This is a genomic window from Bacteroides sp. HMSC067B03 (assembly GCF_001811315.1).
Taxonomy (GTDB): Bacteria; Bacteroidota; Bacteroidia; order Bacteroidales; family Bacteroidaceae; genus Bacteroides; species Bacteroides faecis.
Genome location: NZ_KV804319.1, coordinates 1 through 57,671, shown reverse-complemented (window position 1 = coordinate 57,671; position 57,671 = coordinate 1). Strand labels below are relative to the sequence as shown.

The 57,671-nt window shown below is 45.0% G+C and carries 46 protein-coding genes and 1 tRNA gene (1 of these 47 running past the window's edge); 13 read left to right on the top strand and 34 right to left on the bottom strand.

What is annotated here, in order from left to right:
* A protein-coding gene (locus HMPREF2794_RS07595; RefSeq protein WP_055269447.1) for a sensor histidine kinase crosses the window boundary here: on the bottom strand, nucleotides 1-853 show its 5' portion. Its footprint begins 662 nt before the window's first position; the window shows 853 of its 1,515 coding nt (coding positions 1-853); its start codon is at nucleotides 851-853; the stop codon falls past the left edge of the window.
* Between the two features lie 133 nt (nucleotides 854-986).
* Between HMPREF2794_RS07595 and HMPREF2794_RS07590 the strand changes: the two genes are divergently transcribed.
* On the top strand, nucleotides 987-3,095 hold the full coding sequence (locus HMPREF2794_RS07590; protein ID WP_055269448.1) for an outer membrane beta-barrel protein: 2,109 nt from the start codon (nucleotides 987-989) through the stop codon (nucleotides 3,093-3,095).
* Between the two features lie 118 nt (nucleotides 3,096-3,213).
* Here HMPREF2794_RS07590 and aspD read toward each other — a convergent pair whose 3' ends face one another.
* Entirely contained in the window at nucleotides 3,214-4,857 is a 1,644-nt protein-coding gene (gene aspD, locus HMPREF2794_RS07585) for an aspartate 4-decarboxylase (protein ID WP_029425569.1), read from the bottom strand.
* Nucleotides 4,858-4,919: 62 nt separating this feature from the next.
* Nucleotides 4,920-6,572: an aspartate-alanine antiporter gene (gene aspT, locus HMPREF2794_RS07580; RefSeq protein WP_070751283.1), complete on the bottom strand. Its 1,653-nt coding sequence runs from the start codon at nucleotides 6,570-6,572 to the stop codon at nucleotides 4,920-4,922.
* 250 nt (nucleotides 6,573-6,822) lie between these two features.
* On the opposite strand from aspT, the gene HMPREF2794_RS07575 reads away from it, so the two are divergent.
* Nucleotides 6,823-8,490, top strand: coding sequence for a formate--tetrahydrofolate ligase (locus HMPREF2794_RS07575; RefSeq protein WP_010538167.1), 1,668 nt, complete (start codon nucleotides 6,823-6,825; stop codon nucleotides 8,488-8,490).
* Here the strand turns inward: HMPREF2794_RS07575 and HMPREF2794_RS28875 are convergent.
* From HMPREF2794_RS28875 to pyrB, 6 genes are all read right to left on the bottom strand, one after another.
* Nucleotides 8,487-8,660, bottom strand: a complete 174-nt coding sequence (locus HMPREF2794_RS28875; protein WP_153880824.1) for a hypothetical protein — start codon at nucleotides 8,658-8,660, stop codon at nucleotides 8,487-8,489. The two genes, HMPREF2794_RS07575 and HMPREF2794_RS28875, sit on opposite strands and share 4 nt — an antisense overlap.
* Nucleotides 8,661-8,838: 178 nt before the next feature.
* The gene (glyA, locus tag HMPREF2794_RS07565; protein ID WP_055269449.1) at nucleotides 8,839-10,119 is read right to left on the bottom strand and encodes a serine hydroxymethyltransferase; all 1,281 of its coding nucleotides are present in this window, start codon (nucleotides 10,117-10,119) and stop codon (nucleotides 8,839-8,841) included.
* 224 nt (nucleotides 10,120-10,343) lie between these two features.
* Nucleotides 10,344-11,081 (bottom strand): porin family protein, encoded by a 738-nt coding sequence (locus HMPREF2794_RS07560; RefSeq protein ID WP_010538164.1) that lies wholly within the window; start codon nucleotides 11,079-11,081, stop codon nucleotides 10,344-10,346.
* Nucleotides 11,082-11,085: 4 nt separating this feature from the next.
* On the bottom strand, nucleotides 11,086-11,655 hold the full coding sequence (locus HMPREF2794_RS07555; protein WP_070751281.1) for a flavin reductase family protein: 570 nt from the start codon (nucleotides 11,653-11,655) through the stop codon (nucleotides 11,086-11,088).
* Nucleotides 11,656-11,699: 44 nt separating this feature from the next.
* Nucleotides 11,700-12,173 (bottom strand): aspartate carbamoyltransferase regulatory subunit, encoded by a 474-nt coding sequence (gene pyrI, locus HMPREF2794_RS07550; RefSeq protein WP_010538162.1) that lies wholly within the window; start codon nucleotides 12,171-12,173, stop codon nucleotides 11,700-11,702.
* Nucleotides 12,170-13,111 (bottom strand): aspartate carbamoyltransferase, encoded by a 942-nt coding sequence (pyrB, locus tag HMPREF2794_RS07545; protein WP_008761416.1) that lies wholly within the window; start codon nucleotides 13,109-13,111, stop codon nucleotides 12,170-12,172. The genes pyrI and pyrB overlap by 4 nt, the downstream gene beginning before the upstream one ends.
* Nucleotides 13,112-13,883: 772 nt before the next feature.
* On the opposite strand from pyrB, the gene HMPREF2794_RS07540 reads away from it, so the two are divergent.
* The 5 genes from HMPREF2794_RS07540 to HMPREF2794_RS07520 all read left to right on the top strand — a co-directional run bounded on the left by HMPREF2794_RS07540 (nucleotide 13,884) and on the right by HMPREF2794_RS07520 (nucleotide 19,903).
* The gene (locus HMPREF2794_RS07540; RefSeq protein WP_010538161.1) at nucleotides 13,884-16,223 is read left to right on the top strand and encodes a transglycosylase domain-containing protein; all 2,340 of its coding nucleotides are present in this window, start codon (nucleotides 13,884-13,886) and stop codon (nucleotides 16,221-16,223) included.
* A 10-nt stretch (nucleotides 16,224-16,233) separates the two neighbouring features.
* Nucleotides 16,234-16,614 (top strand): 2-amino-4-hydroxy-6-hydroxymethyldihydropteridine diphosphokinase, encoded by a 381-nt coding sequence (locus HMPREF2794_RS07535; protein WP_022301509.1) that lies wholly within the window; start codon nucleotides 16,234-16,236, stop codon nucleotides 16,612-16,614.
* Nucleotides 16,611-17,363: a 3-deoxy-manno-octulosonate cytidylyltransferase gene (gene kdsB, locus HMPREF2794_RS07530; protein ID WP_010538159.1), complete on the top strand. Its 753-nt coding sequence runs from the start codon at nucleotides 16,611-16,613 to the stop codon at nucleotides 17,361-17,363. The genes HMPREF2794_RS07535 and kdsB overlap by 4 nt, the downstream gene beginning before the upstream one ends.
* Before the next feature lie 3 nt (nucleotides 17,364-17,366).
* The gene (locus HMPREF2794_RS07525) at nucleotides 17,367-18,650 is read left to right on the top strand and encodes a M16 family metallopeptidase (protein ID WP_010538158.1); all 1,284 of its coding nucleotides are present in this window, start codon (nucleotides 17,367-17,369) and stop codon (nucleotides 18,648-18,650) included.
* Between the two features lie 83 nt (nucleotides 18,651-18,733).
* Complete coding sequence (locus tag HMPREF2794_RS07520) at nucleotides 18,734-19,903, top strand: MORN repeat-containing protein (RefSeq protein WP_010538157.1); 1,170 nt, start codon at nucleotides 18,734-18,736, stop codon at nucleotides 19,901-19,903.
* Nucleotides 19,904-20,052: 149 nt separating this feature from the next.
* Here HMPREF2794_RS07520 and HMPREF2794_RS07515 read toward each other — a convergent pair whose 3' ends face one another.
* Nucleotides 20,053-20,991 (bottom strand): ribose-phosphate pyrophosphokinase, encoded by a 939-nt coding sequence (locus tag HMPREF2794_RS07515; RefSeq protein WP_008761422.1) that lies wholly within the window; start codon nucleotides 20,989-20,991, stop codon nucleotides 20,053-20,055.
* Nucleotides 20,992-21,297: 306 nt separating this feature from the next.
* On the opposite strand from HMPREF2794_RS07515, the gene HMPREF2794_RS07510 reads away from it, so the two are divergent.
* The 6 genes from HMPREF2794_RS07510 to HMPREF2794_RS07485 all read left to right on the top strand — a co-directional run bounded on the left by HMPREF2794_RS07510 (nucleotide 21,298) and on the right by HMPREF2794_RS07485 (nucleotide 31,783).
* Nucleotides 21,298-25,545, top strand: coding sequence for a DUF5113 domain-containing protein (locus HMPREF2794_RS07510; RefSeq protein ID WP_055269461.1), 4,248 nt, complete (start codon nucleotides 21,298-21,300; stop codon nucleotides 25,543-25,545).
* Nucleotides 25,546-25,579: 34 nt separating this feature from the next.
* Nucleotides 25,580-26,308: a DUF5932 domain-containing protein gene (locus HMPREF2794_RS07505; protein ID WP_010538154.1), complete on the top strand. Its 729-nt coding sequence runs from the start codon at nucleotides 25,580-25,582 to the stop codon at nucleotides 26,306-26,308.
* Entirely contained in the window at nucleotides 26,298-27,752 is a 1,455-nt protein-coding gene (locus tag HMPREF2794_RS07500) for an AbgT family transporter (RefSeq protein WP_022301506.1), read from the top strand. Before HMPREF2794_RS07505 ends, HMPREF2794_RS07500 begins: the two co-directional genes overlap by 11 nt.
* A 219-nt stretch (nucleotides 27,753-27,971) precedes the next feature.
* Nucleotides 27,972-30,020 (top strand): toxin-antitoxin system YwqK family antitoxin, encoded by a 2,049-nt coding sequence (locus tag HMPREF2794_RS07495; protein ID WP_070751280.1) that lies wholly within the window; start codon nucleotides 27,972-27,974, stop codon nucleotides 30,018-30,020.
* A 385-nt stretch (nucleotides 30,021-30,405) separates the two neighbouring features.
* A tRNA-Arg gene (locus HMPREF2794_RS07490) sits at nucleotides 30,406-30,479 on the top strand.
* A gap of 158 nt (nucleotides 30,480-30,637) precedes the next feature.
* Nucleotides 30,638-31,783, top strand: coding sequence for a site-specific integrase (locus HMPREF2794_RS07485; RefSeq protein ID WP_070751279.1), 1,146 nt, complete (start codon nucleotides 30,638-30,640; stop codon nucleotides 31,781-31,783).
* Between the two features lie 48 nt (nucleotides 31,784-31,831).
* Here HMPREF2794_RS07485 and HMPREF2794_RS07480 read toward each other — a convergent pair whose 3' ends face one another.
* From HMPREF2794_RS07480 to HMPREF2794_RS07350, 24 genes are all read right to left on the bottom strand, one after another.
* On the bottom strand, nucleotides 31,832-32,326 hold the full coding sequence (locus tag HMPREF2794_RS07480; RefSeq protein WP_070751278.1) for a DUF4376 domain-containing protein: 495 nt from the start codon (nucleotides 32,324-32,326) through the stop codon (nucleotides 31,832-31,834).
* A 1-nt stretch (nucleotide 32,327) separates the two neighbouring features.
* Nucleotides 32,328-33,623 carry a reverse transcriptase domain-containing protein gene (locus tag HMPREF2794_RS07475; RefSeq protein WP_070751286.1) on the bottom strand — a complete coding sequence of 432 codons (1,296 nt, stop codon included), beginning with the start codon at nucleotides 33,621-33,623 and terminating at the stop codon, nucleotides 32,328-32,330.
* A 433-nt stretch (nucleotides 33,624-34,056) separates the two neighbouring features.
* Nucleotides 34,057-40,845, bottom strand: coding sequence for a leucine-rich repeat domain-containing protein (locus tag HMPREF2794_RS07465; protein WP_070751276.1), 6,789 nt, complete (start codon nucleotides 40,843-40,845; stop codon nucleotides 34,057-34,059).
* Between the two features lie 9 nt (nucleotides 40,846-40,854).
* A complete protein-coding gene (locus tag HMPREF2794_RS07460) occupies nucleotides 40,855-42,012 on the bottom strand; it encodes a hypothetical protein (RefSeq protein WP_070751275.1) in 1,158 nt (385 codons plus the stop codon).
* Between the two features lie 252 nt (nucleotides 42,013-42,264).
* Nucleotides 42,265-44,394, bottom strand: coding sequence for a hypothetical protein (locus HMPREF2794_RS07450; RefSeq protein WP_070751273.1), 2,130 nt, complete (start codon nucleotides 44,392-44,394; stop codon nucleotides 42,265-42,267).
* 9 nt (nucleotides 44,395-44,403) lie between these two features.
* Nucleotides 44,404-48,705, bottom strand: a complete 4,302-nt coding sequence (locus HMPREF2794_RS07445) for a phage tail tape measure protein (RefSeq protein ID WP_070751272.1) — start codon at nucleotides 48,703-48,705, stop codon at nucleotides 44,404-44,406.
* 343 nt (nucleotides 48,706-49,048) lie between these two features.
* A complete protein-coding gene (locus HMPREF2794_RS07435; RefSeq protein WP_070751285.1) occupies nucleotides 49,049-49,276 on the bottom strand; it encodes a helix-turn-helix domain-containing protein in 228 nt (75 codons plus the stop codon).
* Nucleotides 49,277-49,287: 11 nt separating this feature from the next.
* Nucleotides 49,288-49,521 carry a DUF2442 domain-containing protein gene (locus HMPREF2794_RS07430; protein ID WP_004303370.1) on the bottom strand — a complete coding sequence of 78 codons (234 nt, stop codon included), beginning with the start codon at nucleotides 49,519-49,521 and terminating at the stop codon, nucleotides 49,288-49,290.
* Between the two features lie 7 nt (nucleotides 49,522-49,528).
* On the bottom strand, nucleotides 49,529-49,834 hold the full coding sequence (locus tag HMPREF2794_RS07425) for a DUF4160 domain-containing protein (RefSeq protein ID WP_070751270.1): 306 nt from the start codon (nucleotides 49,832-49,834) through the stop codon (nucleotides 49,529-49,531).
* A 33-nt stretch (nucleotides 49,835-49,867) separates the two neighbouring features.
* Nucleotides 49,868-50,278 (bottom strand): hypothetical protein, encoded by a 411-nt coding sequence (locus HMPREF2794_RS07420; RefSeq protein ID WP_070751269.1) that lies wholly within the window; start codon nucleotides 50,276-50,278, stop codon nucleotides 49,868-49,870.
* 4 nt (nucleotides 50,279-50,282) lie between these two features.
* On the bottom strand, nucleotides 50,283-50,465 hold the full coding sequence (locus HMPREF2794_RS28870; RefSeq protein WP_070751268.1) for a hypothetical protein: 183 nt from the start codon (nucleotides 50,463-50,465) through the stop codon (nucleotides 50,283-50,285).
* Nucleotides 50,462-50,905 carry a hypothetical protein gene (locus tag HMPREF2794_RS07410; protein ID WP_070751267.1) on the bottom strand — a complete coding sequence of 148 codons (444 nt, stop codon included), beginning with the start codon at nucleotides 50,903-50,905 and terminating at the stop codon, nucleotides 50,462-50,464. The genes HMPREF2794_RS28870 and HMPREF2794_RS07410 overlap by 4 nt, the downstream gene beginning before the upstream one ends.
* Nucleotides 50,902-51,336 carry a lysozyme gene (locus HMPREF2794_RS07405; protein ID WP_070751266.1) on the bottom strand — a complete coding sequence of 145 codons (435 nt, stop codon included), beginning with the start codon at nucleotides 51,334-51,336 and terminating at the stop codon, nucleotides 50,902-50,904. The genes HMPREF2794_RS07410 and HMPREF2794_RS07405 overlap by 4 nt, the downstream gene beginning before the upstream one ends.
* Nucleotides 51,333-52,145 carry a hypothetical protein gene (locus tag HMPREF2794_RS07400; RefSeq protein ID WP_070751265.1) on the bottom strand — a complete coding sequence of 271 codons (813 nt, stop codon included), beginning with the start codon at nucleotides 52,143-52,145 and terminating at the stop codon, nucleotides 51,333-51,335. Before HMPREF2794_RS07400 ends, HMPREF2794_RS07405 begins: the two co-directional genes overlap by 4 nt.
* Nucleotides 52,146-52,154: 9 nt before the next feature.
* Nucleotides 52,155-53,105, bottom strand: a complete 951-nt coding sequence (locus tag HMPREF2794_RS07395) for a DUF6712 family protein (RefSeq protein ID WP_070751264.1) — start codon at nucleotides 53,103-53,105, stop codon at nucleotides 52,155-52,157.
* Entirely contained in the window at nucleotides 53,089-53,790 is a 702-nt protein-coding gene (locus HMPREF2794_RS07390; protein ID WP_070751263.1) for a hypothetical protein, read from the bottom strand. Before HMPREF2794_RS07390 ends, HMPREF2794_RS07395 begins: the two co-directional genes overlap by 17 nt.
* Nucleotides 53,783-55,147, bottom strand: coding sequence for a hypothetical protein (locus HMPREF2794_RS07385; RefSeq protein WP_070751262.1), 1,365 nt, complete (start codon nucleotides 55,145-55,147; stop codon nucleotides 53,783-53,785). The genes HMPREF2794_RS07390 and HMPREF2794_RS07385 overlap by 8 nt, the downstream gene beginning before the upstream one ends.
* Before the next feature lie 4 nt (nucleotides 55,148-55,151).
* Complete coding sequence (locus HMPREF2794_RS07380) at nucleotides 55,152-55,430, bottom strand: hypothetical protein (RefSeq protein WP_004318191.1); 279 nt, start codon at nucleotides 55,428-55,430, stop codon at nucleotides 55,152-55,154.
* Complete coding sequence (locus HMPREF2794_RS07375) at nucleotides 55,418-55,939, bottom strand: hypothetical protein (RefSeq protein WP_210403597.1); 522 nt, start codon at nucleotides 55,937-55,939, stop codon at nucleotides 55,418-55,420. Before HMPREF2794_RS07375 ends, HMPREF2794_RS07380 begins: the two co-directional genes overlap by 13 nt.
* 13 nt (nucleotides 55,940-55,952) lie before the next feature.
* Nucleotides 55,953-56,300, bottom strand: a complete 348-nt coding sequence (locus HMPREF2794_RS07370; protein WP_055218043.1) for a hypothetical protein — start codon at nucleotides 56,298-56,300, stop codon at nucleotides 55,953-55,955.
* A 19-nt stretch (nucleotides 56,301-56,319) separates the two neighbouring features.
* Nucleotides 56,320-56,547, bottom strand: coding sequence for a YfiM family lipoprotein (locus HMPREF2794_RS07365; RefSeq protein WP_070751260.1), 228 nt, complete (start codon nucleotides 56,545-56,547; stop codon nucleotides 56,320-56,322).
* 154 nt (nucleotides 56,548-56,701) lie between these two features.
* Nucleotides 56,702-56,935: a hypothetical protein gene (locus HMPREF2794_RS07360; protein WP_055218039.1), complete on the bottom strand. Its 234-nt coding sequence runs from the start codon at nucleotides 56,933-56,935 to the stop codon at nucleotides 56,702-56,704.
* A gap of 13 nt (nucleotides 56,936-56,948) precedes the next feature.
* The gene (locus tag HMPREF2794_RS07355; RefSeq protein ID WP_070751259.1) at nucleotides 56,949-57,323 is read right to left on the bottom strand and encodes a hypothetical protein; all 375 of its coding nucleotides are present in this window, start codon (nucleotides 57,321-57,323) and stop codon (nucleotides 56,949-56,951) included.
* Entirely contained in the window at nucleotides 57,320-57,664 is a 345-nt protein-coding gene (locus HMPREF2794_RS07350; RefSeq protein WP_070751284.1) for a hypothetical protein, read from the bottom strand. The genes HMPREF2794_RS07355 and HMPREF2794_RS07350 overlap by 4 nt, the downstream gene beginning before the upstream one ends.
* Nucleotides 57,665-57,671 lie beyond the last annotated feature (7 nt).

Below are 57,671 nucleotides of genomic sequence, written 5' to 3'. Positions count from 1 at the left end.
TCTTCATCTCCTCCAGTGTCTTTTGTCTCAGCAGTGTCCGGATGAGAAACCAAAAGGAGAATCCCAGGATGAGGAAGATAACAAATGAAGTGACCAGAATTCCGGTCATTTGCTTCCATACCAGAGAAGTGATCGGTTCCATTATCAGTTGATAGCGTTGGCTGTGATGTCTGTTGAATTCGTAGTCGTAGCGGATAGCTTTCGGGCTGGGGATATAACTGCTGTCTCCTGCGATACCCAGCGTATCTATATATATTTTTGATGAATCCATTGCGGTTCCGGTGTATATATATAAGATGTGATGAGGAACATCTATGTTGTGTGCTTTCAATACATCGGTAAGGAGGCTGTCATATTTTTGCAGGTTGATGTCGATATAGGTATCCACACCCGAATGCATACCCTGTTGGACGCTGAGTAAAAGTTCTTTCATCGAGTCTTCTTTCTTTAATAATACATCGAGTCCGCTTTCGCTGGAGGCGATGGCTCTGGCTTCGGGGTCAGTATTGTTAACCGCCAATGTATCTACTGCCGTTTCCGTTCGCGTGTGCAGGGTGTCTTTGTAGGTACTGTCCGTATAAGAGATGGTCTGGCTTGTTACCAGCGCTTTTCCGTCGTCACTGTATCCGGCGGAAACGGTGACCGATCCGTGTTCTACATTGTCTTTTTGCAATTCGTTGACACGAAGCACGATTTCATTGAAGTCGCTCGTACGCATTGCATCCTTGATATGATTGTTCATTTCCTGTTTCATTGTACGGTAAAGTCCCGTCAACCAATAGGTTTGGTAAACAAAGATGCCTGTCAGCGAGCAGATGACAAGGATAATGATATGTTTCAACGGTAGTTTCATACGGACAAAGATAGTATGAAACTGTTATTTTTCTTCTCTTTGATAAGACTAAATAACACTAGATAAGCCGGTGATAACGTAAAGTTTCACTTTTTCTCCCGTATTTTGCAGCATACTCAAAAATAAATGCGATATGAAACGAACTTACTTACTGCTTTTGTTACTTTTCCTATATTGGATGTATGCTTCTGCGCAGCAGGTACAGCCGGTACGAGAACCTGCCGACAGCGTAAAAAACGTAGCATATATAGACAGTCTGTTCAGGGAACTTCCCGAAGTGATGATTACCGGAGAGCGTCCGGTAGTGAAAGCGGAACAGGGGAAACTGGTGTACGATGTTCCGCGACTGGTGAGCAACCTCCCGGTGGACAATGCTTACGATGCGGTAAAGAACCTTCCGGGCGTTGTCGCTATGAACGATGGAATGACATTGGGAGGACAACCGGTAACAGTGGTCATCAACGGAAAGGTAAGTACCCTGTCTGTGGAACAATTGAATGACCTGCTGAAATCAATGCCGGTCAGCCGGATTGAAAAGGCGGAAGTGATGTACTCGGCTCCGGCCCGCTATCAGGTACGCGGACCGATGATTAACCTGGTACTGACTTCGGGCACAGGAAAGGAACCTTCCCTTCAAGGTGAACTATATACCTCTTATAGCCAGTTGCATTACGAATCTTTGGCAGAGCGTGGAAGCCTCCTGTACTCCGGACGCAAATTCTCTGCTGATCTTCTCTACTCTTACTCTTACAGCCGCGAACGGCGGGAGACGGATAAAGAAGCGCTTCACACGCTCGCCGACGGTTCGGTACACCAGATGGATATGTATGACATCACAACTTCCCGTCACAACAATCATCAGGTGCGTCTCGGCATGGACTATGCATTTGCCGACAAGCATTTGCTGAGTTTGGTTTATACAACAGCTTTCACAGATGTCAAGCCTTATGCCACCGTTACCGGTGCACAAAATTCTGTGACCGATTCACGTTCGGAAGGACAGCTTCATAATGCAAAGCTCGACTATCAGACTCCTTTCGGACTGAAAGCCGGTGCGGAATTTACCTATTATCATTCTCCCGGAAGTCAGTTGCTCCACAGTACACTGGGAGAGGAAACGCTGAACTTTCTGAGCAGAGATAACCAACGGATCAACCAATGGCGATTTTATGCCGGGCAGGAACATACATTGGGCAAAGACTGGGGACTGAACTACGGCGTCGCCTATACGACGGCATTGGATAACAGTTATCAGATGTATTACGACCCCGAAACGGAAGCACCGTTACCGGACAATAATATGAAATCCCGACGCCGCGAACAGACGGTGAACTTCTATGCCGGACTCAGCAAGAGCTTCGGAGAAAAACTTTCGGCAGATGTTTCGTTGGCAGCAGAGCAGTATCACACGGATATGTGGAATGAATGGAGCCTTTACCCGGTTGCCAACCTGACGTATCTGCCTGCTCCGGGACATATCCTGCAATTCTCATTGAGCAGTGACAAAGAATACCCGGAATACTGGAGTATGCAGAACTCCACTTCCTATATGGGTGCCTACTCCGAAATTCAGGGAAATCCCTTCCTCAAACCTGCAACGAATTATGAGACGACCCTCAGCTATATCCTAAAGGGCAAATATGTATTATCCGCTTATTACAGCCGCACGAAAAACAAGGAGATGCAAACTCTTTACCAATCTCCGGAACGTCTGGTCGAGATTTATAAATGCTTCAATTTCGATTTCTCGGAGCAGGCAGGACTGGTGATGGTAGTCCCCTTTAAAGTGAAGAAATGGCTGGATTCACGTGTGACGGCGATCGGTTTCCGCTATCGTCAGAAAGACAGTGATTTTTGGGATATCCCGTTTGACCGCAAATTATATACATTTGTGCTGACAATGAACAACACCTTCACTCTCTCCACCAAACCGGATTTAAAGTTAACCCTCAGCGGATTTTATCAGAACAGGGCTATACAAGGCATTTTCGACCTTCCCCGTTCCGGAAATCTGGATGTAGCCCTCCGCTATACTTTTGCAAAAGGAAAGGCACAGCTGACTGTGAAGTGCGACGACATATTCAATACTTCTACTATTTCGACAAATGTCCGCTACGGATTACAGAATGTGAAGAACCACTATATGAAAACGACCCGTGCATTCGGTATCTCCTTCAACTATAAATTCGGAGGATATAAGGAGAAGAAGAGGGAAGAGGTGGATACTTCCCGGTTCAAATGATGCCTTGTCTTGTGGCAGTACTTGATTATTTGATCAGAAGGGATACCCGATTGTCGGCGGTCATTCAATGGGTTGCAACCACCTTTCGGATATCCCTGTAATCAATGTTCGGGCCGTTTTATCCTATGGACGCTTTCCACACTTTGGCATACTCTTCCAGTACCCGTTTGATGCTTTTTCCTATCTTCACATAATCAGCCTCATTCAGATTGGCAAGTGATACACGGACACTCCATTTCGGTCCGGCAAAACCGCCTCCGTTCAGCAATACCAATGAAGTTTCGTTGGCGAGCCGGAAAACGACATCCAGCGGATTGTATGTCTTTTGCAGGTAAGCAACGAAGTCATCACCATAAAATTTCTTCGCCCATACCAGCATATCGATCTCCGAATAATATCCGGCACGTAGCGGGTCCTCTACCAGTGTGAAACCGGTATTGTCCCAAAGCGCATGCAGGCGGCGGTGAATGATTTCCTGCATTTTAGCCTTATAGCGGTCTTCTTTGTCAAGAAGGGCGAAGGCAGAAAACAAGCTCATCTGCATTTGTTGGGGCAGGGAAAGTCCTGCGGTATGGTTTAATGCAATCTGGCGGCTGTCGGCCACCATGCGGTCGATAAACTTCATCTTCTCCGGGTGCAAATCGAGGCTTGAGTAGCGTTTGTTCAAGATTGCTTTTTGCTCCTCCGACAGGCGGGCAATCATTTTGTCGTAGATGTTGTCTTCGTGTAAAGCAATGACTGCATTTCTCCATCCTGTAGCTCCGAAATATTTGGAGAAGGAATAGACGCAAAGTGTATTGTGTGGCAATTCTGCCATCAACGAACGGAAATGGGGAATAAACGTTCCGTACACATCATCTGTGATAATCATCAGATTCGGATTATCATTCTTTACAATATGGATGATGCGTGCCACTGTTTCCGGATTGAGCGCGTAACTGGGCGGATTGCTCGGATTGGTGATAAACAACGCTTTTATCTGCGGATTCTTCAGCTTGTCAATGTCTTCATCTTTATATTGCCAGGTATGCAGTCCGTCCGGTGTCATTTGGTCAGCGGATATTTCGGTAACGTCAAACTGATAACGGCGTAGTTCGGGAATTTCGATGTAAGGCGTGAAGACCGGAATCATCAGAGCGATGGAATCTCCCTGATTCAGCAGGAAGTTTTCTTGCAATGAATCGAATACGTAGCACATGGCAGCCGTTCCCCCTTCGGTAGCGAAGAGGTCGAATGTACCTTTGGGCGGACGACGGTCGCACATTTCCTGCGCCAGATAGTCCTGTACGATTAGCTCGGTGAAGTGCAGGATACGGTCGGGGACGGGATACTGGTCGCCGATGACCGATTCAGCCCATTCATGAACCAGTGTATCCGGGTCGGCGGCATGTTCCATCAACATATAATTATAGGTCCCTTTCAGCAGCTTGGCTCCGGGTTCCTTCTCGTTTTCTTTGAGAAAGGCTTCGAAGCGGGCAGCTATTCCATCTTTCTGCGGGATGCCTGCTATTCCTTCTTCCAGCGACAGGACACGGCGACATTCGCAAAGTCCGAATTTTCCCAGCAGGAAGAAGGCTTCACGCGGTTCGGTGGCAATCCAGTTCGGGTTGCCCCGCCCTGCATTCAGCATGGTATGGGCTATTTTCTTAATACTTTCGTCGGCCATTTCGATGAGCTTGTTTTTAAGTTCGAAAGGGCTGATCGTTTCCATCTTTTTGGCAAAGTTCTTGGTGATAGCTGTGCCAGTTGTTTTCTTTTCCATCATGGTTTTTATTGTTTTCTGATACTTAATTTTGATTTACGATACATTCATTATACTAATATCTACATGAGTAATACGATAGCTACTCCCCAGATGATCAGCAGGGTATTTCCGACGGCATACGTCACGGTGTATCCCAGGGCGGCAGTAGTCGTACGTGCTCCAGCTGTACATCCCAGTGTGAGGGCAGGGTGGAACTTAAACAGATATCTTCCCATCAGCAAACCGCTGAGAAGAGGAATGGCAGTTGCGAGTGCACCGACGATAAACAGGCTGAATCCTACTTCCTTGAAACCCGTCACAAAACTAGGTCCTGCGGCGATGCCGACAACGGCGATGAACATGTTTAATCCTACATTATTCAATACCCACAACGAAGGTTCGGGAATACCGCCAAAGGTGGGACGTTTGCTGCGCAGCCAACCAAAAACGAGTCCTGCGATCAAGGCACCTCCACTGGTGGAAAGGCTGATCGGGATACCTCCCAAATGTATGGCCAGTGCACCGACCAGACCACCGATAAGGATACCCAGGCCGACAAAGATCATATCTGTCTGGTTGGTAGGGCGGTCAATGTAACCCATTTGCTTGGCAGCCGTTTCCACTTCGAACTTTGTTCCGGTCAGTTCAAGGATATCACCGGAGTCGATCACTGTCTGCGCAAGTACCGGAATGTTGATTCCTGCCCGCTTGATGCTGCGGATACTGACTCCATGCATGAATTTCTGTGCGCGGACGGTAGAGACTTTTTCTCCGGCGAACGTACGGTGAGTAACCATGACGGGAAGCGTCTCTGCCGGAAAGTCGAGCAGTTGGGCATCGATCACTTCCGGACCGATCCAGTCTTCTTCGCCGATGGCGTATTCACGGCGACCGCTCAGTACCACTTCATCGCCCGGCTGTAGAAGCATCTCCGGAGTAACCTCTTCTATGACGCCTTTTTGCCGCACCCGTTCTACAAACAGTCGCTTATCGTTTTCTATCAGATACTTTTCCAGTTCGCTGACAGTCTTTCCTTTGCCAAACCATTTGTTCTCAATTTTATAAGCACGGAATACGACGGGGCGGAGAGCAGTATAAAATCCCGGTTCATCAGCTTCCGAAGTACCCATTTTGGCTTCCAGCTCTTTGCAGTCAGCTTTCACTTTGTCCAGTCCGCCCAGCATTTTAGGACCGAGTGAAGCGAGAATCCATGCGGAGCCTGCCGTGCCGAAAATATAAGTCACAGCGTATGCTACAGGAATGGCATTGATAAATGTCGCTTTCTGTGCATCGCTGATACTTAACTGATTGATCGTGTCACTTGCTACACCGATAACTGCGGAGATGGTCTGTGAGCCTGCCAGCAATCCGGCAGCTTCGCCTACGTGGTAGCCCATGATTTTGGCAAGTATCCACGGGGCGATGAGGCTGACTATACACATCAGGACGGCAAATCCTACTTGTGGCAATCCGTCTTTCTTCAATCCGCGAAAGAATTGCGGACCTACTTTGTAGCCCACAGCGAATAAAAACAGTAGAAAAAAGACAGCTTTCATCGGGCCGTCTACACTAATGTTCAACTGTCCCACCAGCACTCCGACCAGAAGGACGCTCGTCACTGTACCTAATGAAAATTTTCCTATTTTGAATCTGCCCAACCAAAAGCCGGCGAATAAGGTAAGAAAAATGGCGAGTTCAGGGTGATCCCTTAATTGGTTAATAATCCATTCCATATATGTTGTTCTTGTTTAGGTTATGTCAATAACAACAGTTCTTGTACGGAAAGAGTTTAGAAGAGTATGTTCGTTATCGTCATAGTTTATAAATATTTTAGGTAGGATTATGCGGATTACACGGTTTTAGGAATTGAGTAATTGAAAACCGTGCAGAAATAATGAGAGAAATCAGAGAAAGCTTTAAATTTCTCAGTTTCGCTTTTTTGTTATACTTTTGTCACTTCAAATAAAACTAATCATATTCTGTATGAAATCAGACATAGAAATAGCTCGCAGTGTCGAGTTGAAGAAGATTAAGCAGGTTGCCGAAGGTATCGGAATTCCCCGTGAAGAAGTCGAAAATTACGGTCGTTATATCGCGAAGATTCCCGAACAACTGATCGATGAGGAGAAAGTGAAGAAAAGTAACCTCGTTCTGGTAACTGCCATCACAGCGACAAAGGCGGGTATCGGCAAAACTACCGTATCTATCGGTCTCGCTCTGGGACTGAATAAAATCGGAAAGAAGGCGATTGTCGCTTTGCGCGAACCGTCTCTCGGTCCTTGCTTCGGTATGAAGGGAGGAGCAGCGGGCGGAGGATATGCACAGGTGCTCCCGATGGAGAAGATCAACCTCCACTTTACGGGAGACTTCCATGCGATTACTTCCGCGCATAACATGATTTCCGCTTTGCTTGATAATTATCTTTATCAGAATCAGGCGAAAGGTTTCGGACTGAAAGAAATCCTCTGGCGTCGGGTGCTCGACGTGAACGACCGTTCATTGCGCAGCATCGTAGTCGGACTCGGACCGAAGTCGAACGGTATCACACAGGAGTCAGGTTTCGATATTACTCCGGCTTCGGAGATTATGGCGATTCTCTGTCTTTCCAGGGATGTGGAAGATTTACGCCGCCGCATAGAGAATATTCTTCTGGGCTTTACATACGATGACCAGCCGTTTACAGTGAAAGACCTCGGAGTAGCGGGAGCCATCACGGTATTGCTGAAAGACGCCATCCACCCGAATCTGGTGCAGACTACCGAAGGTACTGCCGCTTTCGTACACGGCGGACCGTTTGCCAATATCGCTCATGGCTGTAACTCCATTCTTGCCACCAAACTGGCAATGTCATTCGGTGACTATGTGATTACAGAAGCCGGATTCGGTGCAGACCTTGGCGCTGAAAAGTTCTATAATATCAAATGCCGCAAGAGCGGACTCCAGCCCAAACTGACAGTGATTGTTGCTACGGCACAAGGTTTGAAGATGCACGGCGGTGTCAGCCTCGACCGTATCAAAGAACCGAATATGGAAGGATTGAAAGAGGGTTTGCGCAATCTGGATAAACACATTCGCAATCTTCGTTCCTTCGGTCAGACGGTGGTGGTAGCTTTCAATAAGTTTGCTACCGACACGGACGAGGAAATGGAAATGCTGCGCGAACACTGCGAACAGCTGGGAGTAGGCTACGCCATCAATAATGCGTTCAGCGAAGGTGGTGAAGGAGCAGTAGATATGGCACGCCTCGTAGTCGATACGATAGAGAACAACCCGTCCGAACCTTTGCGCTATACGTATAAAGAGGAAGACACCGTCCAACAGAAGATTGAGAAAGTGGCTACCAATCTTTACGGGGCAAGCGTCATTACGTACAGTAGCATTGCCCGTAACCGTATCAAGTTGATTGAGAAGATGGGCATCACTCATTATCCGGTTTGTATCGCCAAGACTCAGTATTCCTTCTCAGCCGATCCGAAGATTTATGGTGCCGTAAATAATTTCGAGTTCCATATTAAAGATATAGTGATCAATAACGGTGCTGAAATGATTGTGGCGATTGCAGGAGAAATTCTCCGTATGCCGGGACTGCCAAAAGAACCACAGGCGTTGCATATCGACATTGTAGATGGAGAAATTGAAGGTCTGAGCTAAGCTGCTGCCTGCATAGGGTTATCGAAAATAAATCCCCGTCTTTCCACTTCTGATGTTTTGGGAAGACGGGGATGATTGTATATAGAGTCCAGTGTACCGGTATATTGACCTTGTCTGATACACTGTACGATTGAAGTCGTCGCTGTCTGAAGGTATAGTGCGTATTTCAATTTCTCTTTTTGTAGTAAGAAAACGTATTTTCGGGCAGATAGTTTGCCCGGCACTGTTAATAAATAAAAAACAAAACCTGCTTTTCTTTTCGAAAAGCAGGTTTTAATTCTCAATTATTATTTATCAATTAAAGATGTTACTGATTCACATCACCGACACCCTTCAACAAAAAAAATCTTAATCAGCAAAAAGAGGATATTTCTTCATTGTCTCGTTGACACGTGCACGTACTTGTGCGATAACCTCTTCGTTTTCCACGTTAGACAGAACTGTTTCTATCATTTCGGCAATTTCGATCATCAGGTCCTCTTTTGCACCACGAGTAGTGATAGCAGGAGTACCCAGACGGATACCGGAAGTCTGGAAAGCAGAACGGCTATCAAACGGAACCATGTTCTTATTAACGGTAATATCAGCAGAAACTAATGCTTTTTCTGCCACTTTACCTGTCAGGTCAGGGTATTTGCTGCGCAGGTCAACCAACATGGAGTGATTGTCCGTACCACCGGAAACGATTGTAAAACCACGGTCTATCAAAGCCTGTGCCAGTACGGCAGCATTCTTTTGTACCTGTTTTGCATATTCTTTGTATTCCGGTTGCAGGATTTCGCCGAAAGCTACAGCTTTGGCAGCGATTACGTGTTCCAATGGTCCGCCCTGTACGCCGGGGAATACAGCTGAATCCAGTAACTGAGACATCATTTTGATCTCACCCTTCGGAGTTTTCTTTCCCCATGGATTAGGGAAGTCTTTGCCCATCAGGATAACACCGCCACGAGGTCCGCGAAGTGTTTTATGTGTAGTAGAAGTGACGATATGTGCATATTTAACCGGGTTTTCCAACAGTCCGGCAGCGATCAGACCCGCAGGGTGAGCCATGTCGATCATCAGGATAGCGCCTACTTTGTCTGCGATTTCACGCATACGTTTGTAGTCCCATTCGCGGGAATAAGCAGAACCGCCGCCGATAATCATTTTTGGTTTTTCGCGTAAAGCAACTTCTTCCATTTGGTCGTAGTCTACGCGGCCGGTTTCCTGATTCAGATTGTATTCGCAAGGAGTGTAGATGATACCGGAAGTGTTTACTAATGAACCGTGAGAAAGGTGTCCGCCGTGTGCGAGGTTTAATCCCATGAATTTGTCGCCCGGATTCAATACAGCCAGAAATACTGCTGCATTGGCTTGTGCTCCTGAATGCGGTTGTACGTTTGCCCATTCGGCGCCGAAGATCTCTTTCAGACGGTCGATAGCGATTTGTTCGCTCTGGTCAACTACTTCGCAACCTCCGTAGTAACGTTTGCCCGGATAACCTTCTGCGTACTTGTTAGTCAGGCAAGAACCCATTGCCTGCATTACCTGGTCACTTACAAAGTTTTCAGATGCAATCAGCTCGATACCTTTCAGCTGACGTTGGTGCTCTTTTTCGATGATATCGAAAATTAAGTCGTCTCTTTTCATTCTTTTTATAAGTAAGATTAAATTTCTAATTCGAGATACCTATTTTAAGCGCACAAAGTTAGTGAAAATAAATAAAGAACGAAGGAACTATAAGAAAAATGTTAGTAAATGGAGGAAATTAATAGATAATGGATAATTTATCGTACAGAATGAATAGGGGATGCCTGTTTTTGCCGGTTGCCGGCTATCAAAAGTTTATTGGCCGCTCCGGTAGTGTCCGCCCGTTAAAGGATAAATCCGAACGAGAAGCTTAATGCACTGTCGCGACGGCGGAAGATGATATGGCTGACTCCTGTGCTGCCGTCGGAGTTGATGTTATCATAAACAATCGACTTGGAGATGTTTCTTATCCCTTGCTCGTAGCGGAAGTCAAAAAAGATACGGGAAATATTGACACCGACACCGATCACGGCGCTCACATTGAGCGGATACAACTTCTCATGAATCCCTTTCTGGTCGAAGTTTGTGAAAGTGATTTCATTCCGTTTTCCCCATAGATACCGGAGCTTGGGACCGGCAAAGATTGACATCCCGTAAGGACCTTTCTTCACTACATTATATCCGTAGAGAACTGGGAAATCAATGCTGTGAAGAACGGATTGTACGGAGGCATAGTCGGGCTCGACGGCAGGATGTTGCGAGCCGAGCTTATCGAATACAATCTCACCTTTGCTGACGTTATAGGATACTTCCGGCTGAATGAAATGCTTCTTCATATTGATGCGCATGAAGAGTGCGCCGAAGTAGCCGATCTTATAATTGTTTTGTACTTCGTCGATGGTTACGTCTTTGATTTTCAGCTCGGACACCATGAACATGGAAGAATTAAATCCGGCTTTGATGCCGAAGTTTACTTTCTTGGTGTTTGGTCGTTCCACTTTATCTGCGTTACGATCCTTGCCGAAAGCTGTGCATGCTATCGCCATCCAACCGAAAAGAATGAGTTTACGCAGTATATTCATGGTTCTATTTATTCTTCTTTTCTACACTCCAGCCGAATTTCCCTATTTTTTCTCCCAGGTCATAATATCCTCCGTGCACATACACTAACGGGTTTGCTTCTGCCAGCTCGAACTTTCCGGTTTCGGGATTCAGGTTCCGGTCGTCTGCGCGGACATTTACCACATCGGCAATGAACATATCATGTGAACCGAGCGAAACTATTTCCTTGACACGACATTCGATGCAGAGGGGAGACTCTTCGATCAGTGGTGCACTGACTACGGTACAGCGTCCCGGAGTGAGTTTCATCTCTTCAAATTTACGGTAATTCCGTCCCGAACGTACTCCGCACCAGTCGGTGGGGAATGCCATATCTTTAGTTGTCAGATTGATAACGAACTCCATATTCTTCTTGATGATGTCATAGGAATATCGTTCCGGTCGTACGGATATATAGCACATGGGCGGGTTAGTGCAAATCGTACCCGTCCATGCTACTGTGATAATGTTGTATTCACTTTCTTCTTTTCCGCAACTCACCAATACGGCAGGCAGCGGATAGATCATTGTTCCCGGTTTCCAGTCTTGTTTCACTTCTTGGCTTCTTTTAGTGCTACATTTCCTTCATTATCCATTTTTCATTTTCCATTATCCATTAAAGAAATTTCCTCACGTTTCTGTTCTTTTTCGCAATAATGGCACTTCACGATGCAGTTATCCTTGTCTATCACATGGAATAACGTAGGCATAGGCTCGTTGTTCGTGATACATTTCGGATTGGCGCATTTTACGATGCCGTACAGTTCGTCCGGCATTCTGACTTCTTTCTTCTCGACAACCTCGTAGTCGCGGATGATGTTCAGCTTGACGTAAGGTGCTACTACCGATATACGGTTGATTTCTTCGTCGCAGAAGAATTTGTCGGCAATTTTGATGATGCCTTTTTTTCCTAGCTTTTTGCTGTCGAGGTTGAAGCCGATGGTGATGTTGCACTTCATTTGCTCCACACCCAGGAGTTGTACGACAGTAAAGAGTTTTTCTGATGGGATATGGTCAATCACTGTCCCGTTTTTCAAGGCAGCTACTTGCAATGCTTGTTTATTTTCGTTCATAATAAAATATCGTTTTTAACGTCTTCTAATGTGATACCTAACACGTCGCAAAGGATGGCTTCACGGGCATACAGTCCGTTTTGTGCCTGTTGGAAATAGTATGCTTTCGGATTGTTGTCCACATCGTAAGCAATCTCGTTGACACGGGGCAGCGGGTGCAGGATGCGGAGGTTCGGACGGGTGTTTTCCAGCATCTTGTTGCGTAGGATATATACATTTTTCACTCGTTCGTATTCCATCAGGTCGGTGAAGCGCTCACGTTGTACACGGGTCATGTACAGAATGTCGGCATCGGCGATGATTTCTTCGGTAAATTCCGTGTGCTCGATGTATTTAATCTGATGTTCTTTGCAGTAAAGTTTATACTCTTCCGGCATTTTCAGTTCATCGGGAGCGATGAAATGGAAAGTAGGGTTGAAGTGGCGCATCGCCATGAGCAGCGAGTGGACAGTACGACCGTATTTCAGGTCTCCCACCAGAAAGATATTCAGGTTTTCCAGTGTTCCCTGCGTTTTGTAGATGGAGTAGAGGTCGAGCATCGTTTGTGACGGGTGCTGATTGGCTCCGTCTCCCGCATTGACGATGGGTACCGGTGCTACTTCGCTGGCATAACGGGCAGCTCCTTCGAGATAGTGTCGCATAACGATGATATCTGCATAGCTGCTTACCATCATGATCGTGTCTTTGAGTGTTTCTCCTTTGGAGGAGCTGGTTGCTTTCGGATCAGTAAATCCGATAACGCGTGCGCCGAGGCGATTGGCTGCTGTTTCGAAACTCAAACGGGTGCGGGTGGAAGGTTCAAAGAACAGGGTTGCTACTACCTTACCTTGCAATAACCGGCGGTTGGGGTTCATTTCAAACTGCTTCGCCATTTCGAGCATGTAGAGGATTTTTTCTTTAGAATGTTCGGCAATGGTTACTAAACTTCTGTTTTCCATTTTGTTATCTTTTATGTGGATAGAACTTGTTTTACCGGAGTGTAAAGGTACGAAGAAAATGTAGAATACAAACTATTTGGACGACAATATTTCTAGTAAATTAAGGGGAATTGCCGGGAATTTATAGTCTGCGTTTTTCAGCTTGGGGATAAATGGACCGGAGCCCCGAGGCGAATCAAGTTAAGCACCGAGACGAATCAAGTTAAGCACCGAGGCGAATCAAGTTAAGCACCGGGATAAATTAAACTAAGCCCCGAGCTGAGTGAAGCTAAGCTCCGAGCTAAACTCAGTTATATTTATCCGGGGTACTTTTTTGTGCATTTTTTCATTCGTCATTCTTCATTTCTCCCGCCTTCCAGCTGACGAAAATCCGGTGAAAAAAATGGCTTAATAAAAAAAACTAAGCTCTGAAACGCCCATGGATAGGGCGCAAAAAACCAATCAAAACCAGTAGAGAAGAGAAGAGTATATAATTCTATTCTAAAGAAATAGAATTATTTAGAAAGAAGAGAAAAAAATGCCGCCGCTTTGCTTTCTGAATAGTTTAGTTTTAAGGGAAGTCAAGTCATAAAAATCCGTGGCTGATCTTTTCGTCTTTTTCTTTTATGCAGGATTTCTTTTTCTCCTTTTCTCGTTTTTCTTTTTTTCTCTTTTGCTTAGTTTTTCGATTGGTTTTAAAATATCAAATAAATCAAAAACTCGTTTGCTGTATGCTATATTTTATCTACCTTTGCAACTTAATTATAAGCATCTTTTTTTAAGCTGAAAAAACATGGTTCGAAAAATAATAAAAGCTCTTTGGATATTATTGGCAGTTGTTTTGGTAGCTATTGTGGTTATCTTTGTTTCTATTTCTAAGGGCTGGATAGGCTATATGCCTCCTGTGGAAGAGCTGGAAAATCCCAACTATAAATTTGCAACGGAAGTCTTCTCGGAAGACGGGAAAGTGCTGGGCACATTCTCGATGGAAAAAAACAATCGTGTGTACAGCAGCTATGCCGATCTTTCTCCGAATATTATCCATGCGCTGATTGCAACGGAAGATGTTCGCTTTGCCGAGCATTCCGGTATTGATGCGAAGGCACTTTTCCGTGCTATCGTCAAGCGTGGTTTGTTGTTGCAGAAAAGCGCGGGTGGGGGTAGTACGATCTCACAGCAGCTGGCAAAACAGTTGTTTACGGAAAAAGTGGCAAGCAATACCATCCAGCGTTTGCTGCAAAAGCCTATCGAATGGGTGATTGCCGTGAAACTGGAACGTTACTATACGAAAGAAGAAATTCTGACGATGTATCTCAATAAGTTCGACTTCCTGAATAATGCTGTCGGTATAAAAACGGCTGCATCTACTTATTTCGGATGCGAGCCCAAAGATTTGAAGATAGAACAGGCGGCGATGCTTGTGGGAATGTGCCAGAATCCGTCCCGTTATAATCCTGTATCCCGAAACCCGAAAATCCGTGAAAATGCGTTGGGACGTCGTAATGTCGTACTCCGTCAAATGGAAAAAGCCGGTTACATTTCGGATGCGGAGTGTGATTCTCTGCAGGCACTTCCGCTTAAACTGGCATATACCCGTGTCGACCACAAAGAGGGGCTGGCAACTTATTTCCGCGAATATCTCCGTGGTGTGATGATTGCCAAGAAACCGGTTAAGAGCGATTATCGCGGCTGGCAGATGCAGAAGTATTATGAAGACTCCCTCTCATGGGAAACAAATCCTCTGTACGGCTGGTGTGCCAAAAATAAAAAGAAAGACGGTTCGAATTATAATATCTACACGGATGGTCTGAAAATCTATACAACCATCAATTCGCACATGCAGCAATATGCTGAAGAAGCGATAAAAGAGCATCTGGGTGATTTCCTGCAACCTCTGTTTTTTAAGGAGAAACAAGGAAGCAAGAATGCACCGTATGCAAGATCTTTGCCGCAGGCACGGGTGGAAGAACTGCTGACCAGAGCGATGAAACAGACTGAACGGTATAACGTTATGAAGTCGGGAGGAGCTTCTGAACAGGAGATTCGCAAAGCATTTGATACTCCTCAGGAAATGTCTGTGTTCACTTGGGCGGGCGAAAAGGATACGATTATGACTCCGATGGACTCTATTCGCTATTACAAACACTTCTTGCGTACAGGATTCATGTCGATGGACCCGATGAACGGATATGTGAAGGCGTATGTAGGCGGACCGAATTATACGTATTTCCAGTATGATATGGCAATGGTGGGACGCCGCCAGGTAGGTTCTACTATCAAACCATATCTGTATACGCTGGCAATGGAGAACGGATTCTCACCTTGTGATCAGGTACGCCATGTGGAACAAACACTGATTACCGAAACAGGAGAGGCATGGACTCCCCGTAATGCCAACAATAAACGCTATGGTGAAATGGTAACCCTGAAATGGGGATTGGCTAATTCGGACAACTGGATTTCGGCTTATCTGATGGGCAAACTGAATCCTTATAACCTGGCGAGACTGATTCATAGTTTTGGTGTACGTAACAAAGCGATCGACCCCGTTGTTTCACTTTGTCTGGGACCTTGCGAAATCTCTGTCGGAGAAATGGTCAGTGCTTATACAGCCTTTGCCAACAAAGGTATTCGTGTAGCTCCGCTGTTCGTTACCCGCATCGAAGACAGTGACGGTAATGTGCTCTCTACATTTGCACCGCAGATGGAAGAAGTGATCAGTGTTTCGAGTGCATATAAGATGTTGGTAATGCTTCGTGCCGTTATCAACGAAGGTACCGGCGGACGTGTACGTCGCTATGGAATTACGGCTGATATGGGTGGTAAGACCGGTACAACCAATGACAACTCAGATAGCTGGTTCATGGGCTTTACTCCTTCATTGGTGTCCGGCTGCTGGGTAGGAGGTGACGAACGTGATATTCACTTCGGCACAATGACCTATGGACAGGGAGCTGCCGCTGCGCTGCCTATCTGGGCAACTTATATGAAGAAAGTCTATGGCGATCCGTCTTTAGGATACAGCCAGACGGAAACGTTCAAACTTCCCGAAGGATTTGATCCTTGTGCCGGTTCGGAAACACCGGACGGAGAGGTCTTTGAAGAAACAGGACTGGACGATTTGTTTAATTAAATTTTCCGTTGTGCATAAGTGTGTCATTTGTATCGGAAGTAACTATAACCGGAAAGAGAATCTTCTTCTGGCTCGCAGGAGACTGGTGGATTTGTTTCCAACCATCCGCTTTACCTCCGAACAGGAAACACGTCCTTTATTCTTCAGAAGTCCGGCATTATTCTCCAATCAGGTGGCGATGTTCTTTTCGGATGCAGAGGAAGAAAGGGTGCGCAAAGAACTGAAAGCTATTGAGCAGTCCGCAGGTCGCCGTCCCGAAGATAAAAAGGAAGAAAAGGTCAGCTTGGATATTGATTTGCTTTCTTACGATGACCGGATTTTAAGACCGGAAGATTTGAAAAGAGAGTATATCGTGAAAGGATTAGAAGAATTAAAATACAATCAGATATGAAATTTCTGGGAATTATACCTGCCCGTTATGCATCTACCCGTTTCCCTGCGAAACCGTTGGCTATGCTGGGAGGAAAGACGGTGATACAACGTGTGTACGAACAAGTGACCGGTGTATTGGATGATGCCTATGTAGCTACCGACGACGAACGCATTGAAGCTGCCGTGAAAGCATTCGGAGGAAAAGTGGTGATGACTTCCGTCGATCATAAAAGCGGGACAGACCGTTGTTATGAAGCATGTACTAAGATTGGTGGCGATTTTGATGTGATAGTCAACATACAGGGAGACGAACCTTTTATCCAGCCTTCCCAGCTGAATGCTGTAAAGGCTTGTTTTGAAGACTCTACTACACAGATTGCTACGTTAGTAAAACCTTTTACAGCCGACGAACCGTTTGCTGTACTGGAGAATGTAAATTCGCCGAAAGTGGTGGTCAACAAGAACTGGAATGCACTTTATTTCAGCCGTTCCATTATTCCGTATCAGCGTAATGCCGACCGGGAAGACTGGCTGAAAGGACATACCTACTACAAACATATCGGTCTGTATGCCTATCGCACCGAAGTATTGAGGGAAATCACCGCTCTCCCTCAATCCTCACTGGAGCTGGCCGAATCATTGGAACAGTTGCGCTGGCTGGAGAATGGATATAAAATAAAGGTAGGTATCAGTGAAGTGGAAACGATAGGAATCGACACACCGCAAGATCTGAAACATGCGGAAGAATTTTTGAAGAACAGAAGCTGATTTATGGATCGTACAATACAACCTGAAATACAAGCCCTGAAAAAATTCCATATACTTCCTCCCGTCCGGACCACTTTGCCGAATGGTATCCCATTGGCTATAGTCAATGCCGGTGAACAGGAGGTAGTCCGTATTGATATTCTTTTTGCCGGAGGACGTTGGCAGCAGTCACAGAAGTTGCAGGCACTGTTTACGAACCGGATGCTGCGTGAGGGTACGCGGAAATATACGGCAGCCATCATCGCGGAGAAACTGGATTATTATGGTTCATGGCTCGAATTGTCCAGTTCGTCGGAGTATGCTTATATCACGGTCTACTCACTGAACAAGTATCTGGCGAAAACACTGGAAGTCGTGGAATCGATGGTGAAAGAACCCCTGTTTCCGGAGAAAGAACTGCATACCATTCTGGATACGAATATCCAGCAATACCTGGTCAATACTTCTAAAGTCGATTTCCTGGCACATCGTGGTCTGTTGCAGACTCTTTACGGAGCACAGCACCCGTGTGGACAAATCGTTGTGGAAGAAGACTACCATGCCATTACGCCGGAGGTTCTCCGTAGTTTCTACGACCGGCATTATCATTCGGGCAATTGTTCTATTTTCCTGTCAGGCAAGGTGACGGAAGATACCATCCGGCGGGTGACCGATACTTTCGGAACTCCTTTTGGTCAATATCAGCAGAAAGCGATAAAGCTGGAATTCTCTTTTAACGCCGTTGCCGAAAAACGCATTTTCATAGAGCGTGAAGACGCATTGCAGAGTGCGGTGAAATTAGGGTGTACTACCATTACCCGCCAGAATCCCGATTTTCTGAAGTTACGGGTACTGATGACGTTGTTCGGAGGATACTTTGGCAGTCGTCTGATGTCCAACATCCGTGAGGAAAAAGGATATACTTATGGTATTTCTGCCGGAATTATGTTTTATCCGGATAGTGGTTTGCTGGGCATTTCGACAGAAACGGATAACGAATATGTTGAACCACTGATACAGGAAGTATATCACGAAATAGACAAGCTGCATCAGGAACTTGTTCCGATGGAAGAACTGACCATGGTGCGCAACTATATGCTGGGAGAAATGTGCCGCAGCTATGAATCGGCTTTCTCGCTATCGGATGCATGGATTTTCATTGCTACTTCCGGGCTGGATGATCTCTATTTCTCCCGTTCCCTGCAGGCTGTGAATGAGGTGACGCCTCAGGAAATACAGGAATTGGCACAACGTTATTTGTGCAAAGAGACATTAAAAGAGGTCATTGCTGGTAAAAAGTTGTCATAATTTGCTTTCCGATATGGCACTTTTTGGGATAGAAGTTGTATCTTTGTCCAAATTGTAATTTTAATGAGTAACGAGTAAAACCAATGAGGAAATATCTATATACTACACTTTTTTTGGCTCTTCTTGCACAGGGAGGAGTGATGGCACAAGATAACAATACCAGTAAAGGCGGGTTCTTCGGGAAGCTGAAAGATACATTCTCTACAGAAATAAAAATCGGGAACTATACCTTTAAAGATGGTGCTGTCTACACCGGAGAAATGAAAGGACGCAAGCCGAACGGAAAAGGGAAAACGGTTTTTAAGAATGGGGATGTTTACGAAGGGGAATATGTAAAAGGAAAGCGTGAAGGCTACGGGATCTATTCTTTTCCGGATGGAGAGAAGTATGAAGGTCAGTGGTTTCAAGACCAGCAACATGGAAAAGGAATCTATTATTTTATGAATAATAACCGTTATGACGGTATGTGGTTTCAGGACTACCAGCATGGTGCCGGAACGATGTATTATCATAATGGCGACTTGTACGTAGGCAACTGGGCGAATGACAAGCGTGAAGGCGAAGGTACTTATACATGGGCGAACGGTGCTAAATACAGCGGTCACTGGAAGAATGACAAGAAGAACGGCAAAGGCACCATGAACTGGGACGACGGCTGCAAATATGACGGTGACTGGAAAGATGATGTGCGTCATGGAAAAGGCGTATTCGAATATACCAACGGAGATAAGTACGATGGTGACTGGGCAGATGATATCCAGCACGGAAAGGGTACTTATTATTTCCACACAGGAGATCGTTACGAAGGTTCTTATCTTTTAGGTGAACGTACCGGAGCTGGAGTTTATTACCATGCCAACGGTGATAAATATGTAGGTAATTTCAAGGACGGCATGCAGGACGGAAAAGGTACATTTACGTGGGCTAACGGTGCTGTGTACGAAGGCGACTGGAAAAACAACAAACGTGAAGGCAAAGGTACTTACAAATGGAGCAACGGAGATGTGTACGAAGGCGACTGGAAGGATAATCGCCCTCACGGTCAAGGCTCTCTGAAAACTGTTGCCGGTATGCAATATAAAGGTGGTTTCGTAGATGGTCTGGAAGAAGGACAAGGCGTACAGATCGATAAAGACGGTAACCGTTTCGAAGGTTTCTTCAAACAAGGAAAAAAAGATGGTCCTTTTGTTGAAACCGATAAGGATGGGAAGGTAATCAAAAAAGGAACTTATAAGATGGGAAGAGTTCTTTAAAAATGAAGAATGAGGAATGAAGAATTGGTTGCACATTCGCACTCATTTCTAGTTCAATTCTTAGTGTTTGATATAATATAATAAGAAAGCCGGCTAAGTTCAAATTTAGCCGGCTTTCTTATTTTCATTCTTCATTCATCATTCATCATTTAAATGATGTATTGTGAACTGATTGATTCGTTATTCATAACTCGCTTGATTGTTTCAGCAAACATATCAGCGATGCTCAGCTGTTTCACTTTCGCGCATTTCTTAGCGTATGGGATACTGTCTGTAAATACCATTTCAGTCAGTCCGGATTCCTGCACACGGAAAGAAGCTGGGTCAGACATTACACAGTGGCTGGCAATAGCACGTACGGATTTAGCTCCGGCTTCCATCATGATATTGGCAGCTTTGGTGATTGTTCCTGCTGTATCTACGATATCATCGATCAATACTACATTTTTGTCTTTCACGTCACCGATGATTTGCATGGAAGCGACTTCGTTGGCTTTTTCACGTGACTTGTTGCAGAGTACCAGAGGCACACCGAGATATTTGGAGAAAGTGCTGGCACGTTTTGAACCACCCACATCCGGTGTAGCAATCACCAGGTCTTCCAGCTTCAGTGACTGGATATAAGGGAGGAATACGGCTGATGCATACAGGTGGTCTACGGGGATATTGAAGAATCCCTGAATCTGGTCTGCGTGCAAATCCATGGTAATCAGTCGGTCGATACCTGCTACTGAAAGCAGATCGGCTACCAATTTTGCTCCGATAGAAACGCGGGGTTTGTCTTTTCTGTCCTGACGTGCCCATCCGAAATAAGGGATAACGGCAACAACGCTCTTTGCAGATGCACGTTTTGCAGCATCGATCATCAGGAGAAGTTCCATTAAGTTGTCTGAGTTAGGGAAAGTAGACTGCACAAGGAATACATGTGCGCCACGAATTGATTCTTCGTAAGAAACAGCAAATTCACCATCTGCAAAGTGGGTGATATTCATGTTTCCCAGAGGACAATTGAGACTTGCGCAGATTTTCTCTGCAAGATATCTCGAGTTAGTTCCCGAGAATACCATAAAGGGTGCTTTTTCGCTCATTTTGTAATAGATGTTACCTATTTGTTAATTTGCCTGCAAAGGTAGGAATTTCTCTTATTATTTAGAAGGACTTATTGTAGAAAAAATAATTTTCTCTCCAACTTATCGGAAATATTTGTAGATTTGCAAGTAAGAACGAAGAACAGAGAATGAAGAATGAAGAATTATGGACGAAAAACAGAGAATGAAGGACGAAGAATGAAAGATAGTTATCGCCTGTCTTTTTATTCTCCATTCTCCATTTTCCATTCTCCATTATATATAATAGGAATATTGTTGCTTTCCTCTCTTTTTTCGTGCACCGATATGGTACCCACAAAAGAAGTGAGGCTTATCGACTCGCTGAATGGAAAAGCGTATGCTTATCGTTACCGTAATCTGGATTCTTCCTATAAATATGCCTACAAAGCATATCGGCAGGTAAACCTTTACAAGTCGGGGAAAGCCGAGGCGTCCAACAATCTGGGTTTCTGTGCCTTCATGAATATGGATTTCGACCGTGCCGAGGCGTATCATAAAGAGGTGTACAAACTGACTAAAAATGAACTGGAACTGCTGATTGCCGATATCGGACTGATGAAGATCTGCCAGCGTACAGCACTCAACAAGGAGTTTTATGATTACCGTAACAGTGCCCTTCGCCGGATGAAACGTATCCGCGAGGAGAGCGATTTGTTTGCCGACCGCCACGAAGCACTCCGGCTGGATTATGCATTTACCGAATTTTTCCTCGTTTCCTCCATTTACTATTATTATCTTCAGCAGCGGCAGGAAGCGATAACTTCTATCGATAATATTCAGGAAGACGAGGCATTGGGGGATACCAATCAACTTCTCTATTATCATTATCTCAAAGGATCGGCTTCTTTAGTTGAAACGAATACTCCGGAAGAACGGAAGCTCCGTGAATTTGACGAACTCTATCTGACTTGGCGGACTGCCGTAAAGAGTAAGCATCCGTATTTCGAAGGAAATGGAATGCAGGGACTTGCCAATTTGATGGCATCCCCGGCCAACTTCGAGTTTTTCAAGACAAGACGGGTGCATGCTTTGGATCAGTTCGATTTTCCGGTGGATTCGCTGTTTCCTTTGCGTCTGGCTCAACTGGCATTGGAGAAGTTTCGGGAATATAACGACTTGTACCAGATTGCCGGAGCTTATGTGTCCATCGGCAAATACCTGAATGCGCACGGATGCTATCAGGAAGCACTGGATACTTTATCAAGAGCATTGGACTGCGTAAATCACCATCACATGCTCTATTATCATAATGAAGTGGACACACTGGATAAATTATATACGTTTGCCGAAGGAGATACCACTTATACCGGAGTTCCGTGGATTGCTCAGGAGAAGGTGAAAACCGTTCCCGAATGGATCTCACGGATAAGGGAGCAGTTAAGCGTTTCATATGCCGGGCTGGGGATGAAGCATGCTTCTGATTATAACCGGAATATCTATCTGGATATTCTGAATTATACCCGTCAGGACAAGGAACTGGAAAGCCGTTATCAGTCTTTGGAAGCGGGTTCGCGACAGATGACTGTGGTTCTTTCTTTGGTTATCGTCGGACTGGTGCTGGTGATTATCCTCTGGTGGTTTTTCAACAAACGTTCCAAAATCAGGAACCGGGTGGATGTGGAGCGCCTGCAACGGATTTTATCTCTTTGCCGGGATATTACTTCTTCCATACCGATGAATGTACCTTTGATTCAGCAGGGCATCGACCAGTTGTTCGGGAAAGGACGACTGACACTGGAAATACCGGAAGAAGGAAAAGCGACATTGGTACCTTCTTCCCACCGGCTGAACCGGGACGAGAAAGCATTGGTACACGTATTGGAACCTTATATCGTGTGGGCTGCCGAGAATGAACAAATGGTGGCTGCATTGAGCGACGAGCGGATTCAGCTGGAGAAACAACGCTATATTTACGAGCAGCATATTGCAGGAAACAAACGTCAGAATCTGATAAAAAAAGCCTGTATGGCAATTGTGAACGGGATCAATCCTTATATTGACCGAATACTGAACGAAGTGCATAAGCTGACGGAAAAAGGATATATTGATGATGACAAGATAAAGAAAGAGAAGTACCAGTACATTGATGAACTGGTGACCACCATTAACGAATATAATGATATCCTGGCGCTCTGGATCAAGATGAAGCAAGGAACGCTTAGTCTGAATATCGAGACATTCAGCCTGAATGAATTATTTGATTTGTTGGGAAAGGGACGGCGTGCCTTCGAGATGAAAAAGCAGAAGCTGGAGATTGAACCGACTACGCTTATGGTGAAGGCTGACCGTGCGCTGACCTTGTTTATGATTAACACACTGGCTGAAAACGCCCGTAAATATACTCCCGAAGGAGGGACGGTGAAAGTATATGCACATGCTGCCGATGCGTATGTGGAAATATCTGTGGAAGACAACGGTAGGGGGATTTCTGCGGAAGATATAGCGCATATCATTGGTGAAAAGGTATATGATTCGCGTGCTATCGGCATGAAAGATGCGACAGATCCGGAAGAACTGAAAGAGAACAAGGGAAGCGGTTTCGGCTTGATGAATTGTAAAGGAATCATTGAGAAATATAAGAAGACGAATGAACTGTTCCGGGTATGTGTGTTCGATATAGAAAGTGAGCCGGGAAAGGGAAGCCGTTTCTATTTCCGCTTGCCTTCAGGGATACGTAAGGTGATTGGCGTGTTGCTTTGCCTGTTGCTCCCGGTGGGAATGACTTCTTGTTTGCACGACCCTCTTCCGTCGATATTGCAGGATAGTGATTCCATCGCTATTACTACTGATTCCACTTATGAGGATTTGCTCGATGCGGCATCGGATTATGCCAATGCAGCTTATTTTGCGAATGTGGATGAGAATTATGAGATCGCTTTGCAATATATCGATTCGGCAATGATGATGCTGAATGAGCATTATAAGAAATATGCGCGTACCACACAACCGCACCGGTACATGAAACTGGTCGGTAAAGGGATACCTGCCGAACTTTTCTGGTGGAATGAGCTTTTTGACTCGGATTATCATGTGATTCTCGATATCAGGAATGAAGCGGCAGTAGCTTTTCTGGCTTTGAAGCAGATTGATGCATATAGTTATAATAACTCGGCCTTTACGGATTTATATAAAGTGCAGGGTGAAGACCAGACTTTGGAGGGATATTGCAGGCAGCTGGAGCGGTCGAACACCAATAAAACGGTGGGAATTATTCTTTGTTTCGTCTTGCTGGTCGTTTCCCTGATAGGCTATTATCTCTTGTATATGAGGAAGATGCTCCAGAATCGTTTGAATCTGGAACAGGTGCTTGAAATTAATCAGAAGGTATTTGCAGCTTCTCTGGTCAGACCCCAGACTCAGGAGAATGAGGAAGCCCTTCAACGGGAGGAGAATACACTTAAAGAGATTCCTCAGCGCATTGTGAATGAGGCTTTTGGATCAGTAAATGAGTTGCTGACAATCAGCCTGATGGGAATTGCAGTTTATAACGAAACTACGCATCGGCTGGAATATGCTTCCTGTCCCGGACAGGAAATGCCGGAGATGGTACAGCAATGTTTTGATAGGGGGGAATATCTCTCCGCACAGAATCTCCAGGCGATTCCGCTGATGGTGGAAGCCGGTGGTGAGCATCAGTGTGTGGGCGTACTCTATCTGGAACGCAGGGAAGGGACACAGCAGGAAACGGACCATCTTCTTTTTGAACTGGTGGCGCGTTATGTGTCGATTGTGGTGTTCAATGCAGTGGTGAAGCTGGCTACTAAATATCGGGATATCGAATCGGCACACGAGGAAACACGCCGCGCTTCGTGGGAAGACAGCATGCTCCATGTACAGAATATGGTGCTCGACAATTGCCTTTCGACTATAAAACATGAGACGATTTATTATCCGAACAAGATAAAACAGATTATTGGCCGGCTGAATACGCAGAACCTTTCGGAAAAAGAAGAACGGGAAGCTGTAGAGACAATTACGGAACTGATAGAATACTATAAAGGGATATTCACGATATTGAGCTCGTGTGCTGCCCGACAGCTGGAGGAAGTAACTTTCCGACGGACTACGATTCCGGTACAGGAACTGTTTGATGCTGCCGGAAAATATTTCAGAAAGGTGATGAAAAACCGGATGGAAAAAATAGAACTGATCATGGAACCGATGGAAGCCAAGGTAATCGGTGATGTGAATCAGCTGCGTTTCCTGTTTGAGAACCTGATTGATGAAGCATTAGCGGTTCATGAAGAAGGAGTGATACGTCTGCAGGCCCGTAAGGATAATGAGTATGTCCGTTTTTTGTTTACGGATACAAGACGCGAGAAGAGTGTGACGGAACTGAATCAGTTGTTCTATCCGAATCTGGCTCGTATGACTTCCGGTGAGAAAGGGGAGTTGCGGGGAACGGAATATCTGATATGCAAACAGATAATCCGTGACCATGACGAATTTGCGGGGCGCAGAGGATGCCGTATCAATGCCGAACCGGCAGAAGGAGGAGGATTTACGGTTTACTTCACCATCCCGCGTAGATAAGAGAAAACACATAAAAGTTATTAGATAAATAAAAATGGAAGAACAGAAGTTTAAAGTTATTATTGTAGAGGACGTAAAACTGGAATTGAAAGGCACAGAAGAGATTTTTCGTCATGAAATACCCAACGCAGAAGTGATCGGCACGGCTATGACAGAAAGTGAGTTCTGGCCGCTGATGGAAGCACAGCTTCCCGATCTGGTTTTGCTGGATTTAGGACTGGGAGGTTCTACAACGATTGGCGTTGATATCTGCCGGAACATTTTCAAACGTTACAAGGGGGTTCGTGTATTGATCTTTACAGGGGAAATACTGAATGAGAAATTGTGGGTGGATGTGCTGAATGCAGGAGCCGACGGCATTATTCTGAAAACAGGGGAATTACTGACCAAGACAGATGTACAGGCTGTAATGGATGGCAAGAAACTGGTATTCAATTATCCGATTCTGGAGAAGATTGTAGACCGTTTCAAAAAGTCGGTGGCAAATGACGCCAAACGTCAGGAAGCGGTAATCAACTATGATATTGATGAATATGACGAGCGTTTTCTTCGCCATCTGGCCTTAGGCTATACCAAAGATATGATTGCCAGTCTGAAAGGAATGCCATTCGGTGTGAAATCATTGGAAAAACGACAGAATGACCTGATCGGTCGCCTTTTCCCGAATGGAGAACGGGTAGGGGTGAATGCGACTCGTCTGGCTGTCCGTGCATTGGAGTTGCGTATTATCGATCTGGATAATCTGGAAGCTGATGAAGAGTAAATGGCGAATGCCGCATCCCGCTACGATGTTCCTGCTGCTGACAATGGCGGTGGTCTTTCTTTCGTGGATATGTGATATCTACGGACTGAAAGTAACACTGCCGCAATCAGGAGAGGATATTCGGGTACAAAGCCTGCTGAGTCCTGAGGGAATCCGCTGGTGGTTGCGGAATGCTATCAAGAACTTTACCGGCTTTGCTCCGTTGGGCATGGTGATAATTGCCATGTTCGGACTGGGCGTGGCGCAGCATTCCGGGTTTATTGATGCGTGCATCCGTCTGGGAGTGGGCAATCGTAAGGAAAAAAGAAAGGTCATCTTGTGGGTGATCGTTCTCGGATTGCTGTCGAATGTCATTGGTGACGGTGGATATATTATTCTGCTTCCCATTGCCGCTATGCTGTTTCAATGGGTAGGTCTTCATCCGATAGCGGGGATTGTGACGGCTTATGTTTCTGTAGCATGCGGATACAGCGCCAATATCGTATTGAGTACGATGGACCCGTTGCTGGCACATACTACTCAGGAAGCCGCGCTTACACTGATGGGATATCAGGGAAACACGGAGCCATTGTGCAACTACTTTTTTATGAGTGCTTCGACGGTAGTTATTACGGGAATTGTTTATTGGGTGACTCAGAAATGGCTTCTCCCAACTTTAGGAAAATATGAAGGCAGTGTAAAGGTGGAAGCCTATCGCCCTTTGTCACGTAAAGAACGCCGTGCAGTGATGGTGGCTGTCACAGTAGCAGGGATATACGTAGCTCTTATTTTGTGGCTTACTTTCTCTTCTTATGGTATTCTGCGTGGTGTGAACGGAGGTTTGATGCACTCACCCTTCATTGCCGGTATCCTGTTTCTGTTGTCTTTGGGCGCAGGTTTTACAGGGATGGCTTACGGATTCAGTTCCGGTCGTTATCGTAGTGACAATGACGTGATCGAAGGACTTACCCAGCCGATAAAACTGCTGGGCGTATATTTTGTTATTGCTTTCTTTGCTGCCCAGATGTTTGCTTGTTTCGAGTATTCTCATCTGGACAAATGCCTTGCAATTATGGGAGCTGACCTGCTTTCTTCTTTTGAACCGGGTCCTTTGTCCGCACTTATTTTATTTATCCTGTTTACGGCGTTTATCAACCTGATTATGGTATCCGCTACTTCCAAGTGGGCATTTATGTCTTTTATCTTCATTCCGATGTTTGCGCAGATGGGGATTTCGCCGGACGTTACGCAGTGTGCTTTCCGTATCGGAGACAGTTCGACGAATGCCATTACTCCATTCTTATTTTATATGCCTCTGGTGTTGACGTATATGCGGCAATATGACAAACAGATCACTTATGGATCATTGCTGAAATATACTTGGAGATATTCGTTATGCATTCTGGGAGCGTGGACATTGCTGTTTATTGTCTGGTATCTGTTGAAGATACCGATGGGCTTATAATTCATGATTCAAAATTCCAGTTTTAACAACCGGAATTTTGAAAATGTCGTTTCTTCCAAATCCGGTCATTGGAAGACGAAAGGAGCACTATTATTTTTAGGGGCGGTTTTGCTTTATTGCGTATGTAAATGGAGGAAGCTGTTTAAATTGTAACTGACGAATTTCATCTTTCATCTTTTTTTAGTAGTTTTGTCCAATCAACTCAATAACAAATAAATAATGGATGGAATGAATAACGGGGAACAAGAGCAATATGCTGAACCTGGGAAGAATGGGAAAAGAAAAAATAGGGGAAAAATTGTAAAAAGAACCATATTGGTGGCAGGATTAGCCTTGGCTGTATACATGGTTTATTCTATAGTCTATTTATTTGTTTCGCCCGACCGGAATATCCAGCAAATCTATCTGGTACCGGAGGATGCTGCATTTATCATTCAATCATCAGCTCCGATTGAAGATTGGGGAAAATTTAGCGGAAGTGAGACATGGCAGTGTCTGAAGAAAGCGAAGTCTTTTGAAGAAGTAACGAAAAGTGTAGAAAAACTGGATTCGGTTGTCAGAAGCAATAAGGTGTTGTTGTCGCTTGTTGGCGAACGGGACATGCTTATTTCACTTCATAAGATTCGTGCTACGGACTGGGATTTTCTGCTGGTTCTGGATATGCAAAAGGCTTCCAAAATGGATTTATTGAAGGATCAGGTGGAAACAGTCCTGGTAATGAGTGGCTTTACGGTAACTAACCGGATGCATAATGGAGTTAACATTCTCGAAATGCGTGATCCGGATACGCGCGATGTCTTTTATACGGCTTTTGTAGATAATCATCTGGTGGGTTCTTATACTTCCGGATTGGTGGAATCTGCTATCGATTCGCGCAACAAACCTAAAATTGGCTTGGATCATTCTTTTATTGAGGCCGAGAAGAAGGTTTCCGGCAAAGGACTTGTCAGGGTTTTTATCAACTATGCCCGTATTCCTCAGTTTATGTCTATTTATCTGGGAACCAGAAACGAATATGTCGATCTGTTCAGCAACTCTATGAACTTTGCCGGTCTTTATCTTAATATGGATAAGGATCGTATGGAAGTGAAAGGTTATACATTTAAGAAAGATTCTGTTGATCCTTATATCACTGCTTTGTTGAATTCCGGAAAACATAAAATGAAAGCGCATGAAATCCTGTCGGGACGGACTGCTCTTTATACGAACATAGGTTTCGATAATCCGCTTACCTTTGTGAAGGAACTGGAAAATGCTCTTTCTGTTCATGATAAACAGCTCTATGATTCTTATCAGAGTTCCCGTAAAAAGATTGAAAGTCTGTTTGGCATATCATTGGAGGAGAACTTCTTGAGCTGGATGTCCGGAGAGTTTGCCATTACCCAATCCGAACCGGGCTTGTTAGGGCATGACCCTGAACTGATTTTAGCTATCAGGGCTAAGAGCATTAAGGATGCCCGCAAAAATATGGAGTTCATTGAAAAGAAGATCAAGCGCCGGACTCCGGTTAAGATTAAATCTGTCACTTATAAAGATTTCGAGATCAACTATGTTGAAATGAAAGGTTTCTTCCGGTTGTTTTTTGGAAAGCTCTTTGATAAGTTTGAGAAGCCGTACTATACTTATGTGGATGATTATGTCGTTTTCAGTAATAAAGCTGCCTCCTTGCTTTCTTTTGTAGAAGACTATGAGCAAAAGAATTTGCTGGAGGATACTCCGGGATTTAAAGATGCTTACTCATATATGAAGTCGAGCTCTACTATCTTTTTATATACGGATATGCATAAATTCTATTCTCAGTTAAAGTCTATGATGAATCCTGCTACATGGAATGAAATACAATCGAATAAGGATGTTTTGTATTCGTTCCCTTACTGGACTATGCAAGTGGTTGGAGATAACCAATTGGCTTCTTTACAGTACGTGATGGATTATCGTCCTTACAAGCCGGAAGAAGTGACAGTCGTAGCCAGCGATGAAGAAGACGAGGAAATGAATGAAGATGCTGTGACGGAGAAAGAACAGTTGAGTGAATTGAAACGTTTCTATGTCGAAAAGTTTGAAGGAAACGTGTTACGGGAATTTTATCCGGAAGGAGCGTTGAAGAGTGAAGCGGAAGTGAAGGAAGGGAAACGTCATGGACGTTACCGCGAATATCATGAAAATGGTAAGTTGAAGCTTCGCGGAAAATATTCGAATAATCAGCCTAAAGGTACATGGAAATATTATACCGAAGAGGGTGACTTTGAACGTAAGGAGAAGTTTTAGACAGACTTCTCCCGATTTGAATTATCTTATTCAATATTTTCTTCTGTGCTGAGATAAAAAGTTATCTATAAAACGAACGATATAGACTACAGCAACTCCGGCAATGACCAATACAATAATGCGACTCAACATAATTTCTGATTTTACATTTTACGTGGTGCAAAGATAAGTAAGATATATGCTATTAGCAAAAAAGATTATGCTAATAGCATATTTTTTTTGCTAATAGCATATTGGTTTTTGCTAATACCTTATCATCCGCTCCTATAGAGGTGCTTTTATAAATTGCTGATTTATAGTGATAAAGAAAAATATGAATAAAAAAGTTTCGAAAAGCTTTTGAGTTTTCGTAAAAAGCACTACCTTTGCATCCGCAAATAAGGATGGTTCCGTAGCTCAGCTGGATAGAGCAACGCCCTTCTAAGGCGTGGGTCAAGCGTTCGAATCGCTTCGGAATCACTATTAACATCCGGTAACAGTCAAACGTTATCGGATTTTTCTTTTAAATAGCTGATATTAAACGTTTTACTTTCGCCCCGTTTAACTTTTAATAACCTGCCTGTGTAGGCATATTTGTAGGCATATCCCCTCTACAGGCATAAAATAGGCATATAAAAATGACGGCAATAAGAGTTGTAAGACAAGGCAAAAAAGGCAAAACCGACCGGCTCCCCCTGTATGTGGAATTTTATATCAACCGTGAGAAAATAAGGATCGCGGTGAGGTTAAGTGTCACGTCCAAAGAATGGGACGAGCAAAACGAAGTGATAAAAGGCCGGGACAAAGAAAGTAAAGACAAAAATCTAATCATCTCAAACATCCGGTCACGTGTAAGCGACATATTTGTCCGTGCCCGTCTTAAAAATGAGACGCTTACAAAAGAAAGTTTCTTCCGCCAGTATAACAATCCTTCAGATTTTGGTACCTTCTTTGATTTTGCACGGGTTTACCTCAAACAAATTAGCAAAACTATTTCTTTCGGTACCTGGAAACATCACGTTTCTATCATCAAGAAATTAGAGACATTCGCCCCCGGCCTTGTGTTTTCAGAAATTACCCACGAATTTCTCCTGTCCTTCTTTGCATATCTCCGCAAAATAGGTAACAAGGATTCTACGGCATGGCGTAACATGGCTACTATCAAAATATATGTAGGTGCCGCCATACGCGGCGGTTATATGGAACAGGACCCGTTCTCGGCCATAAAGATACGCCGTCCCAAAAGCGAAGTCGTATATCTGACGGAAGAAGAACTGCTTCGTCTGACTGCCTTGTACCGGTCCGGTCGCCTGGAAGAATGTACCCAGAACGTACTCCGTTTTTTTCTGTTTCTCTGTTTTACCTCTTTGCATATAGGCGATGCAAAAGCACTGCAAATAAACCAGTTCATAGGGAATGAACTACACTACACACGAGGTAAGACCAAAATACCGGTAACTGTACCCTTATCGGACCCGGCACGTTATATTTATGAATATTACCGGGCCGGACGTACAAAAGGCAATCTGTTTATGAACCTTCCCACGGATCAGGATATAAACCGGGTATTGAAAACAATAGCCGGTAAAGTCGGAATAACAAAGGATATCAGTTCAAAAACCGGGCGGCATACATTTGCTACCCTGTATTATAAGAAAACACATGATATCGTAACGCTATCCCACCTTTTGGGACATAGTTCTATAACTATGACAATGGTTTACGCACATGCTCTGGAAGATGAACGCGAAGCGGGAATACACGCCTTTGATGATATGTTATAACTAAAAAAGTGAGGGGAAACGTATTTCCCGCTTCCCCCTTTCGCTTTTCTACTCCAACGTATAAACACTCCAGTCTATAGCCTTTTTAAGTGCCCAGCCTTCTTTTTGTGTCTCCTGTATATGTTTCACGGCACCGGCGTAAAATTCCTGTAGTTGCTGCATGCTTGCAAACTCGTAAAACGTCGGGTTGTCTTCTTCCCCGAGCTTGAAAGTAACAGGAAGGTTTTCCCCGCCTGTTTGCAAGGCAAGATCGTACGCCGTCTTATAATTCATCTGGTTTTCCATGGAAAGCCAGACTTTCAGGCCGTTCCATACGTACCCGCTTTCGATCGTGTCGGTTATCTGCCGGTTATACCATTCATTAATAACCGCCTTGATTTCTACCAGTGCGGGCAAGTGATCGAACGTCTCTTCCATGTAACTACGTTGCACTCCTTCGGGTGTCTCTGTTTCCTGGTAATCCCACGTAATACGCCAGATTCCCCGGCGGCGGTTGGTACATCTTACCGGTTCCGCCTTGCTGTCTGCATAAATCCGTATCATTTCAAGTAAAGTGTATAATTATCAATCCTTTTTCACTTACTTCACCTTCACAATGCGCTTCAAAAGGCATTTCTCCGTCTCTTTCCGCTGATTCACAAATAAAAAGGGTTTCCTCCAGGCTGGTAAAATATTTCCTCTCCTTGCCGTCGAGTTCCAGCTTTATAACAGTCCGGGGTCCGTTTTTCGTCTGAACGTCCTTTTCATAATCAAGTACGATCACATCCTTGTTCATCAGCTCCGGCGACTTAATCCTTGCTCCGGTAAATCTTTTCCGTCCGTCTTTAGGTTTATACTTGTAGCCCAAATCCTTTAATTTTTTCATTTTCTTTCCTGTTAGTTTATAAAATAAGTTCTTGCAATCAGCATGTTTTGTAAGCCCGTAAAATGAGGCGGTCAGCTCCTGCCTGCGTTTTCTGCTTCTAACCTTGTGCATCTTGCGGGCGAACTTTTGTTTGTTACGTTTCCTTAACCGCACATGATCCGGGCGGGTTACATATCCCAGAAAGTCGATACCTTCGGTGATCGGGAAAACGGTATCATTACTTTTAATCTCCAGGCGGGCCTTGCCGGCCTGTTCGTGAATGATATCCCTAACCTTCCAAAGATATTTCTTACTACCGGAAAGCACCAGACCGTCGTCACAATACCGGTAATAGTGTGCTACCGCCTCCTGATCCTTTAACCGGTGATCCAGGTAAATGGATAGAAGCAAATTACAAAGCCCCTGTGATGATCTTAGCCCAATACTCACGCCTTTAGGCATCATACGAATGCACTCTTCCAGAATTCCGATCAATATTTTATCCTTGAACATCTTTTTCACTGCATCCAGCAAAACGTCCTGGTCTACACTTTCATAGAATTTCGTTATATCGAACTTGTAAGCGAACAGGGTTCCTTCGGGATCATCCTTTATATCTTTAACGATATACTGTAAAAGGTCATGCGTTCCCCTGTTTTTAATGGATGCGGAAGTAGTCCGGATAAAACGTACTTTCAAATGCCGGTCCACCACATTCATAACGGCGTTAAGAACGATCCTGTCTTCCAGGGAAACCGATTGTACGATCCTTACTTTCGGCCCGTCGTCTACGGTCATTTCCCGATATCCTCCGAGCTTGAACCGTCCACTCTTTATCCGCTGCCTGATCCTCTCTACCGCCTTCGGGACATCCGCCAGTATTCTACGCCCGGCAAAGCTGCGCTTTCGTCTTCTTTTGCGCAATACCGTTTTTATGGCGTCCTCTATATTGGCGTCCTCGACAATCTCTTCTATAATATTATCTTCTCTCCACATGATAATTAAATCAGCCTTCAATTCCCCGGGCCGGGCTTCTTCGAAAAAAGTTCCTACCAAACCCCATTGCCCTGCGCTTTATTTTTCCCCTTTCCAGTCGTAAACGGCTGCTGTTGGCGAGGCTCATTCCTCTTGGCTCCACGCCGGGGACACGTCCCCACTGTTGTACGCCAATTTTCAAGGCTTATGCGCTTTTTCTTTATTCTAATTGTTTGCAAGCCGAACACCGATGTTCGCATTCGTGTTCGATGAATCGTTATTCGCGTTCGCATACGAAACACCGCCTAACGCGTTCGCGTTGTTGTTCGACCGATACACCACACGAGTGTATATGAGGAAATCCGCCTTTGTACTTTTCGGAAGTACCGGCGCCCGTCTTACTTTCCGGACGCCCGCGCTACCCGCACAACGTTTTACGTTGCTGTTTTTTCTCTTAATCTGCCTGATTTATGGCTTTAAAGGCCGCGACGCTGCCCGCCCAGCGTATTATGCCCCTGAAGGCAAGCCGAACACCGATGCTCGCATACGTGCTCGATGAATCGAAAAGCGCGCTCGCAAACGAAACACCGCCCAACGCGAACGCGCTGTAGTACGACCGACACACCACACGAGAAAGACCGGTACCCACATAGAACCTATCGAACCAATGTGAGGAAGTGGAACCGCCTTCTTTAGCTGCAATCAAATCCATATACCGGCCCCAAACCATGTGGGTAGGATAAATATCCGCGTTATAAACAGTAATTCCCTGTACAATGCGTTCCGTTCCGTCCGGCATGGTAATAAACCACCTTCCGTCCGCCGCCGTCTTGTTTACTGTGACATACTGCAACCATTCCGCCTTGTTTCCCTGGAAATTCTCATAGCCCAGCACATTGACGGACTGATAATTTACACCGTCCCGGTAAGCACCTTCCGCCTGTGGATTGGAACCGCCCTTTTCCTTATAATAAGAAACCGTATCACGCATCCCCAGCGCATTGGTAAGGCCTGTCACTTTCTGGTAATTGTTTGTTCCATATCCGCAAACTCCCTGCGAATCGGTATTACCGTATTTAAAGAAATGCAGATTACCCACATCCTTGTGCATCTCCCAGTCGAACAGCTGGAAACCTTTGCCCCGGTTCTGGGCGTATTTGACTGCCTGGCTCTGTGAAATAGTTCCTACACTTGAAACACCACTGACAGAACGCAGCACATCATCAATCAGATAGGCTTCATAAACACCGCCCAGGCATTCCGTATGCTCTACCCAGTCCGGCTCGATCGCTTCCACACTTTCCGATGTCGTGAGTAAAACGAAATCGAAGGCCGCCGAATTAAGGAAAGTAAAGGCCAGTTTCGTAGCCCCTACAGGAACGGCACAAAACAGATACATACCATTGATAAAACCGTTCGCATTTGAAACGCTGATCCGACTTAGTATTTTCCCAGCATCATCTACAAATACAGCCCCGTAAAGAGTAGAAGCAAAACCGGGAAAACGAACCTGCTTGTAATCCCGGACATCCACCAGGGCGAACGATCCGGATTCGTATTTGTTTTTCGCCTCTTCAAGGGTTGTGTAATCCGTATTCTTACGAATCCCGATCCCTTCCGTCACGTTCAGTTCTTCGCGGGTAAATCTTACACTGGTGTACCCTGCTGCTGCCGGCGCATCCTCATTGCTTGAAATAAAACCGTAAAGGCACTGATTCAGCACGTCCGTTACTCCTTTGTACCAGTAATGAGGTTCATATACGTAAACTTCACCTTCCGATCCGGTTAATACTGCATCCGTGGCGTTCTCCACGCTGTCACTATCCGCGTATTTATTTCGGTTCTCATCATGAAGCGGGTAACAGGTCATTTCACCCTCCGCCGTCTTTTTAGCCAGAATACAACGTCTTTTCGACAACACTTCCAATATATGGGAAGACGGGGTAAATTCAGTATTATAGTCATATCCGGTAGAGTTATCCAGATTCGTAATCTTTTCCCCGTCTCCTACCGTCTGATCTATTTTTATACCGACAAACTGCGGCTGAATGATATTCAGTTCCGGGAAGTGTGCACAAGTGGCGGCGTACTCTTCATCCGACATAGACTGGGTGAGCCGGTACGTACCTACCAGGCGGCACGTCTGCACGTTTCCCCCGTCTTCATCAACGCCGCCCATTGTCATAAGCCGGCGAAGCAAATTACCGTTCCCGTCCATATCTATACCGGTAATTCGTAGATAGCTGGTCGCACTGCATTGCTGTAATAACGTGTTCCAGTCGATCAGGCTACAGTTATCAATCACAAGGCGCGTGATATTTGCCGTACCTTCCAGCTGCAGCCCTGCATTGGTTAATTTGTTCAGGTACCGGAGTTCGAGAGTCTGCAAAGTTCCGGGAAGGACGCAAACGGTCAGAGGCGCACCGCCGGCGAATGTCACACCGGTAAGGGATGTACCACCGGCCAGAAAGGTTTCAAGTTTGGTATTACTTGAAAGGTCCATACCGGTAAAGGAAGAAGATTTAAGCCCGGATATGTCGAGTTTTCGAAGATTACGGCAATTACCCACCAGAAGGGCGTTAAATGTCGTCTGTCCGGCCTCACAACTAACATTCAGATCACGCAAGGCCGTGCAGTTGTTCAGGTTCAACGTGCCGACAATGGCGTGGCTTACATCCGTCAGATCAAGCCCGCGAATACGGCTTGCACCGTAGAAATATTGCGGATCGTTTACAATCAAATCCGTGTCCATTGTCAGTTCCACCACACTACCGGCCATTTCTGCAAGTACCGCGCTTTGGTGCGGTGTTCCGGACGTGTACCCGTACCCGTAATAATACCGTTCGGAGGCCGTAATCCGAATTTTCCGGTTATCACTGCCGAACTTATACCCGAAATAAGCCGCGAAGCTGTCACGGCGATAAGTACCGGCCACGTACTGACTGTCCAAAAGGGCGAAACGGTTCTGAATGGTATAAGTACGGTGTGCGTAACGGCTGCCCTGCAAGGCATACAGATAATTATAATAACTGGTTCCGCTGCTGGTTGTCACCCCTTCGGTAAGCGGAAGGATATATTTATATTCCGAATCCTTGTTATAAATCCGCTCGCACCAGTTACCCATTTGCTCCTCGTTAAATACTTGCAGAACATATTCAAGGCTCATATTGCTACGCAAGGTTTCCGCCACTTCACGCAATTTGTCCGGACAACCGCGTACCAGTTCCCATAAAACGGAATCATGGCCGGCAAACGAATAAGAACCTATACTGTTGTCAAAACTTTCGTGGGTAATGGTATATTCGTATTTCAGTACCGAATCATTACGCACACCGAACAAAGTGTCCATATCGTAAGGAAGGAAATACCAGATCAGAGAATCCCAAGTTGCCAGCATCATATTTTTTGCCCGGTTATCCACGGCCATAAAGTAATCGGTAATCAGATACCATGCAAACGGGCTGTCATTACCGAAATACTGGTTATATTCCGCCAGAAACTTAGCAGAATTACCTTTACATGAATCTATCCAGTTCCAAAGCCTTGTAACTGCCGCCTTATCGTCTTCGTGTGCATCCGCCCAGGTAGTGTCCGCCTTGAAACGAAATTCCAGCGCATCATCAAAAGAAGACATGTCGGTAGTTCCGAACAAGCAAAGGGCCTCGGAGTTATTCAAGAACTCCAGGCAGATACATTTGTTACGCTGCCCGTTCAGGGAGGCTTCGTCGTTGAATCCTTCAATTCCTTCAAAACCGTAAATAATCGCACTTTCCGATTTCTCATTATTGAAATTGTATTTTCCCAGATAAGTATTCGCACCGGTGCCGTCGTTGTCATAAAACAGGTCCATAGGGAAACCGTCTACACCTATACGTACATCATATTCCCCCTTATATGCAGCCTGCGGCGGTGTCAGCCACCCGCACTTCTTCCAGATGTCATTCACAATACGCACCGCACCGGTATTATGTGTACCGGAAGAATCGGAAAAGTCCGCTTTCAGACAGAATATACTGATCGGTCGTGCTCCCGGTTTGAAACTGTATTCAAGAGACGGCACATCCACGCCGTTAACTTCCAGTGTAGTTCCGTATTTTTCCAGACGCAGGAAATAAAGACGGTAATTCTTACGCGGGTAAGTGGTGGATGATGTACCCTGTATTCTTAGACCGACATTTCTTGCTACAAAATCGTACTCCTTACCGTACGGGCTATAAAAATAGATATCGACCGGGACCTCGAATTTCTTGTTATTGGTGGCGTTGACAAGGTTCACATCGCCGACGATCCGCATAACCGCTTTTCCCTGGGCGCGTAGCTTGTCTATGTCGATATCCGTACCGCTATCCCCCGTAACATCGTTCTTTTCAAATAACAGGACCATTTCATCCGATGTAGTCCGGTCTACCATATAATTGTTTAATTCTTCATCATCCGTAAGCGCACGATTATAAATACGGAAATTCCTGATTTCCACATCCGCCGTATCACTGAACAAACGGATGTTCACCGGCTGTGCCTGCAGCAGTCCTTCGGTAGCTCCGTACTGCACCGCCCCGCAACGGATTCCGTTCACATAAAGTTCCAGCAAACGTTTGCCGGCCTTGGCCCCGACAATAAAGGCTATTTTCAGGTTCATATCACTTGCAAACTTCGTACTTACTTCCGTACCGCCGGAAACACGCATAAGGGCCTGCTCCGTTGTCATCTGGAAACCGATATCGCCGGCCATACAGTCCAGTATCACCCCCTGCCGATCCGTTACCGACGAACAAAGAATTTCCATTTCATAGGTAGCCCCGGTAGTGGTTGCATCCGTGGAGAAAGGCTGGTACCCGATTTCAATCTTCGCGCCTCCTGTAAGTTTCAGGGCGTCGCCCGTCCAGCCGTTGCTGTTCCAGTCGAAACCTGCAAACGTTGTGTGTATGTCGCCATAATCCCAGGCTCCCGGATCGGATTCACTGTTACTCCGACCGGCTGCCGAAAGTTTCAATACAAGCCCGGCAGTAGTTTCCTGCAAATCGATGCCACTTTCTCTCACGTCGATATAAAACGGGTATTCCGTGGCTCCCGTCTTAAATTTCATACAGATTTCGCCCTGCTGCGTGAAACGGTTGGTATATGTCTGCGTAGTACGGGGCACACTGACAGATTGCGTTTGCACCCCGTCCCGGTAAACGTCCACTTTGGCCGGCGTCGCGGCGGGATCATAAGCCACAAAGTCAAATTTCACCTGTTCGTACTGCCCCGCTTCCAGACGCGGAACAAGATGATCCTCCGTAAAAATACGGCCGTCCGGAAAACTCATCATCGTGCCGATAAACGGTGCCGATCCTCCGGATTTCAGGATGTCGATATAGATACTTTCGGATTTTAACACGAGATCGGCGGAAGCCTCCATTTCGGCAACCATTTGAACGGTATTCCGGCCGGTTACAAGCGAAGAAGGGGACAAACTGAAACTGCCGTTTGTCGTTCCCGATCTTGTAATGGTGTGCGCGTTCTGTTGCTGGCCGTTCAGATACAGCGTGACGACCTTTGTTCCGGAACCGCTCACGGCATAAGGAATATTAATCGTATCGGCCAGCGTATAACCGCCGGCGGCTATAGCCCCGGCCAGATTGTAAGAGCTGGTAAGGGAAAGGCTGACAACCTTCACGGATGTAAACGCCTGCCGGGTTTGTTTCTTGCCGGTAGTCGGATCAGTAGTGGTTGCCACTACGTAAATATCCGTGTTTCCCACAAGCAAGTAATTTGAAAGGTCCAGTTCGTAACTACCTTTAGAAACATCGCTGACTGTTTGGGAATACATGGTAGTCGTTCCGCGCCTGATCGTAACGGTTATATCTGCCTTTTGCCCGGTGGATTCCCCTTTTTCGTCCCCCGTGGTGTACTGGTGATCGTAAGTATAAGTAAGACGGGCGTTTCCGCCTTCCTTGATGATCGCATTATCTACAGCCGCATTTAATACAATTTTAGTAGCCACCGTTTCGCCGGAACCTCCACCAGAACCGGCCGGGATATCCACAGCGGTAATTTCCGCGCCGCTTTTGTTCTGGAAAGACAGGCGGACGGACGTTTCATCCTCGCTTACCTCCGCATTCACATTAAACAACGTGGAAGCGTCCACCTCGTTAAAACGGGCGGTTACAACCTTGTTTTCTACCGGATTGGTGGAATCTAAGGACAAAGTTTCGTCCACTTCCAGGATATCCACGTTTACATTCACATTACCGGTAGCGTCCGGCGTCTGCTTCTCGCCGTTTACCGTTACACTCTTTACCGTTCCTTTGCCGCCGAACTCTTCCCAGCTCGCCTCCTGATCCCAGACAGCCGGGTCGGTTCCGGTAAATTGCCACGTCTCCCATTTGCCGAGTGATGTTTCAAAGGTGATAACACGCCCCCGGCCGCGTTGTTTCTCCGGTACCGCGGCAATGGCGGAAGCAAGAGTATAGAAACCTTCCGTTAGTGGCATGTTACCGGTTACGTTATAGGTATTTCCGCCGGCCGAACCGCCGCTGCCGAAATCCTCCCACTTTTCGGCATTCTCAAAATCTGTGTCCGGATTGCCTCTAAATTGCTTCGTCACCCAGCCGTCGGCAGTAAGGAAAGAAAGGATTATACCGTTTTTCCGGACATTGTTAATCTTTCCCGCCGTTTTCAATGCTGCAAATACCCCCGACAGATCACTATAAACGGTACCAGCGTTCAAAAGGTTGTTCACGTTGGTAAAAGTTGAAACCTGGAGTCCGGCCGTCTGCTGCAACTCCTGTTTTATTTTGTCACGGTCTACCTGCAATGTGCTTATGTCATCGGAACAACTGGTTATATCCTGGGACAAACTTTTCAGTTTTCCCCAAAGGGAACCGTCTTCACTCTCCGAACTGTCTTCGCTGCCGATACGGGCGTTGATATCGGCCAGCAATGCGGCAAGTGAATCACTGTCTTTAAGCCCGTTTAAGAAATTAAGAATCTCGTTAAAGTTGTCGATTGCCTGCGAAGCGTTGTTACCGACAAGTCGGTCGATACGTAAAGAAACGGCGTCTATAGCCTTCTGTAATGCTGCATCGGCGGCAATGCGGGCGGCTTCCTCCGCCTCGACTTCCTTACCCTGGGAAACCAGTTTCAGGTGTTCGTTCAAGAAGTCAAGAACCGCCGCCACCATTTGGTTAGTAACGCTTTCTGCGTCCTCTGCGGTTTCAATGACTATAATAAGATCATCGATATACTCCTGTGTTGCCATATAGATACATTAATTAAATTGTTTACTAAATTCTTTGGAATGAACCTTCGGTTTCCGGTAGCCGCTTTCCGTAATTTCTCCCGTCCAGTTGGACTCTTTGTCGGCAAACGTGAGTTTTAACGTCACGTTCTGCGGTGCGTCCGGACGGACACGGTAAGAAAACTCTTCCGCCGAAGGAATTACTTTTATCTCTTCTCGACCGTAACCGGACAGGTAGACATCATCAGAGGAAAGCAGATCAAGAAGAAAACGTATTTCCTGCGGGCGTTTGAATCCCGTCTTAATCGTTACGGCTTCCTGTATCTCCGTCCGTATGCGATCCGAATAATAATCATCGGTAATTTCATCGTAACGCCGGAAAACAGCGTCTTCGTCTTCATCCATGCCGGGAGTTACGCTCGCTTCGCCTTCCAGGGAAAACACTTCGTAAACCCCGTAACTGTTCAGGAACCGGAGCCGGTAACGCTCGCGGACCGTCGGGCTTTGCTCGATCCCGATTCGGAGAGCAAACGTATCACCGCTATACACGTCAAAAAGGTTGGCCAGTACCCCGTAATCGGTAAAGAATTTAAGTCGTACGGCCTCCAGATTCAAGGCGTAAAAATTACCCACCGTACCTGGTATAGAAAAGCTTTGCCCGGTAAGAAGTTCCATTATTTTCAGTTCGTGTCCCGGATAGATGAAACAAAGCGGGTAAAGTTCCGTCTCGCGCATCATTATACGCCAGTCGTTGCTCCGCGTAGTAAAAAAGAAATTGCAGGATTCATTCAAGAACTTCAAAGAAAATATATCAGTCCCCATATTTCGAAGACGTTTAAACTCCTTCTTGGAAATTCCCCCTTTCCAGGCGGTAAAAGATAGGTTATCCTCTTCCTCTCCCTCATTTACCACATGTATAGTTACTTCTGCCGACAAACCGGAAACGGCAAGTATATGATCCGTGTTATCCGGTAAAATCCGTGCGCCTGTTATTCCGGTTTCGACAATCTCGGCTATATTAACACGAAATTCCCCGATTCCGTTTCCTTTGAAGATTTCTTCATTATTCATCCTGATACTGTATGTAGCCATAGAATAGGATGATACAGACAAAAAAATAGGATTACGTGTAAAAGCGTTTCCCGTCGGATATATATTCACCTTTAAAGCTTCGTCGCTGGCGCTCATTGTATTGCTATTTTAGTTACGATAAAACTGCCTGTTAACTCATTTTGCATCTCCAGAGAGGATATAAAACGATCCCTGGCAGCCGAAGGATTTACCATAAACTTATAAAAGTCCGTAAGTCGGCCCGAATGGTTTTCCCTCCAGAGATTATAAAGCTCCGTTACTTGTGACGTGGACGGAGCAAGTATGATATTATTCTGCTTTTCCATGGTGCAAAAGTTGGGGTTATGAAAGGAAGAATAAAGGACGGAATTAACCGGAATACACTATCGATATAAATTCCCCTATATAAGTAAGGGTAAATGTATCATTGTAAGTTCCAGTAGTAGCTTCCGGATCATTTTGTATATAATTTATATTCACTCTTAACTGAAACTGATAGTATCTTGTTAGGGTGTCATTTTCAGAAGTTGGTGGATTATCTATTATATAATCATCTGTATTGGGATTAATAAAACCGTCTGTTATGGTCCAGAAACGATCATTAACAATGGTAAAGCCTAAACCTGTCAAGTAGTTTAATACCTCTTGCTTTTTATTTTCTTGTACTTCCGCCTGGGTATTACGAACCAATTTCCAGACATATAAAATACTTCCAAAATCTTTAATATAATGTTCTTCATCAAGATTATAGGGGGCTATTAACCGAAGCGTTCTTAATGTCAGCTCGACAGGTACAATCTTATTTGCCGGAAGTGAATAAGAAAGCCCGTCAAAAAGCAAGTACTGCCCCCGAAGTGCTACAGGTGTCAATATATCCATACTCATAAGCTGGTGGACCGGTAACAGGACATTCGTTTCTACCTGGTTGAAAGAGTGTCTTATTATAGCATCATATTTTTTCCAGAAGTTTATAAACAGACCGTTTTTATATTGAAACAAAAGTGATATCGTATGTTTACTTCCGTCTTTTAATACGACTTCCTCACCCTCGGAAGTATAGGGCAGTACGGAACCGAAAGGATATTTACTATTCTGTGAGGATGTAAAAGCAAACACGAAGGATAAAGGCGTTTCTACTTTTTCCGAATCTTCATCATCATTATTAGAGGATGTTTTAAGATATGTATAACGGTGAACGTAATCGGCCAGATATTGAGGGGAAAGGATATCATTCGGGGCAAAATCCATTGGAACGCATTCGTCGTCGCTGGTTAATTCGTTATCTTCGATATTGTCGGTTTTCCGATCCCAGGAAAAGAAACTCGATGAAGAATAAGTAAGGCGTTTGTTGTCTTCATCCCATTTGAACCACCGCCCCGTCGTTTCCTCATAATTTAGATGTATCACCCTTTTGGTAATGTCAACTTTCGCCAGTCTGGCCACTTCCTGATCCTTTAAATAGTCTTCAAACCGTTCAACGGAAGGAGCGGCTCCGGTAAAGGAAGTTTTAGCCGATAACTTCATTTGTCGGGCTGTTTCATAAGTTATTAAAGGTTCATCCGTCAAACTACAGGATAAATCAATGTCCGGAACATCATCCACAATATCCCGGATTAATCTTAACGTGGCTGTTTTCGTATCGGAAGAAACATTATAAACCAGTCCGAAACGCACATGTAGGGCGTTTAAAAAGTCCTCTACCGTGCAATCCGGCATCAAATCGGCATAAGAAAGTTTCCCTTTAACACAACAGTCGGCCGCATTATTCAATATTACCAGGTTAGAAAGTTCCTTGTTCGTCTTAAAAGGATTTTCGGTTATGGTATATCCAAATTCGGAAAAAACAAGTTCCAGTACACGCCATACATATAAAAAAGCCGTTACGCCGTAACCTTCCGGAAGTGTTACTGCAGTCGGAGTACCATTTACTAAAAAAGTTTCTGTTCTTGCTTGATAACGTAAGCGATATACTTTACTTCCTTCTGATACAGGTGTGATATAGTTCAAGTATTTAGGGTAAAACTGATTATCTTTCGAATCGTTACCGGTCATAATCTGAAATACGGCATAATCAGTCTGATAACCTCCTAAAACTTGTTGCAAATGTGCGCAAAGAGAATTAACGCTGCTATACTCCTTCACAGGTAACGTAATAGCATTTAATTTTTTTGCTTTCCATGCGCTGTAGGCTTCCGAATTGTCAAAGCCGATGTTAAGGGTAATACCTTCTTTTTTACCGGCGGAAACAATATTTATCTTCCCGGTACGTTTATATGCTCCGTCCAATACTGTACATGCCTGATCTTCATTCATCGGCTTTATACCCATGTCCAGACGGTGAGCAAAACCGGTTATTTTAGCATTGTTGCCGGTACATGGAACCGTAACCGGTACGGTTTGCGATCCCCGGTCGTTCATGACAGGGGATTTTTCATCAATCTGTACGGTAAAGTCACCCCCTAAATCCAGATAACCTTTGTTCGTCTTAATCTTTAGCATAATGATTACTTATTTTCCGCGTGTAAAGGTGTCGCGGGCGTTATCTATAGTTTCTTTGGCCTTCTCCAAATCCTGATAAACGATATAGGCCTTTATCAATTTGATAGCCTCACAGGAGGCGCGAAGTTCCTTTGCCGCTTCCAGGAACTCCCGGTAGGAAGAATCCCCCGCAGAAGAGGTAACGTAACCGCCTTCCGCATATTCACCCGGATTCTGTGGCAACGGGTTCGCATTGGTACGCTGCCGCCTGATCGCTTCGATAGTGCTAACAGCGTCGATTACTTTAGGATTATTCATTTCCGGCTGTGGTACCACATATTCCCCCTTATGAACTACGCCGGCCACTTCATAGCGTCCACCCGGACCGGTGTAACCACCTTCCGAATATCCACCACTGGAAGAACCGGAAACAACACGTTCGGCCGTGGCGGTCTTGCTGCCGGTAGTGTTTTTCAGGGACATGTTTTTAATTCTGTCCCGTTCTGCTTTGGCCGATGCAAGCTGGGCCACACCAGTAGCCGCAAGCATTGCTGCAGCAACGGTTCCGGCGATCGGTCCTAAGTCCGCGTACGCCTTCATAATCGAAACGGCTGTATCTGCTATGATCTGGGAACACTTGATAGCAAAGTTTACATCCGCATACTTCTTTTGAATCTCCAGTTTCTTATTTTCCTTCTCTTCTTCCAGAGCGGCAGTATCTTCCCCGTTGTTTTCGGCTTCTTGTATGAGAACATCGTATTTTGCTTCCACCTGGTCGATTTCGGCCTGCTGAATAGCTTCCACCATGGAAGAGGAAAGGCCGGAATAATAGTCAAAGTATTTTTTAGCGTTATTCATCTGCATTTGCAGTTTTTTACGCTGGTATGTCTTTTCGTCTATTAATTCCTGATCGTGCAGATTCTTTAACAGGGCCAGTTCATTCTGGTATTCCTGCGCCCATGATACACCGATCTGGGATTGAATCTGGTATAAACTATTCTGGTATTCAAATTCAAGCTGGCTAATTTCCTGCTGTTTCTGTTTCTCCAAACCAACGGTAGAAATTCCCGCCTGTCTCGCTATCTCAATTATAGCATTATAAGTCGTTTCTACATCCTGAACCTGCTTCCGGTGTATTTCCTGCATACCGGTTATTCCTACCGGAACGGAAGTTATTTCACGTACTTTTTGAGCAATGGCCGCTCGGTCACGTAATAGTTGCATCTCGGTTTCACGTACGGCGTCGGCCGCTTCCGTAACGGTATCTATACGCTTTTGTCTGCTGGTGATCTCCAGGGCGTTTACATCATCCAGATAGGTACGGTTTATCTCCAGAAGTTCCGCCGTATGTGCCTGTTCAACTTCCAGCATATAGGCGTCGGCTGCTTCCTGCGTTATACTCTGGTTTAATACCGCTTTTTCCATAGTGTCCTTCTGGACATTGTAATAGGCGGTTTCAATCTTTATCCGTTCGTCCCGTTTCTCCTGTACCTGTTTTATACGGGCGTCTTCCTGCTTACCAGTTTCCGTAAAAATAGCAGCCTGGGCTTCCGTTTCGAGCTTATGGATTTCATCGAGTAACTTCTTCTTTTTGGCCGGGGTCTTTGCTTCCAGCTTCTGGAGTGCGTTGATACGTTCCCGGTAATAGCGAAGATTTTCCGCTGTCCCTTCGAGAATGTACTGGGCTTCCGTCTTATTTTCCTTCTCCCGGTTCTGTTTGATAAGAAGCATACGTTTTTCGTGCTCGATCTCCAGAGGTTTTAATGTAGCGTCCGTTTCCGTATTTTTATACTCCCCGGCTTCCGCTTTCTTTTTGACTTTACCTAATTCATTCAAACGTTTTATTTCGGTGTCGATACGTTCTATTTCCTTGTTCTTCTTGGCGATATTCGCTTCGCTGTCTTCTGTCCATTGTTCCTGAACCTTTTTCTTTTCCGCCTCCAGTTTCTTTATGAGGGATGTTTCAGTATTTATATTTTCTTTATTGGTCCCGGTTAATGAAGTGGCCGTCGCCTCTGTTTTTAATATATCATTATTGATCTGGGCGATAGCTGATTCTATACCGGCCAAATCCTTCTGTGTTGTCTGTAGGGCTTTTAACTGGTTAGCCTCTTTTTCCGTACCAAATAAACGGCTTATTTTAGCGGTAAGGCTGTTCCGGTTATATCCTGACAGTGTATTTTGCTGGCGAGTGTCCCAGTAAGCGTCGCTTTGTTCTGCTTCCTGGCTTTCAAGGTTCCTTTTTTTCCTGTACAATTCTTCCAGTTCCTCCTGGTAAGCCTTCAACTTAATTTGTTTTTCCAAGGAAACCAAATATTGATCTATAGCCTCTTTATTGTTATTAATGAGCCTGCCTTCTTCATTCAATTCCGCATTATAATCCGGTATCAGTTCTTTTAATTCAGCGAGCCTTTGCTTACGGGTGTAGTTGGAAAGATTTTCGTCATTGATAGCAGCTACAAGAGTTTTTATTTTTGCCTCCTGGCTGGAATACTCTTCATTCACTTTCTTTACAACTTCCTGGTGGGCCTTCATTGCTGCCGAAGCCTGTTTCGTCTTCTTTGCAAGCTGGTAAATAGCCACCCCGGCTGCCACGAGTAATGCGAGCAGGGCCGTATATGGATTCTTCAAAAGTTCGATCCTCATTAACCGAAGGGCAGCGGTACATCTGGTAGTATTCTTGTGTAATAGTGCCTGGGCTGCTGCATAAGTCAGAGTAGCCGCCCGGCTGATATAAAGCTGTACTGCGTGCGCTTTCTCTGCAACGACCGAAGCAAGGGTCGCCGTTTTAAAACGGGCGTGCCACATGGTAGCGATTTTCAGTCCTCCATAATAAGAAACCAAATAGGCGGTAACGGTATAAGTGACAACACCCCATTTATTAAACATGTCAATCATACCTCCCACACCTTCCACCATAAGCGTAACAAGGTCTATTAAATCCCGAAGAATACCCTTTGATTCATAGAAACGTAAAACTACCCCTTCGATAGTTGAACTTAATGTATTGAGGGAACCTTGTACATTATCACCCATTTCTTCCGCCATGGCATTAAATCCCTCTTCGGCTCCTGTTACTGCATCACGGAGATTTAAAACGGTATCAGTACCATTTAAAAAGGTATTAAATGCGGCAACCGAACGTTTATCCGTTAAATCCAGTGCCTTATTAAGGTCTATTCCTTCACTGTTCAGCTTTTTCAGCCCCTTTACAAGGTCTTCTAAGTTATCTACAGGACCACCAAGGGCAAGTGCAAGTTTACCGCTACCGTCAGCCAAGTTAAGCAAAATATTACGTGTTGCCGTCGCTGCCGATGAAGCGTCGAAACCGCTGTTTGCCAAAGCCCCCAAAAGGGCGGTCGTTTCCTCGATCGTGAATCCGAAAGAATTAGCAACCGGCCCAACAATAGACATTGCCGTATTTAAGTACTCGAAGCTTAAAGCGGATGCGTTACATCCCATAGTCATAGTAGAAACAGCCCGTTCCGTATCTTCCGCATCAAGGTTGAAAATACGCAATGTTGCACCGGCAAGCGTAGCAGCCGAGGCAAGATCCGTGTCCACCGCCTTAGCGAATTTCAGCACGGAAGGCGTCATCGCTTTAATATCCTCTTTGAAAAATCCCAGCTTGGCAAGCTCTATCTGAAGTTCCGTTACCTGTGCAGCCGTATAAGAAGTAGTGGCACCCAGCCGGCGTGCTTCATCCGTTAAATCTTTGATACTCTTTTTCGTGGTTCCAAGGATAGCCGCCAAAGTACTATTTTTCTTCTCAAACTCTATAATAGTACTGATCGCATCCCTTAGCCCCCCGACAATCTGCCCGGTTATCATTGCGCCGATAGTGACAAATACACCGGCCAGAACCGTTTTTATCTTATTCAGGGAAAGAAGGGAACCGCCGAAACCTTCCGCCTTTTTCGTGGCCTGCCCGTACGCTTTTTCAACTTCTTTCAGTTCCTTCTCCAGGGCGGCATACTTTTCCGGTTGCAAGGATTTCACCGTATCGCGAAGCTCTTTCCGCAAGGCGTTTGCCTTCCTTGCCAGCTGGTTGGCACTCATGGTGGTTTTATCCAGCCGTTTCTCACATTCGGCAATCTTCTTGTTATTCTCGCCGATCGTCTTATTATTTTCTTTCAGTTGATTATCAAGCCTTTTCCATTGTTTACCGCCAGCTTTCCCGGTGGCGATAAGTTCGGTCATAGATTTTTTTATCTCCTTATTGCTATCCCGGAGCTCCTTGTTCTTTTCTGAAAGATTATGTATTTCCTTTTGCGCATCGGAGGCGTTCAGGGTTAACACCCATTCGATATAGTCAGGTTTTAATTTTGCCATAAGAGTAAATTTTATAAGGCAAAATTATCCTGGTATAAAGTGGCGGAAAAGGACATAAAAAAAGCCCGTAGAACCATTCTACAGGCTTATTATACTAAGAAGAAAGTACTTTATCTCTTAAATGTAAAATCCGAAGGATCAAAATATCCTTTATCCTTAATTGTTACCCGATCGAGCATCCGGCAAACGTACCAGGTTAAAGGTACTGATATAAGAGGCGTCACGATAAAGGAAAGAAAGGCAAAAGCAAGCCACCCGAATAAAGTAGTCGGTTTATGCTTACATCCAACGAAAAAAGCTATTACCAGGAAAAAGCCGATCAGAAATAAAATATCTTCGTATGTCATACAATCATCATTAGTTCCTTACCGATATCTTTAATAGTATTTACTATTAGGGCCTCCCTTTCTTGTGAGGGCTTTTTTATTCCACTTATGTATTGAGACATAAGGCTTTGACTTATTCCCATACGTCGAGCCACCGCAGAAGCATTTAATTCCGGGTGAGAAATAAAAATCCGATATAAGAAAGTTTCTTCCTTCTTATCTTGAATAGCCAAACAATCATCCATAAGGTCCAAAATTATGCAGCTATACCAATTTCGTATAAAAACTCCGGTGCAAGGTCTGCACCGTTGGCCCATTCAATAGTGGCACGGGTTAAACCATATTGAACAAATTTTTCCTTATCCAATAATTCCCCGAAAACCTCACCTGTAAGATAAGGTTCCAAATTCACGATCTTTTTATTCCCGTCACTGAAAGTAACAAGAAGCTCGTAATTCCTAATATAATCCACATCTATAACTCGTAACATAAGCTGTTTATTTTAAAGGTTCTATTTTATCTATTTTTTCCCCTTTTTGGGCCTTCTCCCAGAGAGAAAGTATTTCTGCTTCATGCAAATTAATCCATTCATTAACCTTTGCGATAACTTTAGCTGGAGCCTGACCGTCCACAATCCGGTCCAATACGCTAATAGAACATTCATAATCAGCATAAGTAAAATGAATATGCGGCGGATTATGATCTTTCCAATAGAGGAATATAATAATACCGAAGAATCTACAAATTTCAGGCATAAACTTTGTTTTATTGGTTACTGATACAAAGATAGGTAATAAAATCATTACCTGCAAATATTTAGGTATTAATTTTATTACCTATTTTAGCGAACTGGCAAACATTTCTTTTACCCTTTCCCTTATATAATCCTGATATTCATATTTAACCTTTCCAAGTGTATCATGATACAGAATCCCGTATATCTGCCGGTTATAAATCTGGTAATTACCGTGTTCCTTCATATCCAGGAAGCGGGTATATAATGGAAGGTTAGAACGGGCGATTACCCCTTCGCCGTCCGGAATGACCGAATAATTCGGATTCTGTAGTGCGGCCATTAATGCACCGGATCGCCCTTGTATGATTTCCCCGGTTCCTTGTACTTTCTTACGTTCACGGCCTTTCTGGTAAATCCGCTTGGTAGCGATATCCAGTTGGGCCTGAAATATGTCCTGTATTCCACGCCCGATCCGATCGGTAAAGAAATCCGTTTTAAAATTCTCGGCCATTCAGTTATTCATTTTTTGAAAATCCGGAAATAATGTGCCTTTTCCCGGATTCGTTCTTAACAGTTTCATTTTTCTTGTTTGAGGTATATTTATATTTCCAATAGGTGCATAGCGCATCATTTACACCTATTGTAATAATACCTGCTATGACAGCTAACCAAAACCACGCAGAAGCATCCATTATCATCTTGTTTTAAATGAAAAAGCCAGGCTCCACCCTGCAAACGTCCGGTAAAAGCCGGATTCCGGAAGAGTGGAAAGACTGGTTAAATCCAGTTCCTTAGTAACAGGGCAACCGGTGGCAGAATCTTCTATCAGCATTTGTTTGATACGCTCCATAACCGGCTGCACCTCTTCGATAGTCTCATAAGCTCCTTTACGTTGGGGATCGTACTTGCTCATAAGGAAAATAACACATAAATTGTTTTCCCTCACATTATCAGCCGAAAGGCTGGCACCCGTTCCCGACGGGATCAGAATAAAGAGCACCGGACATTCTCCTTTAGATAGTCCTTGTATCGTCTTACTCATTTCCTCGTCAATGGTAACGGGCAGCACCTTCTTTATTTCAGGAATACGTTTTTGCACGCCTTCCCAGTATTCACGGTAAACCTTTATATTTATCATATCGTCAATCCCTGATAACGTTTCGCTTCCCATTCACGGCGGGTAACAAGCCCCGGAAGAATCTTACCGCCCCCGTATATCCACTTTTTAAACTCTGCCGGTATGGATGAATCATACGCATCCGCTCTGATTTTCTTATAAAGCGTTGATTTCTTGAATTTTCCGATACCGACATTGAAGCAAAAGCTTACTACCGCGTCAAACTGGTACTGTCCCAAATGAAGGGGAAGCGCGTTCACCTGGTTTTCTACCGTCCTGATATCCGATTCAAAGAAAGTGTCGGCCTGGGCCTCGGTTATAACATCACCCGGTTTTACACCGGTCGTATGACCGTAACCGATCGTACATACTCCCGCGGCACATACATACGCTTTCAGGCGTAACCCCTCGAATTTCTTGATCTTGTTTTTTGTTCCTGTTGTCGTTCTCATTTTTTGTTACGTTTTTGGTGCAAATACTCAAACTTACATTTATACAGATAAAGCAATACGTCCCAGAAGGGCGTATCGTCCACCTCCTTCTTATTACCGAACACACCGGAAGCCGCCACTTCAAAGACTATTCCGGTCCAGCCGGTTTTATCGTCCGCCTTCCGGTCCTCGGATGCCAGCTTCTGAAACAATATCCGGAAGTCGATAGCTTCACCACCAATATAAACCGGTCCGGAAAGAACCATTTCCCAAACGGCGGAAAAGAGATTTACCGCATGAATGGCAAGCAAGGAAGGAACGGCCGGCGTCTTCTCCAGGTCCTTGTACCGGTAAAGCTTTAACGTGATATCCTGGAAGATTTCATTTATAGCCGGATCGTCCTTTTCCGCCACCGCCTGTTTGCTTTGCTGCAACAAATCCAGGCAATCACAAAAGTTACCGAAAGTAAGACCGTTCAACATGTCACCGACACCATGCCAGCCCCCGAAATCCTGCATCAGGTTACGCCCGGTTTTCAGAATGGGCGTAACGATCCGCTCGCCCTCCTTACCGGTCGTATAAGAGAAAAAGCCGTCCAGCTTTTCCAACTGGCCGTCCAGCTCCCGGATGATCTCACGCCGGTACATGGTGTAATCCGCTTTCATGCCCAGAAGAAAAGAAAGCCATTTTACGCGGAACTGTCCGGGGCTGATCGTACCGCGGTTCATTAGTACCGCCAATATAAGAAACTGCCGGTACTGATCACTGCTGACTTCATCCAGGCAGGAAGGAACCTCCACCGTCTTACTATTATATGTAAACTTCTCCATGTCCGGACATTAAAAAGTTATTCCCTTAGATTGTACGGTAACGCCCGGTACATAATAATCCACCGTTTCCGATTCTGCATCCAGTTCACGGATGATATCCTGCAATACATCCAGGTAAGCCGCCGCGTCCTGCTCCAGACTGTTAGCAACCGATTGCCGGGCCTCTTTTTCCGCCCGCAATTTATCCCGTACGGTTGTGCTCTGCTGTACCTGTACGATTCCACTAGGCAGAACTTCCACCGGTAAACGTTCAACGGCCTTTTTTATGGTAAGAAGTGCAAGCGGACGGCGTACATACTCCAGCAATTTCTCCGTTAAAACGGTATCGCCTTCAATCAGTTTATTATAACGGTTCCGGGTGATAACAGGTATTATCTGCCCGTCCTGGACTTCCCGGATCATAGGAATAAGCACCAGGAAAAGCCGGTGACTTCCGATATTATAATATTCATCGAACGTTTCCTTATTCTGAATAAGAAGCCGGTTTATAGCCTTTTTCTTAATGCCGTTCATCCAGAAATCAAACTTTTCGCGATCCAGCAGCTCCACCAACGCGTCTACGGCTTCATAAGCCAGGTTCCGGATATTCTCTTCATCCTTGAACTCCTGTAAGGCGGTCATGCCCGTTTCATTCTCCCCAAGATGTTTGCCACGTCCGGCCGTTCCGTGTTGTGCGTCCAAAGTGGGAATAACCTTTAACCAGGTAAACATCGCCACCGCCTGCTGCATCAGCCGCAAAGTTTCCGCCATGCCGTCCGATTCCGTGCCGTCCGCATGATCTTCACGGTAATACTTATCTACCGCGTCTATAGGTTCCGCCCCGATGATAGCCTGTAAATCCCGAATCCCCAGCGGTAAGATAGGTTCCCACTTGGTAAAATCAAGATCATTATCGATCAGGCCCAGGACACGGACTATTTCACCGGCCCCGTCACCGCTTTTATTAAATAACTTCGTCATTTGCTTGATCTCTTTTTAGAGTATATGGTTTCCAATTATCAAAATCTTTCGTGAAATTGTTTATTTCATCGTAGAACTCTTTATAAAAGCGGGCCAGCCCGGTATCTATCGTTATACAGGTCTGCTCCGTTCGCGGATTGGTGTTTATATTGGCCGAGCTTTCTATTACAAAATCAAAAGCGTTACCAAAACCGGCCATTACTTTAGAGTGATTACGGAAGATACAGACACGCGATCCGAAACGTTCCGCCACGTTCTTTAGGTATAAATAAACATCCGCGTAGGAACCTTGAAAGATTTCACCTACATAAAAATCCGCGTGCCCTATATCTTTTCTCTCCAGCCATTTCTCCACCTCCTTAACATCGGTAATTGCCATACACCAGGTAGAAATTAGAACATATTCCACCGGTTGTTGCTTCACGATCACACGAAGATAAGTAAGACTATCAACGTCCCCATGACTGATACAGTGATAAGCCGCCCCTTTCTCAAAATGCCAGGGCAAGCACTCTTCCAGGTGCAGCTCCGATTTTATCCGCCGGTCAAAATGAACGTTTTTCGTCCGGCGGGCCTTTATATGCTTGTCCGGGATGTTATCGGCCCGGTCCTCTTCCGGTTGCCGGTCGCTTATCGGTTCTTCCGGCACATCTTCCGTTTTCGGTGTAAAAAACAGACTACGCATTTTCTTTCATACGGTTAGAGGGTGAAACGTTCTGTTCCGCTTCCACTATGGTACGATAAAGCCCCACTTTCGTAGTAGTACCCGGAAAATTGGCATTAATATACTGCTGTAACGGCTTACAAAGGATCATGTCCGGAATCGCCGTTTCGGAAGCGTTGTACACTTTCAGGCTGTATAATTTCTCCGATCCGGAAGAAAGTTTGTTTTCTATAATCAGATTTGAAAGTACCGGATCAAGACCGAAGCCGGAAGTGGCGGCTGCGTCCGCCTTGTTGGATATCTTAATTTGGGCGTCCACATAATCCTTTATCTTCTTATCCAGCGGCTCAACCGTCCAGCCCTCAAAGTTATTCGCTTCCGGATTCCAGAATTTGGTCGTGTGCATGTATTTCCCGGCGTTCTGCCTTCCGGTAATGTTGGAGGCGAATTTCTCCATAGCTTCGTCCTTGAAATCTTCCAGCATTTGGGCCGTGTATTTCTCGCCCGTACGCTCGCAAACCTGTTTAATACGCGCTTCCGCACGGTCCCAGTAAGACTGCGGCGATTCGATGTGTAGGGAAATAGCCGAGGCGTTCTCGTTATAGGCGATAAGGATAGCGGCCAGACCGCCGGCGAGTTCCAGCCAGTCAAGCGCACCCAGAAAACGCGGTGTACTCATGAAATCCTTGCAAAAGGAATAGATATTATAGTACTTCACGGAAACCGGATATTTGAACGGGTGGGCCGGATCAAAGACCGGGTAACGGTAAGTATAAGCCGGATCAGGATAAGGAAAGTCGCCCACAAGTACTTCCTGCGGTTCATCCTCACCGTCGGGCGGATATACCAGGCGGGCTTTCTGGTAGGGAATGTGTTCCAGCCGTACCAAACGCCCGGGATTGCCCACACGCGGCGCACGGTTCCGGACAAACTTTATAAAAAAGCCCTGCATGTGTGTCAGGTCTACGAGTGAACGGTGAAGAACCGTCGTGTAATCCCATGACTCCAGGTCGGCGGTTATTTCCGGATCGAGTTTCCAACGCCGGTAAAAACGGTTATTCTCTTCGTCGATCGCATCCTCATACAGCCGCGGGCCTTCTCCCCACTGCAAACCGGCTATTTTGCCCATAATGCCTTCACCGGCGTAGAATTTATCCAGTAAGCGCATGACCTCGCCCGGCATGTCGTTATTGTCACCCATGGGAACGATAAAGGTACCGTTTACGCTGATCTTACGTGAAAAAAAGGCACCCCGCCGGTTTAACTGGATGCTGGAGGGCTCCCAACCTTTACCACGGCCACCGATAGAAAAGGAGATCAGCCCCTTATCACTGCCGGTATCTATAATTCCAAAGTTGCCGCTTCGTCTTATTTCCATACTCTTAAATCGTTATTCTTTTCCCGTTGAACTCCATTACCAGACATTCCCAGCAATTCAGCGGCCGGCCCGTTGTGGTGTCCGTCAGAAATAGTTTATAGCTTGAATTTTCGATGCTTTCATCCGTTGCCTTTTTCCTCAAACGGGCGGCCGTGAGTATCACCATGTCGCCGCCGTCCCGTGTCTGCCGGTTCCATTTCCGGAATTTAATAGAAAAGGTTCCTCCGGAAATGGTAATCCGCTTCATCTGTTCTACCGCTACATAAAGGTTTATTTTTTCCATAGCCGGCGGATAAAATTTTTAATCTTGCCCCAGTTATCATGTACCAGGCAGAAGGATAAAAAGAAAAACATGAATTTTAGGAACGTCCATAAGCTACACCCGTTTGTAACCTTTTCTTTTTCCTGGCTTTGCTGCCTAACGTCGGATTTACGGGTAACGGTTGTTTCCTGCTGACTGGTAGTTTCTTTATGTTCCTGGAAGGAGCTGCTTTGATTCTTTCCAGTTCTTTTTTCAGTTTTTCGGTTGCTGAAATCAATTTCTTTAATTCGGCCAAGGCTGTCATAGTTGATTCGGATATGCGTGCTATCCTCCCGGTGAACGTGAAGTGTGTGTTTGTCATTGCTTGAATCTCTTCGCGCAAGTTCGATAACTCCGTCAGTAGTTGTTTGTTTTTCTTCTCCAGTTGCTTCTGTAACCGTTTTTCGTGTAGCAGAGCGAGGAGAACGACAACCGTAAAAACAAGCTGCAAAACAAATAAAAATAAATAAGTGTATGATTCCATGTTTCATGTTTATTAAGTCGTTAATTATTAGTAGTATCAAAAGTGATTGATTTACGGTTCAGGCAATTTTTCACCCCGCAAAGGAATGGCTTCATAATATCCATTACACGGGCGTTCTGCCTGATATCCTTTTCCATTTCGTTACATTTCTGCTGGAGTTCCCGGTACTGGTTCTCTACATCGTCGATCCGCTGTTTCAATTCTTTACGGTCATTCTTCATGTCTTCGATCAGTTCCTGGTAAACCTCCTGTACTGACTTCATGGCGTCAGCTTCCGCCTGTTTACGGGTATATCGGAGGGTGAATAACCAGGTCAGGCCACCCGTACAAAGAGCCGTAATAATCGCTGTAATTATCGTTTCCGTCATATTGATAGAGTTGAAAATTTTACATTATAATCCGGAAGATACATACATGCGTCAAATAACCCGCCACGATCCCGGCCAGGTCTGCCAGAATATCCTTCCAGTCCCATTTATTACAGGGGGACATTTCATCCCCGTATTCTTTACCCAGTGAAACACCCAGGGCAAAGGGAACACCATAATCACCCAACAGGGCACATATAGCGTAATTAATTCCGAAATGCTTCCATTTGTCTGTTCCTATTTTCATAACTTGAATAATTGGTTACTGCAAAGGTGGGAAGAACGGACACCGACGAAAAGGACATAAAAAAGAGTGCCGGGAACCACCCCGGCACAAACAAACCCTAACCTGGGACTTAAACCCAACGGCTGCCTTTTCAGCCGGTATATTAAAATTAATATTAAGGATTAGACAACTTTTCGATGTCTTTTTTCATCATACGTAATAATTGAATCCTTCTCAACACCTCATTTGTTGGTGTACTTTCATCTCCTTTCTCTATTAGAAAATCGATTAGGTCCTCAATAACTTCGATGTAACAAGCGGAAACCGCTTCCGTCTTAACTTGCCACTGCTTCAATATTTCGGCACTTTCATCTGTGATATGTGCGCCGTTTACTTCTATATCTTTCATAATAATTCTTTCTTTAGACGTTTTTAATCGGTGTAGTCTCTAAGGTAGTGAAATCAATTATTCCGGCCTGCCGGTATATTCCGAGGGCGACTTTTCTAAACCGTTCGTAATTACGCCTGTCAATGGGTGATAACTGCCACCTCTTCATGTCTTTCATCAAATCCGGTATATTATTAGCACTATTATACAAACAGTTGCTTTTACCGTACTCGTGATGAAGTGATACAGACTGAAAATCACCGGAAAAAACAACCAGCCGTAAACGTTCAAGTTCGAGGAAAGCAAATTCTTCGTTTACCTTCTCCACCTTATATGCTCTTAATTCAATGGAAGGCGCACCGTATTCACGTCTAACGAAAAATAGGATATCAGGATTATTTGTATTCATTTGGCACCTCCTTTTAAGTCTTCTAATTTAATATGTGAAATGCTTGTTATATTTTCCAGTACCCCGTCACATATACTTTTAACCCTTAATCCGCGGGAACCGTCTTTCTTGGGTAAATTCAGGTGATAATACGGGCAATTCTTCCAGAATGTAATCCGGGAAATCCAGCCACGAACTTTAAAAGTAGCATTGCTTATTTTATAATCAACCTGTACCAGATCACCCGGTTTAAATTTACTTTCCTGTAGAAACATATTCTGTATTTCTTCCTGCTCTTTCTTTATTTCCTCAATCCTTTTATCATTGTTTTGTAAGTAAGTATTCGATAAACTCCCTCGTATAGTAGGT

Excerpts from the sequence above, each read along its gene's own strand:
- HMPREF2794_RS07590 (WP_055269448.1), top strand. The coding sequence starts at position 987 with ATGAAACGAACTTACTTACTGCTTTTGTTACTTTTCCTATATTGGATG.
- aspD (WP_029425569.1), bottom strand. The coding sequence starts at position 4,857 with ATGGAAAAGAAAACAACTGGCACAGCTATCACCAAGAACTTTGCCAAA.
- aspT (WP_070751283.1), bottom strand. The coding sequence starts at position 6,572 with ATGGAATGGATTATTAACCAATTAAGGGATCACCCTGAACTCGCCATT.
- HMPREF2794_RS07575 (WP_010538167.1), top strand. The coding sequence starts at position 6,823 with ATGAAATCAGACATAGAAATAGCTCGCAGTGTCGAGTTGAAGAAGATT.
- glyA (WP_055269449.1), bottom strand. The coding sequence starts at position 10,119 with ATGAAAAGAGACGACTTAATTTTCGATATCATCGAAAAAGAGCACCAA.
- HMPREF2794_RS07560 (WP_010538164.1), bottom strand. The coding sequence starts at position 11,081 with ATGAATATACTGCGTAAACTCATTCTTTTCGGTTGGATGGCGATAGCA.
- pyrI (WP_010538162.1), bottom strand. The coding sequence starts at position 12,173 with ATGAACGAAAATAAACAAGCATTGCAAGTAGCTGCCTTGAAAAACGGG.
- pyrB (WP_008761416.1), bottom strand. The coding sequence starts at position 13,111 with ATGGAAAACAGAAGTTTAGTAACCATTGCCGAACATTCTAAAGAAAAA.
- HMPREF2794_RS07540 (WP_010538161.1), top strand. The coding sequence starts at position 13,884 with ATGGTTCGAAAAATAATAAAAGCTCTTTGGATATTATTGGCAGTTGTT.
- kdsB (WP_010538159.1), top strand. The coding sequence starts at position 16,611 with ATGAAATTTCTGGGAATTATACCTGCCCGTTATGCATCTACCCGTTTC.
- HMPREF2794_RS07525 (WP_010538158.1), top strand. The coding sequence starts at position 17,367 with ATGGATCGTACAATACAACCTGAAATACAAGCCCTGAAAAAATTCCAT.
- HMPREF2794_RS07520 (WP_010538157.1), top strand. The coding sequence starts at position 18,734 with ATGAGGAAATATCTATATACTACACTTTTTTTGGCTCTTCTTGCACAG.
- HMPREF2794_RS07515 (WP_008761422.1), bottom strand. The coding sequence starts at position 20,991 with ATGAGCGAAAAAGCACCCTTTATGGTATTCTCGGGAACTAACTCGAGA.
- HMPREF2794_RS07510 (WP_055269461.1), top strand. The coding sequence starts at position 21,298 with ATGGTACCCACAAAAGAAGTGAGGCTTATCGACTCGCTGAATGGAAAA.
- HMPREF2794_RS07505 (WP_010538154.1), top strand. The coding sequence starts at position 25,580 with ATGGAAGAACAGAAGTTTAAAGTTATTATTGTAGAGGACGTAAAACTG.
- HMPREF2794_RS07500 (WP_022301506.1), top strand. The coding sequence starts at position 26,298 with ATGAAGAGTAAATGGCGAATGCCGCATCCCGCTACGATGTTCCTGCTG.
- HMPREF2794_RS07495 (WP_070751280.1), top strand. The coding sequence starts at position 27,972 with ATGGATGGAATGAATAACGGGGAACAAGAGCAATATGCTGAACCTGGG.
- HMPREF2794_RS07485 (WP_070751279.1), top strand. The coding sequence starts at position 30,638 with ATGACGGCAATAAGAGTTGTAAGACAAGGCAAAAAAGGCAAAACCGAC.
- HMPREF2794_RS07480 (WP_070751278.1), bottom strand. The coding sequence starts at position 32,326 with ATGATACGGATTTATGCAGACAGCAAGGCGGAACCGGTAAGATGTACC.
- HMPREF2794_RS07475 (WP_070751286.1), bottom strand. The coding sequence starts at position 33,623 with ATGTGGAGAGAAGATAATATTATAGAAGAGATTGTCGAGGACGCCAAT.
- HMPREF2794_RS07465 (WP_070751276.1), bottom strand. The coding sequence starts at position 40,845 with ATGGCAACACAGGAGTATATCGATGATCTTATTATAGTCATTGAAACC.
- HMPREF2794_RS07460 (WP_070751275.1), bottom strand. The coding sequence starts at position 42,012 with ATGAGCGCCAGCGACGAAGCTTTAAAGGTGAATATATATCCGACGGGA.
- HMPREF2794_RS07450 (WP_070751273.1), bottom strand. The coding sequence starts at position 44,394 with ATGCTAAAGATTAAGACGAACAAAGGTTATCTGGATTTAGGGGGTGAC.
- HMPREF2794_RS07445 (WP_070751272.1), bottom strand. The coding sequence starts at position 48,705 with ATGGCAAAATTAAAACCTGACTATATCGAATGGGTGTTAACCCTGAAC.
- HMPREF2794_RS07435 (WP_070751285.1), bottom strand. The coding sequence starts at position 49,276 with ATGGATGATTGTTTGGCTATTCAAGATAAGAAGGAAGAAACTTTCTTA.
- HMPREF2794_RS07430 (WP_004303370.1), bottom strand. The coding sequence starts at position 49,521 with ATGTTACGAGTTATAGATGTGGATTATATTAGGAATTACGAGCTTCTT.
- HMPREF2794_RS07425 (WP_070751270.1), bottom strand. The coding sequence starts at position 49,834 with ATGATTTTATTACCTATCTTTGTATCAGTAACCAATAAAACAAAGTTT.
- HMPREF2794_RS07420 (WP_070751269.1), bottom strand. The coding sequence starts at position 50,278 with ATGGCCGAGAATTTTAAAACGGATTTCTTTACCGATCGGATCGGGCGT.
- HMPREF2794_RS28870 (WP_070751268.1), bottom strand. The coding sequence starts at position 50,465 with ATGATAATGGATGCTTCTGCGTGGTTTTGGTTAGCTGTCATAGCAGGT.
- HMPREF2794_RS07410 (WP_070751267.1), bottom strand. The coding sequence starts at position 50,905 with ATGATAAATATAAAGGTTTACCGTGAATACTGGGAAGGCGTGCAAAAA.
- HMPREF2794_RS07405 (WP_070751266.1), bottom strand. The coding sequence starts at position 51,336 with ATGAGAACGACAACAGGAACAAAAAACAAGATCAAGAAATTCGAGGGG.
- HMPREF2794_RS07400 (WP_070751265.1), bottom strand. The coding sequence starts at position 52,145 with ATGGAGAAGTTTACATATAATAGTAAGACGGTGGAGGTTCCTTCCTGC.
- HMPREF2794_RS07395 (WP_070751264.1), bottom strand. The coding sequence starts at position 53,105 with ATGACGAAGTTATTTAATAAAAGCGGTGACGGGGCCGGTGAAATAGTC.
- HMPREF2794_RS07390 (WP_070751263.1), bottom strand. The coding sequence starts at position 53,790 with ATGCGTAGTCTGTTTTTTACACCGAAAACGGAAGATGTGCCGGAAGAA.
- HMPREF2794_RS07385 (WP_070751262.1), bottom strand. The coding sequence starts at position 55,147 with ATGGAAATAAGACGAAGCGGCAACTTTGGAATTATAGATACCGGCAGT.
- HMPREF2794_RS07380 (WP_004318191.1), bottom strand. The coding sequence starts at position 55,430 with ATGGAAAAAATAAACCTTTATGTAGCGGTAGAACAGATGAAGCGGATT.
- HMPREF2794_RS07375 (WP_210403597.1), bottom strand. The coding sequence starts at position 55,939 with ATGAAACATGGAATCATACACTTATTTATTTTTATTTGTTTTGCAGCT.
- HMPREF2794_RS07370 (WP_055218043.1), bottom strand. The coding sequence starts at position 56,300 with ATGACGGAAACGATAATTACAGCGATTATTACGGCTCTTTGTACGGGT.
- HMPREF2794_RS07365 (WP_070751260.1), bottom strand. The coding sequence starts at position 56,547 with ATGAAAATAGGAACAGACAAATGGAAGCATTTCGGAATTAATTACGCT.
- HMPREF2794_RS07360 (WP_055218039.1), bottom strand. The coding sequence starts at position 56,935 with ATGAAAGATATAGAAGTAAACGGCGCACATATCACAGATGAAAGTGCC.
- HMPREF2794_RS07355 (WP_070751259.1), bottom strand. The coding sequence starts at position 57,323 with ATGAATACAAATAATCCTGATATCCTATTTTTCGTTAGACGTGAATAC.